At 57.1% G+C, this 56,264-nt stretch carries 55 protein-coding genes (1 of these 55 running past the window's edge); 24 read left to right on the top strand and 31 right to left on the bottom strand.

Annotated elements, in window-relative coordinates; all coding sequences use genetic code 11:
- From ABLU80_RS17325 to ABLU80_RS17315, 3 genes are all read left to right on the top strand, one after another.
- Positions 1-328: the 3' end of a hydrolase gene (locus ABLU80_RS17325; protein ID WP_015703647.1), read on the top strand. 695 nt of this gene lie to the left of the window's left edge; only the last 328 of its 1,023 coding nucleotides appear in the window; its start codon lies off the left edge, out of view; it ends in the stop codon at positions 326-328.
- A complete protein-coding gene (locus tag ABLU80_RS17320; protein WP_015369405.1) occupies positions 325-543 on the top strand; it encodes a YheU family protein in 219 nt (72 codons plus the stop codon). The genes ABLU80_RS17325 and ABLU80_RS17320 overlap by 4 nt, the downstream gene beginning before the upstream one ends.
- Before the next feature lie 72 nt (positions 544-615).
- Positions 616-1,485 (top strand): phosphoribulokinase, encoded by an 870-nt coding sequence (locus ABLU80_RS17315; protein WP_015369404.1) that lies wholly within the window; start codon positions 616-618, stop codon positions 1,483-1,485.
- Positions 1,486-1,547: 62 nt separating this feature from the next.
- Here ABLU80_RS17315 and ABLU80_RS17310 read toward each other — a convergent pair whose 3' ends face one another.
- A complete protein-coding gene (locus ABLU80_RS17310; RefSeq protein ID WP_015703648.1) occupies positions 1,548-1,952 on the bottom strand; it encodes an OsmC family protein in 405 nt (134 codons plus the stop codon).
- Positions 1,953-2,256: 304 nt separating this feature from the next.
- Between ABLU80_RS17310 and crp the strand changes: the two genes are divergently transcribed.
- Complete coding sequence (gene crp / locus ABLU80_RS17305) at positions 2,257-2,889, top strand: cAMP-activated global transcriptional regulator CRP (RefSeq protein WP_000242758.1); 633 nt, start codon at positions 2,257-2,259, stop codon at positions 2,887-2,889.
- 50 nt (positions 2,890-2,939) lie between these two features.
- On the top strand, positions 2,940-5,018 hold the full coding sequence (locus tag ABLU80_RS17300) for a YccS/YhfK family putative transporter (protein WP_015369402.1): 2,079 nt from the start codon (positions 2,940-2,942) through the stop codon (positions 5,016-5,018).
- On the opposite strand, the gene ABLU80_RS17295 is transcribed toward ABLU80_RS17300, so the two are convergent.
- The 5 genes from ABLU80_RS17295 to ppiA all read right to left on the bottom strand — a co-directional run bounded on the left by ABLU80_RS17295 (position 5,008) and on the right by ppiA (position 8,349).
- On the bottom strand, positions 5,008-6,228 hold the full coding sequence (locus tag ABLU80_RS17295) for an aspartate aminotransferase family protein (protein WP_348850245.1): 1,221 nt from the start codon (positions 6,226-6,228) through the stop codon (positions 5,008-5,010). The two genes, ABLU80_RS17300 and ABLU80_RS17295, sit on opposite strands and share 11 nt — an antisense overlap.
- 89 nt (positions 6,229-6,317) lie before the next feature.
- Entirely contained in the window at positions 6,318-6,881 is a 564-nt protein-coding gene (pabA, locus tag ABLU80_RS17290; RefSeq protein WP_348850244.1) for an aminodeoxychorismate synthase component 2, read from the bottom strand.
- Between the two features lie 32 nt (positions 6,882-6,913).
- Positions 6,914-7,516, bottom strand: coding sequence for a putative adenosine monophosphate-protein transferase Fic (locus tag ABLU80_RS17285; protein WP_015369399.1), 603 nt, complete (start codon positions 7,514-7,516; stop codon positions 6,914-6,916).
- Entirely contained in the window at positions 7,506-7,673 is a 168-nt protein-coding gene (locus ABLU80_RS17280) for a YhfG family protein (protein ID WP_015703650.1), read from the bottom strand. Before ABLU80_RS17280 ends, ABLU80_RS17285 begins: the two co-directional genes overlap by 11 nt.
- A 106-nt stretch (positions 7,674-7,779) precedes the next feature.
- Positions 7,780-8,349: a peptidylprolyl isomerase A gene (gene ppiA / locus ABLU80_RS17275; RefSeq protein WP_015369397.1), complete on the bottom strand. Its 570-nt coding sequence runs from the start codon at positions 8,347-8,349 to the stop codon at positions 7,780-7,782.
- Positions 8,350-8,626: 277 nt separating this feature from the next.
- Here ppiA and tsgA point away from each other — a divergent pair, with 277 nt between their 5' ends.
- Positions 8,627-9,805 carry an MFS transporter TsgA gene (tsgA, locus tag ABLU80_RS17270; RefSeq protein WP_015369396.1) on the top strand — a complete coding sequence of 393 codons (1,179 nt, stop codon included), beginning with the start codon at positions 8,627-8,629 and terminating at the stop codon, positions 9,803-9,805.
- Here tsgA and ABLU80_RS17265 read toward each other — a convergent pair.
- Complete coding sequence (locus ABLU80_RS17265; protein WP_348850243.1) at positions 9,802-11,124, bottom strand: cytosine deaminase; 1,323 nt, start codon at positions 11,122-11,124, stop codon at positions 9,802-9,804. The genes tsgA and ABLU80_RS17265 overlap by 4 nt on opposite strands.
- A gap of 215 nt (positions 11,125-11,339) precedes the next feature.
- Between ABLU80_RS17265 and nirB the strand changes: the two genes are divergently transcribed.
- From nirB to cysG, 3 genes are all read left to right on the top strand, one after another.
- Positions 11,340-13,883 (top strand): nitrite reductase large subunit NirB, encoded by a 2,544-nt coding sequence (gene nirB, locus ABLU80_RS17260; RefSeq protein WP_015369394.1) that lies wholly within the window; start codon positions 11,340-11,342, stop codon positions 13,881-13,883.
- On the top strand, positions 13,880-14,206 hold the full coding sequence (nirD, locus tag ABLU80_RS17255; RefSeq protein WP_015369393.1) for a nitrite reductase small subunit NirD: 327 nt from the start codon (positions 13,880-13,882) through the stop codon (positions 14,204-14,206). Before nirB ends, nirD begins: the two co-directional genes overlap by 4 nt.
- Positions 14,207-14,358: 152 nt before the next feature.
- Positions 14,359-15,732 carry a siroheme synthase CysG gene (gene cysG, locus ABLU80_RS17250; RefSeq protein ID WP_015703652.1) on the top strand — a complete coding sequence of 458 codons (1,374 nt, stop codon included), beginning with the start codon at positions 14,359-14,361 and terminating at the stop codon, positions 15,730-15,732.
- Positions 15,733-15,799: 67 nt separating this feature from the next.
- Here the strand turns inward: cysG and trpS are convergent, their stop codons facing one another.
- The 12 genes from trpS to pilM all read right to left on the bottom strand — a co-directional run bounded on the left by trpS (position 15,800) and on the right by pilM (position 25,758).
- Positions 15,800-16,804, bottom strand: a complete 1,005-nt coding sequence (gene trpS, locus ABLU80_RS17245; protein WP_015369391.1) for a tryptophan--tRNA ligase — start codon at positions 16,802-16,804, stop codon at positions 15,800-15,802.
- Complete coding sequence (gph, locus tag ABLU80_RS17240) at positions 16,797-17,558, bottom strand: phosphoglycolate phosphatase (protein ID WP_045375878.1); 762 nt, start codon at positions 17,556-17,558, stop codon at positions 16,797-16,799. Before gph ends, trpS begins: the two co-directional genes overlap by 8 nt.
- Positions 17,551-18,228 (bottom strand): ribulose-phosphate 3-epimerase, encoded by a 678-nt coding sequence (gene rpe, locus ABLU80_RS17235; RefSeq protein WP_015369389.1) that lies wholly within the window; start codon positions 18,226-18,228, stop codon positions 17,551-17,553. Before rpe ends, gph begins: the two co-directional genes overlap by 8 nt.
- Before the next feature lie 17 nt (positions 18,229-18,245).
- A complete protein-coding gene (gene dam / locus ABLU80_RS17230) occupies positions 18,246-19,073 on the bottom strand; it encodes an adenine-specific DNA-methyltransferase (RefSeq protein WP_015369388.1) in 828 nt (275 codons plus the stop codon).
- 79 nt (positions 19,074-19,152) lie between these two features.
- A complete protein-coding gene (gene damX, locus ABLU80_RS17225; protein WP_348850242.1) occupies positions 19,153-20,439 on the bottom strand; it encodes a cell division protein DamX in 1,287 nt (428 codons plus the stop codon).
- Positions 20,440-20,523: 84 nt separating this feature from the next.
- Complete coding sequence (gene aroB / locus ABLU80_RS17220; RefSeq protein WP_126027788.1) at positions 20,524-21,618, bottom strand: 3-dehydroquinate synthase; 1,095 nt, start codon at positions 21,616-21,618, stop codon at positions 20,524-20,526.
- 53 nt (positions 21,619-21,671) lie between these two features.
- The gene (gene aroK / locus ABLU80_RS17215) at positions 21,672-22,193 is read right to left on the bottom strand and encodes a shikimate kinase AroK (RefSeq protein ID WP_002920267.1); all 522 of its coding nucleotides are present in this window, start codon (positions 22,191-22,193) and stop codon (positions 21,672-21,674) included.
- Between the two features lie 269 nt (positions 22,194-22,462).
- On the bottom strand, positions 22,463-23,707 hold the full coding sequence (gene hofQ, locus ABLU80_RS17210; protein ID WP_047058829.1) for a DNA uptake porin HofQ: 1,245 nt from the start codon (positions 23,705-23,707) through the stop codon (positions 22,463-22,465).
- Positions 23,616-24,020, bottom strand: coding sequence for a HofP DNA utilization family protein (locus tag ABLU80_RS17205; protein WP_348850240.1), 405 nt, complete (start codon positions 24,018-24,020; stop codon positions 23,616-23,618). Before ABLU80_RS17205 ends, hofQ begins: the two co-directional genes overlap by 92 nt.
- Positions 24,010-24,447: a hypothetical protein gene (locus tag ABLU80_RS17200; RefSeq protein ID WP_042893916.1), complete on the bottom strand. Its 438-nt coding sequence runs from the start codon at positions 24,445-24,447 to the stop codon at positions 24,010-24,012. The genes ABLU80_RS17205 and ABLU80_RS17200 overlap by 11 nt, the downstream gene beginning before the upstream one ends.
- Complete coding sequence (locus tag ABLU80_RS17195; RefSeq protein WP_015369383.1) at positions 24,431-24,970, bottom strand: PilN domain-containing protein; 540 nt, start codon at positions 24,968-24,970, stop codon at positions 24,431-24,433. Before ABLU80_RS17195 ends, ABLU80_RS17200 begins: the two co-directional genes overlap by 17 nt.
- 2 nt (positions 24,971-24,972) lie before the next feature.
- Positions 24,973-25,758 (bottom strand): pilus assembly protein PilM, encoded by a 786-nt coding sequence (pilM, locus tag ABLU80_RS17190; RefSeq protein WP_047042904.1) that lies wholly within the window; start codon positions 25,756-25,758, stop codon positions 24,973-24,975.
- A 214-nt stretch (positions 25,759-25,972) separates the two neighbouring features.
- Between pilM and mrcA the strand changes: the two genes are divergently transcribed.
- Entirely contained in the window at positions 25,973-28,531 is a 2,559-nt protein-coding gene (gene mrcA, locus ABLU80_RS17185) for a peptidoglycan glycosyltransferase/peptidoglycan DD-transpeptidase MrcA (RefSeq protein WP_348850239.1), read from the top strand.
- 604 nt (positions 28,532-29,135) lie between these two features.
- On the opposite strand, the gene nudE is transcribed toward mrcA, so the two are convergent.
- Positions 29,136-29,696 carry an ADP compounds hydrolase NudE gene (gene nudE / locus ABLU80_RS17180; protein ID WP_015703662.1) on the bottom strand — a complete coding sequence of 187 codons (561 nt, stop codon included), beginning with the start codon at positions 29,694-29,696 and terminating at the stop codon, positions 29,136-29,138.
- A gap of 285 nt (positions 29,697-29,981) precedes the next feature.
- Between nudE and ABLU80_RS17175 the strand changes: the two genes are divergently transcribed.
- From ABLU80_RS17175 to pckA, 5 genes are all read left to right on the top strand, one after another.
- Positions 29,982-32,111: an intracellular growth attenuator family protein gene (locus tag ABLU80_RS17175; RefSeq protein ID WP_015703663.1), complete on the top strand. Its 2,130-nt coding sequence runs from the start codon at positions 29,982-29,984 to the stop codon at positions 32,109-32,111.
- A gap of 60 nt (positions 32,112-32,171) precedes the next feature.
- Complete coding sequence (gene yrfG, locus ABLU80_RS17170) at positions 32,172-32,855, top strand: GMP/IMP nucleotidase (RefSeq protein ID WP_015703664.1); 684 nt, start codon at positions 32,172-32,174, stop codon at positions 32,853-32,855.
- Positions 32,852-33,253, top strand: a complete 402-nt coding sequence (hslR, locus tag ABLU80_RS17165) for a ribosome-associated heat shock protein Hsp15 (RefSeq protein WP_015369376.1) — start codon at positions 32,852-32,854, stop codon at positions 33,251-33,253. Before yrfG ends, hslR begins: the two co-directional genes overlap by 4 nt.
- A 26-nt stretch (positions 33,254-33,279) precedes the next feature.
- On the top strand, positions 33,280-34,158 hold the full coding sequence (gene hslO / locus ABLU80_RS17160) for an Hsp33 family molecular chaperone HslO (RefSeq protein WP_015703666.1): 879 nt from the start codon (positions 33,280-33,282) through the stop codon (positions 34,156-34,158).
- 357 nt (positions 34,159-34,515) lie between these two features.
- A complete protein-coding gene (pckA, locus tag ABLU80_RS17155) occupies positions 34,516-36,135 on the top strand; it encodes a phosphoenolpyruvate carboxykinase (ATP) (RefSeq protein WP_015703667.1) in 1,620 nt (539 codons plus the stop codon).
- A gap of 59 nt (positions 36,136-36,194) precedes the next feature.
- Here pckA and envZ read toward each other — a convergent pair whose 3' ends face one another.
- The 9 genes from envZ to ABLU80_RS17110 form a co-directional block, all read right to left on the bottom strand.
- Positions 36,195-37,556, bottom strand: a complete 1,362-nt coding sequence (envZ, locus tag ABLU80_RS17150; protein WP_015369373.1) for a two-component system sensor histidine kinase EnvZ — start codon at positions 37,554-37,556, stop codon at positions 36,195-36,197.
- Positions 37,553-38,272: a two-component system response regulator OmpR gene (ompR, locus tag ABLU80_RS17145; RefSeq protein ID WP_001157751.1), complete on the bottom strand. Its 720-nt coding sequence runs from the start codon at positions 38,270-38,272 to the stop codon at positions 37,553-37,555. Before ompR ends, envZ begins: the two co-directional genes overlap by 4 nt.
- A gap of 218 nt (positions 38,273-38,490) precedes the next feature.
- Positions 38,491-39,714, bottom strand: coding sequence for an L-fucose:H+ symporter permease (fucP, locus tag ABLU80_RS17140; RefSeq protein ID WP_020077794.1), 1,224 nt, complete (start codon positions 39,712-39,714; stop codon positions 38,491-38,493).
- A gap of 31 nt (positions 39,715-39,745) precedes the next feature.
- Complete coding sequence (locus ABLU80_RS17135; protein WP_015369371.1) at positions 39,746-40,102, bottom strand: L-rhamnose mutarotase; 357 nt, start codon at positions 40,100-40,102, stop codon at positions 39,746-39,748.
- Positions 40,099-40,875 carry an SDR family oxidoreductase gene (locus tag ABLU80_RS17130; RefSeq protein WP_032709293.1) on the bottom strand — a complete coding sequence of 259 codons (777 nt, stop codon included), beginning with the start codon at positions 40,873-40,875 and terminating at the stop codon, positions 40,099-40,101. The genes ABLU80_RS17135 and ABLU80_RS17130 overlap by 4 nt, the downstream gene beginning before the upstream one ends.
- The gene (locus tag ABLU80_RS17125) at positions 40,859-41,710 is read right to left on the bottom strand and encodes an amidohydrolase family protein (RefSeq protein WP_032709295.1); all 852 of its coding nucleotides are present in this window, start codon (positions 41,708-41,710) and stop codon (positions 40,859-40,861) included. The genes ABLU80_RS17130 and ABLU80_RS17125 overlap by 17 nt, the downstream gene beginning before the upstream one ends.
- Positions 41,697-42,992 carry an L-fuconate dehydratase gene (locus ABLU80_RS17120; RefSeq protein ID WP_015369368.1) on the bottom strand — a complete coding sequence of 432 codons (1,296 nt, stop codon included), beginning with the start codon at positions 42,990-42,992 and terminating at the stop codon, positions 41,697-41,699. The genes ABLU80_RS17125 and ABLU80_RS17120 overlap by 14 nt, the downstream gene beginning before the upstream one ends.
- Positions 42,989-43,840, bottom strand: coding sequence for a fumarylacetoacetate hydrolase family protein (locus ABLU80_RS17115; RefSeq protein ID WP_020077791.1), 852 nt, complete (start codon positions 43,838-43,840; stop codon positions 42,989-42,991). The genes ABLU80_RS17120 and ABLU80_RS17115 overlap by 4 nt, the downstream gene beginning before the upstream one ends.
- A gap of 35 nt (positions 43,841-43,875) precedes the next feature.
- Positions 43,876-44,616: an SDR family oxidoreductase gene (locus ABLU80_RS17110; RefSeq protein ID WP_015703673.1), complete on the bottom strand. Its 741-nt coding sequence runs from the start codon at positions 44,614-44,616 to the stop codon at positions 43,876-43,878.
- A 234-nt stretch (positions 44,617-44,850) separates the two neighbouring features.
- Here ABLU80_RS17110 and ABLU80_RS17105 point away from each other — a divergent pair, with 234 nt between their 5' ends.
- The 6 genes from ABLU80_RS17105 to feoC all read left to right on the top strand — a co-directional run bounded on the left by ABLU80_RS17105 (position 44,851) and on the right by feoC (position 51,811).
- On the top strand, positions 44,851-45,609 hold the full coding sequence (locus ABLU80_RS17105; protein WP_015369365.1) for a FadR/GntR family transcriptional regulator: 759 nt from the start codon (positions 44,851-44,853) through the stop codon (positions 45,607-45,609).
- Positions 45,610-45,694: 85 nt separating this feature from the next.
- A complete protein-coding gene (gene greB / locus ABLU80_RS17100; RefSeq protein ID WP_015703675.1) occupies positions 45,695-46,168 on the top strand; it encodes a transcription elongation factor GreB in 474 nt (157 codons plus the stop codon).
- A 100-nt stretch (positions 46,169-46,268) separates the two neighbouring features.
- On the top strand, positions 46,269-48,599 hold the full coding sequence (locus ABLU80_RS17095) for a Tex family protein (protein WP_015703676.1): 2,331 nt from the start codon (positions 46,269-46,271) through the stop codon (positions 48,597-48,599).
- A gap of 387 nt (positions 48,600-48,986) precedes the next feature.
- The gene (gene feoA, locus ABLU80_RS17090) at positions 48,987-49,214 is read left to right on the top strand and encodes a ferrous iron transporter A (RefSeq protein WP_015703677.1); all 228 of its coding nucleotides are present in this window, start codon (positions 48,987-48,989) and stop codon (positions 49,212-49,214) included.
- Positions 49,215-49,243: 29 nt separating this feature from the next.
- The gene (gene feoB / locus ABLU80_RS17085) at positions 49,244-51,562 is read left to right on the top strand and encodes a Fe(2+) transporter permease subunit FeoB (RefSeq protein WP_015703678.1); all 2,319 of its coding nucleotides are present in this window, start codon (positions 49,244-49,246) and stop codon (positions 51,560-51,562) included.
- A 12-nt stretch (positions 51,563-51,574) separates the two neighbouring features.
- Positions 51,575-51,811, top strand: coding sequence for a [Fe-S]-dependent transcriptional repressor FeoC (gene feoC / locus ABLU80_RS17080; protein WP_015369360.1), 237 nt, complete (start codon positions 51,575-51,577; stop codon positions 51,809-51,811).
- Positions 51,812-51,860: 49 nt separating this feature from the next.
- On the opposite strand, the gene ABLU80_RS17075 is transcribed toward feoC, so the two are convergent.
- Both ABLU80_RS17075 and bioH read right to left on the bottom strand, forming a co-directional pair.
- On the bottom strand, positions 51,861-52,130 hold the full coding sequence (locus tag ABLU80_RS17075) for a YdgH/BhsA/McbA-like domain containing protein (RefSeq protein ID WP_015369359.1): 270 nt from the start codon (positions 52,128-52,130) through the stop codon (positions 51,861-51,863).
- Positions 52,131-52,242: 112 nt separating this feature from the next.
- Complete coding sequence (bioH, locus tag ABLU80_RS17070) at positions 52,243-53,025, bottom strand: pimeloyl-ACP methyl ester esterase BioH (protein ID WP_032713170.1); 783 nt, start codon at positions 53,023-53,025, stop codon at positions 52,243-52,245.
- 37 nt (positions 53,026-53,062) lie between these two features.
- Between bioH and gntX the strand changes: the two genes are divergently transcribed.
- The 3 genes from gntX (at position 53,063) to gntT (ending at position 56,031) form a co-directional block, all read left to right on the top strand.
- Positions 53,063-53,737: a DNA utilization protein GntX gene (gene gntX, locus ABLU80_RS17065; RefSeq protein WP_032706492.1), complete on the top strand. Its 675-nt coding sequence runs from the start codon at positions 53,063-53,065 to the stop codon at positions 53,735-53,737.
- A 58-nt stretch (positions 53,738-53,795) separates the two neighbouring features.
- On the top strand, positions 53,796-54,371 hold the full coding sequence (gene nfuA, locus ABLU80_RS17060) for a Fe-S biogenesis protein NfuA (RefSeq protein ID WP_015369356.1): 576 nt from the start codon (positions 53,796-53,798) through the stop codon (positions 54,369-54,371).
- A gap of 343 nt (positions 54,372-54,714) precedes the next feature.
- Positions 54,715-56,031, top strand: coding sequence for a gluconate transporter (gene gntT, locus ABLU80_RS17055; RefSeq protein ID WP_015369355.1), 1,317 nt, complete (start codon positions 54,715-54,717; stop codon positions 56,029-56,031).
- The last annotated feature ends 233 nt before the right edge of the window (positions 56,032-56,264 follow it).

Raw genomic sequence — 56,264 nt, 5'->3', positions numbered from 1 at the left:
CATGCGCCGCATCCGCGAATTCGACGACATGATCACCGCCAAAATCCACGGTTTCGCCGATGCGCTAGACTATTACCGACAGTGCAGCGCGATGCCGCGCTTAAGCGATATCACCAAGCCGACGCTGATCATTCACGCAAAAGACGATCCATTTATGGACCATCATTCAATACCGCCGCAGGAACAGCTGCCGGCTAATGTCGAATATCAGCTCACGGAACAAGGCGGCCACGTTGGCTTTGTCGGCGGTACGCTGCGAAAACCGCAAATGTGGCTGGAGCAACGTATTCCGGATTGGTTAACCCGCTGGCTGGGAGGACAAGCATGATTATTCCCTGGCAGGATCTCGATCCCGAAACGCTGGATAATCTGATTGAAAGCTTTGTGTTGCGCGAAGGCACCGATTATGGTGAACATGAACGTTCGCTTGCCGATAAAGTCGCCGATGTAAAACAGCAGCTTAAAACCGGGGAGGCCGTGCTGGTGTGGTCAGAACTGCACGAGACGGTCAACATCATGCCCCGCAAGATGTTTAACGGCTAAGCGCCATGCCCCTCTAACCGCGAGAGCCTGGCGCGATACGGCGACACACCATCACTTAATCAGGGAGTTGTTATGTCTGCCAAACATCCAGTGATCGCAGTCACGGGCTCCAGCGGCGCGGGCACCACCACCACCAGCCTCGCGTTTCGCAAAATTTTCTCGCAACTGAACCTGCATGCCGCGGAGGTCGAAGGGGATAGCTTCCATCGCTATACTCGCCCGGAAATGGACATGGCGATCCGCAAAGCGCGCGATCAGGGCAAACACATCAGCTACTTCGGCCCGGAAGCCAACGACTTCAGCCTACTTGAACGCACCTTTTTAGAGTACGGCGAATTCGGCAAGGGCCAGTCGCGAAAATATCTCCATACCTATGATGAAGCGGTTCCCTGGAATCAGGTTCCCGGCACCTTTACCCCGTGGCAGCCGCTGCCTGAACCGACCGACGTGCTGTTTTATGAGGGGCTGCACGGCGGCGTGGTGACGCCGCAGCATGACGTGGCGAAACATGTCGACCTGCTGGTCGGCGTGGTGCCGATCGTCAACCTCGAATGGATTCAGAAGCTCATTCGCGATACCAGCGAACGAGGCCATTCGCGCGAAGCGGTGATGGACTCAGTGGTGCGTTCGATGGAGGACTACATCAATTTCATCACCCCCCAGTTCTCACGTACCCATATCAACTTCCAGCGCGTGCCGACGGTGGATACCTCGAATCCGTTTGCCGCCAAAGGTATTCCATCGCTCGATGAAAGCTTCGTGGTGATTCACTTCCGCAATTTGCAGGGGATTGATTATCCCTGGCTGTTGGCGATGTTACAGGGGTCGTTTATCTCGCATATGAACACCCTGGTGGTGCCGGGCGGTAAGATGGGGCTGGCGATGGAGCTCATTATGGCGCCGCTGGTCGAGCGCTTGATGGAAGGCAAAACCATTAGTTAAGGGCAAAATAAAACCCCGGTCGCCGTGCTGCCGGGGTTAGTGTCCCGCTACGTCAATTCGCCTCAGGCTTCGATGACTTCGTAAGAGTGGGTGATGTTGACCGCCTTTTCCAGCATCAACGCCACCGAGCAGTACTTCTCCGCGGATAAATCCACCGCACGGGACACCGCCGCATCCTTCAGCTCTTTACCGGTGACGATAAAGTGCAGATTGATATGAGTGAACAGGCGCGGCGCCTCTTCACGGCGTTCGGAGGTCAGCTTCACTTCGCAGTTAGTGACGTTTTGACGCCCTTTTTGCAGGATAGACACCACGTCAATTGCGCTACAGCCGCCCGCCGCCATTAACACCATCTCCATCGGGCTGGGCGCTTTGTCCCCGGAGTTGCCATCCATTAAAATCTGGTGGCCGGAGGCCGACTCACCGATGAAGGTTAGACCTTCCACCCATTTCACACGCGCTTGCATAAAATTTAACTCCGCTGTTGCAATTTTCCTGACAGATTACGCGCACATAACAAATCTCGCAACGGAAGGCGACCTGGGTCATGCTGAAGCGAGACACCAGGAGACATGCGGTGAAAGCTATGCTAAAACAGTCTGGATGCTACAGTAATACATTGATGTACCGCATGTATGCTGAGGAGTTCACATTACAGGCTGCATAAATTGAGCAGCCAGCTTCCCAGGCATAGGGAAAAATACGATTGCATGCCCGGATGCCGTGTAGTGTCGGCGTCCGGAGATAGCTTATAACAGAGGATAACCGCGCATGGTGCTTGGCAAACCGCAAACAGACCCTACCCTTGAATGGTTCTTGTCTCATTGCCACATTCATAAGTACCCATCAAAGAGCACGCTGATTCACCAGGGTGAGAAAGCGGAAACGCTTTACTACATCGTAAAAGGCTCCGTGGCTGTACTCATCAAGGATGAAGAAGGTAAAGAGATGATCCTCTCTTACCTCAACCAGGGCGATTTCATCGGTGAATTAGGCCTGTTTGAAGAAGGTCAGGAACGTAGTGCCTGGGTACGTGCGAAAACCGCATGTGAAGTGGCCGAGATCTCTTACAAAAAATTCCGTCAGTTAATCCAGGTGAACCCGGACATCCTGATGCGCCTCTCCTCGCAGATGGCGCGTCGTCTGCAGGTCACTTCCGAGAAAGTCGGTAACCTTGCTTTCCTCGACGTGACGGGCCGTATCGCTCAGACCTTACTGAATCTGGCGAAACAGCCTGATGCCATGACTCACCCGGACGGGATGCAGATCAAAATCACCCGCCAGGAAATTGGCCAGATCGTCGGTTGCTCTCGTGAAACCGTCGGCCGTATTCTGAAGATGCTGGAAGATCAAAACCTGATCTCGGCACACGGTAAAACTATCGTCGTCTACGGTACCCGTTAAGTCGCTAAACGGCGTATTTCTCCGCGCAGTACGCCGTTTTTGTTTCTCCCATGTGGCGCAGGCTGATTTACCACCCGGAAGTCAACTATGCACTGCGGCAAACGCTGGTGCTGTGTCTACCTGTGGCCATCGGGCTTCTGCTCGGCCATCTGCAGCAAGGGCTGCTGTTCTCTTTAGTTCCCGCCTGTTGCAATATTGCCGGTCTCGACACCCCGCATAAACGTTTTTTCAAACGCCTGATCGTTGGCGGCTGCCTGTTTGCCGGCAGCAGCCTGATTGTGCAATTGCTTCTGGCGCGCGACATCCCGTTGCCGCTTATCCTCAGCGCGCTGGCGCTGATTCTCGGCGTGACGGCGGAAATCAGCTCGCTACACGCTCGCCTGTTGCCGGCATCGCTTATCGCCGCCATTTTTACCTTAAGCCTGGCCGGCAATATGCCCATCTGGGAGCCGCTGCTTATCTATGCGCTGGGAACCTTGTGGTACGGACTCTTTAACTGGTTCTGGTTTTGGCTCTGGCGAGAGCAGCCGCTGCGCGAGTCGTTAAGCCTGCTTTACCGCGAACTGGCTAACTATTGCGAGGCCAAATATAGCCTCCTGACGCAGCACACTGACCCGACGACCTCCCTGCCGCCGCTGCTTACCCGCCAGCAGAAGGTAGTCGATTTAATTACCCAGTGCTATCAGCAGATGCATATGTTAGCCGCCAACCAGCGTAGCGATCATAAGCGACTGCTGCGCGCGTTCCAGGTTGGGCTGGATCTGCAGGAACATATTTCAGTGAGCCTGCACCAGCCGGAAGAGGTGCAAAAACTGGTGGAGCGCAGCCATGCGGAAGCGGTCATCCGCTGGAACGCGCAGACCGTCGCCGCTCGTCTGCGGGTGCTGGCGGATGATATTCTCTACCACCGCTACCCGCGCCGCTTTCAGATGGATAAGCAAATCGGCGCGCTGGAAAAAATCGCCTATCAGCATCCCGATAACCCGGTTGGCCAGTTCTGCGCCTGGCACTTCAGTCGTATCGCCCGCGTGCTACGTACTCAGCGCCCGCTGTACGCACGTAACCTGATGGCGGACAAAGAACGACGCCTGCCGCTGCTACCGGCGCTGAAGAACTACCTGTCATTGAAATCCCCGGCGCTGCGCAACGCCGCGCGCATCAGCGTAATGTTGAGCATCGCCAGCCTGATGGGCAGCGCCCTGCACCTGCCGAAGCCTTACTGGATCCTGATGACCGTGCTGTTCGTGACGCAAAACGGTTACGGCGCCACCCGCGTGCGGATTGTCCACCGGGCGGCAGGCACCCTGGCGGGCCTGGTGATCGCCTGGCTGACCTTACACTTCCACGTACCGGAGAGCTATACGTTAAGCGGTATGTTGTTCATCACGCTGCTGAGCTATCTCATCATTCGTAAACACTACGGCTGGGCGATGGTGGGCTTTACCGTCACCGCGGTATATACCCTGCAGTTGCTAACGCTTAACGGCGAGCAGTTCATCGTCGCCCGCTTTATCGATACCATCATTGGCTGTCTGATCGCCTTTGGCGGGATGGTCTGGCTATGGCCGCAATGGCAGAGCGGCCTGCTGCGTAAAAACGCCCACGATGCTCTGGAGGCCGATCAGGAGGCTATTCGGCTGATACTTAGCGCCGATCCGCAAGCCCCGGCGTTGGCCTACCAGCGTATGCGCGTCAACCAGGCGCACAACGCCCTGTATAACTCGCTTAACCAGGCGATGCAGGAACCGGGTTTTAACTCGCACTATCTGGAAGATATGAAGCTGTGGGTAACCCATAGCCAGTTTATCGTTGAACATATCAACGCCATGACCACGCTGGCGCGCGAGCATACGATGCTAACGCCTGACCTGGCGCAGCGGTATCTGGAATCTTGTGAAATTGCGCTGCAGCGCTGTCAGCAGCGTCTGGATTCAGACGGGCCGGGCAGCGCGGGCGATGTAAATATTATGGAATCCCAGGACGGGGAAGTGTTGCGTGGGCCGCTCAGCACCCTTGAGCAGCATCTGCAGCGGATCCTCGGCCATCTGAACACCATGCACACCATTTCGTCGGTGGCATGGCGTCAGCGTCCGCATCACGGCATCTGGCTACGCACGACTAGGCGCTAAGCACGTTTTTAACCGCCTGTGCAAAGCGCGCCATCCCTTCGGCGATATCGCTATCATCAATCACCAGCGACGGCACAAAGCGCATTACGTCCGGCCCGGCGTTTAACACCATCACCCCGGCCTCCGCCGCGGCATAGAGGAAATCGCGCGCGCGTCCATGATGCTGCGGCTTAAGCGCGGCGCCGATTAACAGCCCCATGCCGCGGATGTCGCTGAACAGATCAAACTGCGCATCGATCTGCTGCAGGTGATCGACAAACAGCGCCCGTTTGGCATTCACGCCCTCCAGCACCTGCGGCGTGTTAATCAGGTTGAAAGCCGCGGTCGCCACCGCGCAGGCCAGCGGATTGCCGCCGTAGGTGGAGCCATGGGAACCGGCATGGAAGGCGCTGGCAATTTCATTGGTGGTCAACATCGCGCTAATCGGGAAACCGCCGCCGAGCGCCTTCGCGCTGGTCAGGATATCCGGGGTCACGCCGTAATGCATATAGGCGAACAGCGAACCGGTACGGCCCATACCGCACTGTACTTCATCAAATACCAGCAGCGCCTGATGCTTGTCGCACAGTTCGCGCAGCCCCTGCAGGAACGCCGGCGTCGCCGCCATTACCCCGCCCTCGCCCTGAATCGGCTCAACCACCACCGCGCAGGTATGGTCATCGATCACCGCTTTCACTGCCTCGAGATCGTTAAATGGGACATGCACGATATCTGACGGTTTCGGCCCAAAACCGTCAGAGTATTTCGGCTGACCACCAACCGAGACGGTGAACAGCGACCGTCCGTGGAAGGCATTATGGAAAGCGATGATTTTGGTTTTGTACGGGCTATGGCGAGTGATTGCGTAATGACGCGCCAGCTTGAACGCCGTTTCATTGGCTTCCGTACCGGAGTTCATAAACACCACGCGTTCGGCAAAAGTAGCGTCCACCAGTTGGCGACCCAGGCGCAGCGCCGGCTCGTTGGTAAAAACGTTGCTGGTGTGCCACAGGGTTTCGCCCTGCTCGTGCAGCGCCGCCACCAGCGCCGGGTGGCAGTGGCCCAACGCGGTCACCGCAATCCCGCCGGCAAAATCAACGTACTCTTTGCCCTGCTGATCCCAAACGCGGCTGCCTTTCCCCTTCACCGGAATAAACTCCGCCGGTGCATAAATCGGCAGAATGACTTCATCGAATGTGGCGCGGGTGATTGCCGGTTGCTCTGTTGCCATGTGATGCCCATCCTTCTGTGTAACGTGCAATGATTGCGATGTTTTAATCACAAAATATGCATAATAAATCAACTCATGGCAACTACAAATCAGCGTTTAAGGAAGTTTTCCAGCAGTTGGTGTCCCTGTTCGCTAAGAATACTCTCCGGGTGGAACTGCACGCCTTCGAGATCCCACTGGCGATGGCGGATACCCATGATTTCACCGCTGGCGCTGCGGGCGGTAACGATAAAATCCACGGGAAGGGTTGGCGGGTCGATAACTAACGAATGGTAACGCGTAACGGTGAGCGGGTTGTTTAACCCCTTAAAAACGCCCTCGCCGTTGTGCTCAATAAGCGACGTTTTACCATGCATAACCTGAGCGGCGCGTACGATGGCGGCGCCGAAGACCTGGGCGATAGCCTGATGACCCAGACACACGCCGAGCAGCGGGGTTTTTCCGGCATAGCGGCGGATAACGTCCAGCGAAATACCTGACTCATCGGGCGTGCAGGGGCCCGGCGAAATAACGATTTTCTCCGGCGCCAGCGACGCTATCTCTGCCAGCGTTAACTCATCGTTACGCTTAACCAGCACCTCCGCCCCCAGTTCGCAAAAGTACTGGTACAGATTCCAGGTGAAAGAGTCATAGTTATCGATTAGCAGGATCATAGCGGCTCCGGAAAAAACAAAACCGGGCTATTCTACTCAGATTCCCGCGCTTCGCTTACCACTTTACGAAAGATCCGCTCCAGCGGTTCCGGGTCGCCCATTGCGCCCAGCTGGTTAGCCTGGCTCCACGCATCCGGATCGATGCCCCGCCAGTCAAGCAGGTAGCCGGCGTGAATGGCCAACTGTTCGAAGAAGATCCTTTGCGTCAGGCCGTTGCCAAGGCGGAACGGGTGCAGGACATTGATTTCGCCGTAGTACCAGCTCAGTCGCTCGACGAACGTCTCCCGGGGTTGTTCACACAGATAGTCCTCTTCTTCCAGCTTGCGCATCAGCGCGTTGCCCTCTTTCTCTATCCACGCGAAGTGGCAAAACGGCGTATCGCCCTGGTAGATATCGATTTCCCGCAGTTTGCCCGCCCAGTCAAAGAGATCCTGATAAAGTTGCCGGTGAATGGCGCACAGATGCGGTAAGCCGCGGCCGCGTGGGCCCAACGGGATCGTCGCCGCGCGCAGCGAAGTGAATTCCCATGCCGTTTGTTCCAGCCGCTGCGCCTGACGAATACCCAGCCGATTACGCAACACATCCAGCGTCGGATAGAGATAGGGGTCGCGATCGTCGCCATATTTAGCGCTCATGACGCCTCCTCAGCTCGGCAAGACGCGCCAGCGCTTCCTCAGCCGTCAAGGTAACGAGCGGTACCGTCGCGCCTTCAAGGCGTCGGCTGGCCTGAAAATTGGCATTGCGGGTCTGTTCCCAGAGCCGGGATTTTTGTTTATCGGTGAGTAAACGCATGGTCGCCTCCCTTATCGTCCCCTGTGTGCCACAAGTATAAGCAGCAATTTCAGGTTACGCAGAGAGGCAAGCAGGGCGCAGGCGGACCGCCCGCGCCAGAAGAGGATTACGGCAGCACTTTCGCCGAGAGAATAACGACCGGTTTGGACGGAACATTTTGGTATGGGCCGACGTTGTGGGTCGGAACCTGAGAAATTTTGTCGGCGACGTCCATTCCCTTCACCACTTTACCAAATACCGCGTAGCCAAAATCGCGCTGGCCATGGTCGAGGAAGGCGTTATCGGCCACGTTGATGAAGAACTGGCTGGTCGCGCTGTCCTGGTCGGCAGTACGCGCCATGGCGATCGTGCCGCGGGTATTACGCAGGCCATTGTCGGCTTCGTTTTTAATCGGCGGGTTCGGCTGCTTTTGCTGCATCTGCTCGTTAAAGCCGCCGCCCTGCACCATAAAGCCTGGGATCACCCGGTGGAAGGTCGTGTTGTTATAGAAACCGCTGTTCACGTACTTCAGGAAGTTATCGACAGAAATCGGCGCCTTCTGGCTATTCAGCTCCAACTCGATGTTGCCAGCAGAAGTGGTCAGCAGTACGTGCGGGTCGCCCTTGGCCGCCATGGCGGGGGAGAATGCTGAAATGGCGAATACGGCAGCCATCGCCGCCAGAGTGGATTTGAGCATGGAAATTCCTTAACGGAGCAGAGTAAAAAGCAAGTGCCTTGATTCTAAAGAGCCTTTGCATAGCGGGCTAGCCTTTTACCTAATTTTACTTAGCTGAAACACTTGTTACGAACTGACTCAGGTGTGAGCAATCTTATTAATGTGATCAAAGTCACACAAAACCATGCAATAAGCTCTACATTTCAATATAAACGTTTGCCTTCATCACTTGAATGAATAAAATCTGTGCGCCCGGCGCAGCGTCAACGCGCTTTACCTATCTATTCACAGGCCTGTCATGACTAACAGCAATCGTATCAAGCTCACATGGATCAGCTTTTTCTCCTACGCCCTGACCGGCGCGTTGGTGATCGTCACCGGGATGGTGATGGGGAACATCGCGGATTATTTCCATCTGCCGGTGTCCAGTATGAGTAACACCTTTACCTTCCTCAATGCCGGTATTCTGATTTCTATCTTCCTGAATGCCTGGCTAATGGAGATCGTGCCGCTGAAAACCCAGCTTCGCTTCGGCTTTATCCTGATGCTGTTAGCTATCGCCGGGCTGATGTTCGGCCACAGCCTGACGCTGTTCTCCGCGTCGATGTTCGTGCTCGGTCTGGTCAGCGGGATCACCATGTCGATCGGTACTTTCCTGATTACCCACATGTATGAAGGCCGCCAGCGCGGCGCGCGTCTGCTGTTCACGGACTCCTTCTTCAGCATGGCAGGGATGATCTTCCCGATGGTCGCCGCCGTTCTGCTAGCGCGCAGCATCGAGTGGTACTGGGTTTACGCCTGTATCGGCCTGGTCTACGTTGCTATTTTCGTGCTGACTTTCGGCTGTGAGTTCCCGGTGCTTGGCAACAAAGCGCTGGCGGAAAACAGCCAGCCGGTAGTGAAAGAGAAATGGGGCATCGGCGTGCTGTTCCTTTCCATCGCCGCGCTATGCTACATCCTCGGCCAGTTGGGCTTTATCTCCTGGGTACCAGAATATGCCAAAGGCCTCGGCATGAGCCTCGGCGACGCCGGTAAGTTGGTCAGCGATTTCTGGATGTCCTATATGATCGGCATGTGGTCGTTCAGCTTCATCCTGCGCTTCTTCGACCTGCAGCGCATCCTGACCGTGCTGGCGGGCCTGGCGACAGTCCTGATGTATCTGTTCATTAACGGTTCGCCGGAGCATATGCCGTGGTTCATCCTGACCCTTGGCTTCTTCTCCAGCGCCATCTATACCTCGATCATTACTCTGGGCTCGCAGCAGACTAAAGTCGCTTCACCGAAGCTGGTGAACTTCATTCTGACCTGCGGCACTATCGGCACCATGCTGACCTTCGTGGTGACCGGGCCGATCGTCGCGGCCAGCGGCCCGCTGGCCGCGCTGCACACCGCGAACGGCCTCTATGCCGTGGTATTCGTGATGTGTCTGCTCCTTGGCTTCGTTTCCCGCCACCGTCAGAACGCGTCGGCGCACTAAGCCTTAGGCCCCTTTGCTTCGGCAAAGGGGCTATTTTTGGTAAAAAACAACTCCTCGCCGCCTTTATCGGTCTGTATCCACGTCTGCGCCAGCTGCGTAGTCGCAATGACCCTTCCCTGACGAATTGACCAACGTACCGGCACCTGGCAGCGTACGGCTTCAAAACCGTTTTCCGCCGGCAAGATCACCAGATTGGCCGGGTTGCCGGTAGCAATGCCGTAATCATTGAGCCCAAAGGTTCTGGCGCTGTTGTGGGTAATCAGCTGCAGACTGTCGTTAATCTGCTGATAGCCCATCAACTGGCAAACGTGTAGCCCCATATGCAGCACCTGTAGCATGTTGCCGGTTCCCAACGGATACCACGGGTCGAACACATCATCGTGGCCAAAACAGACATTAATGCCGGCCGCCATCAGCTCCTTAACTCGCGTCACGCCGCGCCGCTTCGGGTAGCCATCAAAGCGCCCCTGCAGATGAATATTGACCAGCGGGTTGGCGACGAAGTTAATGCCCGAGAGTTTTAACAGGCGGAACAGCCGCGAGGTATAAGCGCCATTATAGGAGTGCATCGCGGTGGTGTGGCTCGCGGTCACCCGGGGGCCAATTCCCTCTTTTAACGCCAGCGCGGCGACCGTTTCGACAAAGCGCGACTGTTCATCGTCAATTTCATCACAGTGGATATCCAGCGGACGCTGGTATTTCTGCGCCAGACGGAAGGCGATATGCAGTGATTCCACACCATATTCACGAGTAAATTCGAAATGCGGGATCGCCCCAACCACATCGGCGCCCAGCCGTAACGCCTCCTCCAGCAAACTCTCACCATTGGGGTAGGATAAAATCCCTTCCTGGGGGAAGGCGACTATCTGCAAACCGACCCACGGCGCTACCTCTTGTTTGACTTCCAGCATCGCTTTCAGCGCGGTCAACGTTGGGTCGGAAACATCGACATGGGTGCGGACAAACTGGATGCCGTTAGCGATTTGCCAGCGCAGGGTTTTCCACGCGCGGGCTTTCACATCCTCATGGCTTAGCAGCGCTTTACGCTCCGCCCAACGCTCAATCCCTTCGAACAACGTTCCGGACTGGTTCCAGTTCGGTTCTCCCGCCGTCTGCGTGGTATCGAGATGAATGTGCGGTTCGATAAACGGCGGGATGGCCAATCCGCCGCGGGCGTTAAGCACTTCGTAGCTCTCGCTGCGCGCCTCTCCCATCGGCGTAATGTCGCCGAATCGCCCTTTATCAATCGCAATCTGCCACAGCCCTTCCTTCTGTGGCAGATGGACGTTCTGAATTAACCACAACGGCGTTGTCGACATAGTCTGCTCCCCTGAACATTGCTTATTTCTTCCGCTGCCTTTGTACATAAAAAGAACAAAACGGAAAAGCCTGATTTTTCCGCAACTTAGAAAAATCATTATAAATCATGAATATACTCATTAAGTGGTAGGTAAGTTCTAAATTGATTTGTATCAATGAGTGTAGTAGCTGAATCGTTAAGGTAGGCGGTAATAGAAAAGAAATCGAGGCAAAAATGAGCAAAGTCAGAATCGCTATTATCGGTAACGGCATGGTCGGCCATCGCTTTATCGAAGAGCTTCTTGATAAGGCGCCTGCCGGACAATTCGACATTACCGTGTTCTGTGAAGAGCCGCGTATCGCCTATGACCGTGTCCACCTGTCGTCTTACTTCTCCCATCACACTGCGGAAGAGCTGTCGCTGGTACGCGAAGGTTTCTATGAGAAACACGGCGTCAAGGTACTGGTCGGCGAACGCGCGATTACCATCAACCGTCAGGAAAAGGTGATCCACTCCAGCGCTGGCCGTACCGTTTTCTACGACAAGCTGATTATGGCGACTGGCTCATACCCGTGGATCCCGCCCATTAAAGGCGCGGAAACCCAGGATTGCTTCGTCTATCGTACTATTGAAGATCTTAACGCCATCGAATCCTGCGCCCGTCGCAGCAAACGCGGCGCGGTGGTCGGCGGGGGTCTGCTCGGTCTGGAAGCGGCTGGCGCGCTGAAAAATCTCGGCGTGGAAACCCACGTGATCGAGTTCGCGCCGATGCTGATGGCCGAGCAGCTCGACCAGATGGGCGGCGAGCAGCTGAAGCGTAAGATTGAAAGCATGGGTGTGAAAGTTCACACCAGCAAAAACACCAAAGAGATCGTTCAGCAGGGCACCGAGGCACGCAAAACGATGCGCTTCGCCGACGGTAGCGAACTGCAGGTCGATTTCATCGTCTTCTCTACCGGTATCCGTCCGCGCGACAAGCTGGCTACCCAGTGCGGTCTCGCCGTCGCCCAACGCGGCGGCATCATGGTCAACGATAGCTGCCAGACCTCCGATCCGGATATCTACGCTATCGGCGAATGCGCCAGCTGGAATAACCGCGTATACGGTCTTGTCGCCCCGGGCTACAAAATGGCGCAGGTTACCGTTGACCATATCCTCGGCAACGACAATCTGTTCACCGGCGCCGACCTCAGCGCCAAGCTGAAGCTGCTCGGCGTGGACGTTGGCGGTATCGGCGACGCCCACGGGCGCACGCCGGGCGCGCGTAGCTACGTCTATCTCGACGAAAGCAAAGAGGTCTACAAACGTCTTATCGTCAGCGAAGATAACAAAACCCTGCTCGGCGCGGTACTGGTTGGCGACACCAGCGATTACGGCAACCTGCTGCAGCTGGTGCTGAATGCCATCGAGCTGCCGGAAAACCCGGATTCGCTGATCCTCCCGGCCCACGCCGGCAGCGGCAAGCCGTCCATCGGCGTGGATAAACTGCCGGACAGCGCGCAGATTTGTTCCTGCTTCGACGTCAGCAAAGGCGACCTGATCGCCGCTATCAATAAAGGCTGCCACACCGTGGCGGCGCTGAAAGCGGAAACCAAAGCCGGAACCGGCTGCGGCGGCTGTATTCCGCTGGTGACGCAGGTGCTCAACGCCGAGCTGGCGAAACAGGGTATCGAAGTGAACAACAATCTGTGTGAGCACTTCGCCTACTCTCGCCAGGAGCTGTTCCACCTGATCCGCGTCGAAGGCATCAAAACCTTCGACGAACTGCTGGAAAAACATGGTCAGGGCTACGGCTGTGAAGTCTGTAAGCCGACCGTCGGTTCCCTGCTGGCCTCCTGCTGGAATGAGTACATCCTCAAACCACAGCACACGCCGCTGCAGGACACCAACGATAACTTCCTCGCCAACATCCAGAAAGATGGCACCTACTCGGTTATCCCGCGCTCCGCAGGCGGCGAAATTACGCCAGAAGGCCTGGTTGCCGTCGGTCGCATCGCGCGCGAATTTAATCTGTATACCAAAATCACCGGCTCCCAGCGTATCGGCCTGTTCGGCGCGCAAAAAGACGACCTGCCGGAAATCTGGCGTCAACTGATTGAAGCCGGCTTCGAAACCGGCCATGCCTACGCCAAAGCGTTACGTATGGCGAAAACCTGCGTCGGCAGTACCTGGTGCCGCTACGGCGTCGGCGATAGCGTCGGCTTCGGCGTAGAACTGGAAAACCGCTATAAAGGTATCCGTACCCCGCACAAAATGAAGTTCGGCGTCTCCGGTTGTACCCGTGAATGCGCGGAAGCCCAGGGTAAAGACGTTGGGATCATCGCCACCGAGAAAGGCTGGAACCTGTACGTGTGCGGTAACGGCGGGATGAAACCACGCCACGCCGATCTGCTGGCCGCGGACCTCGATCGCGATACGCTCATCAAATATCTCGACCGCTTTATGATGTTCTACATCCGCACCGCCGATAAGCTGACCCGTACCGCGCCGTGGCTGGACAACATGGAAGGCGGCATCGACTATCTGCGCAGCGTCATCATCGACGATAAGCTGGGCCTGAACGATCACCTTGAAGAAGAGCTGGCTCGCCTGCGCGCCGCTTTTGCCTGCGAATGGACCGAGACCGTCAATAACCCGGCGGCACAGACGCGCTTCAAACACTTTATCAACAGCGATCAGCGCGACCCGAACGTTCAGGTGGTGCCGGAACGTGACCAGCATCGCCCGGCCACGCCCTATGAGCGCATCCCGGTCACGCTGGTGGAGGAAAACGTATGAGCCAGTGGGTAAACATCTGCAAAATTGACGACATCCTGCCGGCGACCGGCGTCTGTGCGCTGCTGGGGCAACAGCAGGTAGCTATCTTCCGTCCGTACCATGACGACAGAGTGTTCGCCATCAGCAATATCGATCCGTTCTTCAATGCCAGCGTGCTGTCCCGCGGGATTATCGCTGAGCATGACGGCGCGCTGTGGGTTGCCAGCCCGTTGAAAAAGCAGCGCTTCCGCCTCAGCGACGGGCTGTGCATGGAAGATGAGAGCCACTCCATCGCCCACTACGAAGCCCGTGTTAAAGATGGCAAAGTGCAGCTGAAAGCCTGATGCCGCAAGGTTCCCTCCGCGCGGCGGGGGGAACCATATCATCAGCTTATGACCACTAATAAGTAGAGGCGGCAAAATTCATATCTCCGTGATTCCCTCTGCTGCTATGCTACGACCGCACTCCCTTTCCCCCCTTGCCGTGAGGATCTGCCGTGGACCACTTACCTATTTTTTGCCAACTACGCGATCGCGACTGCTTGCTGGTCGGCGGCGGCGATGTCGCTGAACGCAAGGCGCGTCTGTTGCTCGACGCAGGCGCCCGGTTAACGGTGAACTCACGCCAGTTTACTCCGCAGTTTCAGGTGTGGGCCGAGGCGCAAATGCTGACGCTGGCGCAGGGCGATTTCAATCCTGCGCTGCTCGATAACTGCTGGCTGGCGATCGCCGCCACCGACGATGATGTCGTTAATCAGCAGGTCAGCGAGGCCGCTGAATCACGGCGTATTTTCTGCAACGTGGTGGATGCGCCCCGTCAGGCCAGCTTTATCATGCCGTCAATTATCGACCGCTCGCCGCTGATGGTCGCCGTGTCTTCCGGCGGTACCTCCCCGGTGCTGGCGCGCCTGCTGCGTGAAAAGCTCGAATCGCTGCTGCCGCTGCACCTCGGGCAAATCGCCCGCTATGCCGGGCAGTTGCGCTCAAGGGTGAAAAAACAGTTCGCTACCGTCGGCGAGCGCCGCCGCTTCTGGGAAAAACTGTTTGTTAACGATCGTCTCGCCCAATCGCTGGCGAACGATGATCGTCAGGCCGTTGCCGACACCACGGAACAGTTATTGAATGAGCCGCTGGAACATCGCGGCGAAGTGGTGCTGGTGGGCGCCGGTCCGGGCGATGCCGGGCTGCTCACCCTCAAGGGACTGCAGCAGATCCAGCAGGCCGATGTAGTGGTTTATGACCGACTGGTCTCCGACGACATTATGAACCTGGTGCGCCGTGACGCCGATCGGGTGTTTGTCGGCAAACGTGCAGGCTATCACTGCGTGCCGCAGGAGGAAATCAACCAAATCCTGCTGCGCGAAGCGCAAAGCGGCAAACGTGTTGTACGCCTGAAAGGCGGCGATCCGTTTATTTTTGGCCGCGGCGGCGAAGAGCTGGAGACCCTCTGCGCGGCAGGTATTCCGTTCTCGGTGGTGCCGGGGATCACCGCCGCCTCCGGCTGCTCGGCCTACTCCGGCATTCCGCTCACCCACCGCGATTTCGCCCAGGGCGTACGCCTGATCACCGGCCATCTGAAAACCGGTAGCGATCTCGACTGGCAAAATCTGGCGGCGGAAAAACAGACGCTGGTGTTCTATATGGGGCTAAACCAGGCGGCGGCGATCCGCGAAAAACTGATCGCCCACGGCATGGCGGCGGATATGCCGGCCGCTATCGTCGAAAACGGCACCGCGGTCAACCAGAAGGTCGTCACCGGCACTCTGGATCGGCTGGATATCCTGGCGCAGCAGATGGCCAGCCCGGCGTTAATTATCGTGGGCCGCGTGGTGGCGCTACGCGACAAGCTGAACTGGTTTTCTCACCATTAAGCTAATGCGCTCTGACAAAGACAAAAAAACCGGGATAATCCCGGTTTTTTACCTTCAGTGAGCCTTATTACGGCTTAGCGACAAAGCCAATCGCTTCATATACCGCTTTCAGAGTCTTAGAAGCGTGCGCGCTGGCCTTCTCGGCGCCCTCTTTCATCACCTGATTAAGGAACGCTTCGTCGTTGCGGAAACGGTGATAGCGCTCCTGCAGCTCGGTCAGCATACCGGAAACGGCTTCGGCGACTTCACCTTTCAGATGGCCGTACATTTTACCTTCAAAGTGCTGTTCCAGCTCCGGAATGCTCTGGCCGGTGACGGCGGAGAGAATATCCAGCAGGTTGGAAACGCCCGCTTTGTTTTGCACATCGTAACGGACAACCGGCGGCTCGTCGGAATCGGTCACCGCGCGTTTGATCTTCTTAACTACCGATTTCGGGTCTTCCAGCAGGCCAATGACGTTGTTGCGGTTGTCATCGGACTTGGACATCTTCTTGGTCGGCTCCAGCAGCGACATGACGCGCGCGCCGGACTTAGGAATAAACGGCTCAGGCACTTTAAAGATATCGCCATAGATAGCGTTAAAGCGCTGCGCAACGTCGCGGCTCAGCTCAAGATGCTGTTTCTGATCTTCGCCTACCGGTACCTGGTTGGTCTGGTACAGCAGGATGTCAGCGGCCATCAGTACCGGGTAGTCAAACAGACCGGCGTTGATGTTCTCGGCGTAGCGCGCGGACTTGTCCTTAAACTGGGTCATGCGGCTCAGTTCGCCGAAATAGGTGTAGCAGTTGAGCGCCCAGCCCAGCTGTGCGTGTTCCGGCACGTGAGACTGGACGAAAATGGTGCTCTTTTGCGGATCGATACCGCAGGCCAGATACAGCGCCAGCGTATCCAGCGTTGCTTTACGCAGGTTCTGCGGATCCTGACGCACGGTGATCGCGTGCTGGTCAACGATGCAGTAAATACAGTGATAGTCATCCTGCATGTTTACCCATTGACGCAGCGCACCCATATAGTTGCCAATGGTCAATTCACCTGAGGGCTGTGCGCCACTAAAAACGATGGGCTTAGTCATTTTTTAATTCCTGAGTTTCACTGTACGGTAGCCCAAGAGCGGGCAAGAGTTCATTAAATTGGTCAAAGATAAAATCCGGCTCGCTCAGCGCTATCGGCTCGCCGTAGTTATAGCCGTAAGTCAGACCGATAGAGCGGCAACCTGCCGCTTTCGCCGCCTGAATATCATTGCGCGAATCCCCGACGAACAGGAGTTCGGCTGGCGTCAGAGAGAGCTTTTCCGCCACCAGCAGCAGCGGATCCGGATGCGGCTTTTTATTCTGCACATCGTCGCCGCCGATCACCACGCTAAAGTATTTCGCGATATCCAGCGCCTCGAGCAAGGGCGCCACGAACGGCGTTGGTTTGTTGGTGACCAGCGCCAGCGGCAGGCCTTTGGCATGCAGCGCGCCGAGCGTATCGGCCACCGCCGGGAACAAGAAACTGCCTTCTTCCGCCGCTTCGGCGTAATAGCGGTCGAACAGTTTACGCAAAACGCGTAGCTGTTCGTCTTGCGGTATATCATGATCGTCGACGGAAGGTTTCCCCATCGCCGCGCGTAACGTGGCGCGCTCCTGGCGAGCCCAGTTCAGCGCCCGCTCCATCAGGACGTCTGCGCCGTTGCCAATCCAGGTCACGACGCGTTCTTCACCTGCCACCGGCAGTTCCAGCGCGTAAAGCGCGCTATCAACGGCGGCGGTTAAACCCGGCGCGCTATCGACCAGCGTACCGTCCAGGTCGAATGCCACGCCGCGGATGGCCTGTAATTTATCCATGACTAACCTTCGCTAATTCACTACGCATTTGATCAATAACTTTTTTGTAGTCCGGCTGGCCGAAGATCGCCGAACCCGCGACAAACATATCCGCACCGGCGGCGGCAATTTCACCAATATTGCTGGCTTTCACGCCGCCATCGACTTCAAGGCGAATGTCGTAGCCGGATTGATCGATAAGCTGACGCACCTGACGCAGTTTTTCAAGGGTGTGCGGAATAAAGGACTGGCCGCCAAAGCCTGGGTTAACCGACATCAGCAGGATCACATCCAGCTTATCCATAACGTAATCGAGGTAACTCAGCGGCGTTGCCGGGTTGAATACCAGCCCCGCTTTACAGCCATGCTCTTTGATAAGCTGCAGGCTGCGGTCGACGTGTTCAGAGGCTTCCGGATGGAAAGTGATAATGCTGGCGCCGGCTTCGGCAAAATCAGGAATGATGCGGTCGACCGGCTTTACCATCAGGTGCACATCGATCGGCGCGGTAATGCCGTAGTTGCGCAGCGACTTCAGTACCATCGGGCCAATCGTCAGATTCGGCACATAGTGGTTGTCCATGACGTCGAAGTGTACGACATCCGCACCCGCCGCCAGTGCCTTAGCGGTATCCTCGCCCAAACGGGCAAAATCAGCCGACAGAATCGAAGGGGCAATCAAATACTGCTTCATCCGCATCTCCTTGAAATTTATTTGGTCTTCGGTGGACGGTACAGCGCTAAGAGCTCGTCCACCTTTTTACGCGTACCACCATTGCTGCTGATGCTGCGCCGAACCTTCACAATATGCGTTTCCGCCGCGTTTTTATACCACTCCTGCGTCAGCGGCGTGCGGTGGTTTGAGATAAGCACCGGGATCCGCTTTTTCATCAACGATTCCGCCTTTTTCGCCAGCAGTACCTGCTGATCAAGGTTGAAGCTGTTGGTGTGGTAGGCGGTAAAATTCGCCGTCGCCGTCAGCGGCGCGTACGGCGGATCGCAATAGACTACCGCCCGGCTATCGGCGCGCTTCATACACTCTTCATAAGATTCGCAGTAAAACTCGGCGTTCTGCGCCTTGGCGGCGAAGTGATAGAGCTCAGCCTCGGGGAAATATGGCTTTTTGTAGCGGCCAAACGGCACGTTGAACTCGCCGCGCAGGTTGTAGCGGCACAGGCCGTTGTAGCCATGACGATTCAGATACAGGAACAGCACCGCGCGACGCAGGGGATCCTGACTCTGGTTGAATTCATCACGGTACTGGTAGTAGCGCTCCGCGGCGTTATTTTCCGGCGTAAACATCTCACGTGCCGCGCTGACGTATTCGTCGGTGCGCAATTTGACGATGTTATACAGACCGATCAGGTCGCTATTGATATCCGCGAGAATATAACGAGAAAAGTCGGTATTCAGGAATACCGACCCGGCGCCCACGAAGGGCTCAATCAAGCATTCACCTTCCGGCAAATGCTTTTTAATATCGTCAAGCAGGGGGTATTTCCCCCCTGCCCACTTCAGAAAAGCGCGATTCTTTTTCATGCTGCCTAACTAATTACACTTTCTCCGGCTGTGGAGAAATCGCTCCGACAGCATCCTGCGCTTAAGACTACTCGCGGCATTACTTCAGGTCAGCTTGTACCTGGTGCAGCGGTTTTGCCCATGGGTTTTTCGCCTGAACATCCGCAGGGAGCGTGGCGACAGCACGTTTCGCTTCATCTTTCGAAGCGTAGATGCCGCTAACCAGCACATACCACGGTTGGCCGTTGCGAGTCGTCTCATAGACAACATATTTTTCCAGCTTCTCTTTCTTCGCCCAGTTATTCAGGTTGTTGTAGTTAGAGGAGCTGCTGAGCTGCAACGTATAGTTGCCAGACGGCGCAGACTTCATCGAACCAACATCGCCAGCCGTTTTGCTGCCAGCCGCTGCGGTCGCCGCAGGCGCGGTGGCTGCCGGGGCGGAGGTCGTTGCGGCCGGCGCAGTCGCCGTTGGCGCGGTTGTCGCAGCAGGTTTAGTCTGCGCAGTGGCGACAGGCTTGCTGGCGGTAGCCGCCGGCGCGCTTTCTACGTGCTTAGGCTTAGTTTCAACCGGCGCTTTGGCGGTAGCCTGCGGCTTGCTTTGCGGTTTCGGTTCAATCACCACCTGTTTACGCTCGGCAGGACGCGGCGTGGCGGCCGTCTGGCGTTCGGTCGTTTGACGCGGCGCGGCGCCATTACGCATCGGCGCAACGGTCGCAGGTTCGGTCGGTAAGGTGGAGTTAGCAACGGCGCTATCCAGTTGACCCTGCTGTTGAGTCAGCGCATTGTTCAGATCGCCCTGAACTTCCACACGCTGCTGGCCCTGCGGCTCGGAGGCGGGTTGCCCCTGAGTCGGATTAGAGGCGATCGGCGGCAGAGAAACGTCCTGCGGCTGTTGCTGGTTGGTGTTGCCCGCAGTTTGATCGACCGGCTGCGCGGCATTGTTGTTCTGGTCAGCGGTCATGCTTTGATCGCCTGACAGGTTAACGCTCTTCTCACCAGAAGCGGATTCATTGGAAGAAGATGGCGATTTCAGCGCCGAACCCACGCCGACAATCAGCAGCAGGAGTACCAGCACCCCGACGCCCATCATGACATACTGGCGGGAAGCCGGCTTAGCAGGAGCCTTTTTGCGTTTACGCGGGCGGCGTTCAACCTGCTGCTCTTCTTCTGCTTCTTCTTCGGACTCGAGGTCCTCTTCGTACTCTTCTTCATCGCGTTCACGACGGGCTTTGTTCGCGCGCGTCGGACGGCCTTCATCGGCCTCAAGATCGAGATCGTCGAAATTGATCTGCGGATCGGCGTCACGCTCGGAAGACTGACGGGAACGACCAGCACGACGATCGTTGCGATCGGCTTTCATATCGTCTTCTGGTTTGAAATCATCCATTTAACACCCCACTAAAAGGCTTATGCTCACGATTATTGCATGTTGCCCGAAATGATAACGCCGCGCGGACGCGGCTAGACCTTCTTATTGTTGCGCCTGCTGAGTATCAGCAATCGCGCCAAGAACTACATCGTGCGACACTCCGCCGCGGACCTCGCTCTTTCCTATAGCGAGCGGTAATACCAGGCGCATTTCGCCTGCCAGTACCTTTTTATCACGCATCATGTGAGGCAAATACGCTTCGGCAGACATTTCCTGCGGCCCGCGTACCGGCAACCCTGCACGTTGCAACAGCGCAATCATACGCTGCGTATCCTGCGCGCTAAACTGCCCTAAACGCTCGGACGTACGCGCCGCCATGACCATTCCTGCCGCCACAGCTTCGCCATGTAGCCAGTTACCGTAGCCCATTTCAGCTTCGATAGCATGGCCAAATGTATGTCCCAGATTCAGTAAAGCACGTAACCCGGTTTCGCGCTCGTCGGCAGCGACAACTTCGGCTTTTAGCTCACAACAACGGCGAATACAGTACGCCATCGCTGATTCATCCAGCGCCATCAGCGCATCGATGTTGTCTTCAAGCCAGCAGAAGAACTCGCCGTCGAGGATAATACCGTACTTAATGACCTCAGCCAGGCCGGAGGAGAGCTCGCGCTTCGGCAAGGTTTTGAGGCAATTAAGGTCGACGACCACGGAAACCGGCTGCCAGAAGGCGCCAATCATATTTTTACCGAGGGGATGGTTTACGGCCGTTTTGCCGCCAACCGAAGAGTCCACCTGCGAAAGCAGCGTGGTGGGAACTTGAATAAAACGTACGCCGCGCTGATAGCTCGCAGCGGCAAAACCGGTTAAATCGCCAACCACGCCGCCGCCGAGCGCCACGAGTGTGGTGTCGCGGCCATGTGGTTTTTGCAACAGCGCGGTAAATACCGTATCCATCACCGCCAGGCTTTTATACTGCTCGCCATCCGGCAGGATCACGCTGTCAACGTTGACACCCGCTTGCTCCAGTACGGAGCGAACGGTATCAAGATAAAGCGGCGCCAGCGTTTCATTGGTGACCAGCATGACCTGGTCGCCTGATTTCAGTGGCAGAAAAGAAGCTGGATCGTTAAACAAACCAGCCGCGATGGTAATCGGGTAACTACGTTCCCCGAGAGTTACAGTCAGCTTCTCCATAACGCGACGTCCACCTCAGTTGCTTTACTCTGACGCACTTTATTAAGCCAGAATTAGTTGCTTTCCAGCATATGAATAATCTGGTTTGCAACGACTTTCGCGCTTTGATCGTCGGTGCGGATAGTGACATCGGCGATCTCTTCATACAGTGGATTACGTTCATCTGCCAACGCTTCAAGAACTTCACGTGGCGGCGCATCTACTTGTAATAAAGGACGCTTTTTATCGCGCTGCGTACGAGCAAGTTGTTTTTCGATCGTTGTTTCCAGGTAGACCACCACGCCGCGGGCGGAGAGACGGTTACGCGTTTCACGGGATTTTACTGAGCCGCCGCCAGTGGCGAGTACGATTCCCTGTTTTTCCGTCAACTCATTGATGATTTTTTCTTCACGATCGCGGAAGCCTTCTTCGCCTTCGACATCGAAGACCCAGCCGACGTCTGCGCCAGTGCGTTTCTCAATCTCTTGATCAGAATCGTAAAATTCCATGTTGAGCTGTTGGGCTAACTGGCGCCCAATAGTGCTTTTGCCGGCACCCATAGGCCCAACCAGAAAGATATTGCGTTTCTCTGCCATTTTTTCGGTACTACTAAGACTATTCGTTAATGATAAACCCGCTTCGCAGACACCCAGCGCAGCAGGACATGAACTGAAACCTCATATGCAATAGAGCGAGAGTCAGACTAAAAATTATCTCAATACTCCGGCTGGTTTGGCAACAGAATAAAATCGCCGGACATAAAGGGAGGATTGATGTCGTACCCGACTCTCAAATCGGTACCCCTTGTATGCTAAATCCGTCCCCGCGTCAAACACCTGAAACGTGTTTAGCATGAAAAACCCGCTTAATGTACTGCCAGAATACGCGGCGTGATGAAGACAACCAGTTCACGTCGTTCATTATCTTTACCATCATGGCGAAACAGCTGCCCGAGCAAGGGGATTTCGCCAAGCAACGGCACGCTGTCGCGCGCCGACTTATTCTTTTGCGAAAAAATACCGCCCAGCGCCAGGGTCTCGCCGCTTTTCACCTCGACTAAGGTTTCAATTTCTTGCTTATCAATTGCCAACGCTTCGCCATTCTCCTGCTGCAGTACCTGGCCTGGCGTATTTTCGCTAATGCGCAGCTTCAGGCGAACGCGATCCTGCTGTAGCACCGTCGGCGTCACTTCCATCCCCAGGACCGCCTCTTTAAACTCGACCGAGGTGGCGCCGCTTTCTCCGCTGGAGACCTGATAGGGGATTTCGCTGCCCTGTTTGATACTAGCGGGTTGCATATGCGACGCCAGCAGGCGCGGGCTGGCGATGATGTCCACCTGCTGCTTTTGCTCCAGCGCGGAAAGCTCCAGTTCCAGTAATCGCCCGTTGATCCGGCCGATATTAAAGCCGCCGCGGGTGGTTGCGTCTGACACCGCCAGATTGCTGCTCAGATTAGTAATTTTCCCCATCCCCGGCGTACTGCTGGCCTCCGCCAGGCTCCACTTCACGCCAAGCTCACGCAGGCTGGTCGCGCTCATTGACACAATGTGCGCCGCCAGTTCCACCTGCCCGACCGGCAGATCCATCTCTTCAGCCCACGCCTTCAGCGCCGGCAAATGACGATCGTCGTCGCGGATTAGCAGACGATTAGTACGCCGATCGACAGTCATCGTGCCGCGGGCGCTCAACAGCTTGCCCCCGGACTTCGCCAGTTCGTCTGCGTCGGCATAGCGCAACGGGATACTGTGGTTACGTAATGGCAGATTCTGCCAGCGTCTGGCCTGCTCGGCTTCCTGCTGCGCCCGTTTTGCTTGCTGCCACGCCTGTGTATGGATGTACAACACCGTGCCCTGCCGGGCCATTGTCAGCCCGGCGCTATCGACAACCGACTGGAGCGCCTGTCGCCAGGGAACGCTGTTTAAGTGAAGCGACAGCGTACCGCTGACCTCCGGTGCCACGATTACATTAAGATTTTGCATTTCCGCCAGGCTTTGCAGTACCTGGACCACCGGTACATCATCAACCACCAGCGACACCGGCGGTTCTTTTTTCGTCGCCGCGGCCAGCAACGGCAACAGCAGAAGTAGCAACGGGCTTATCCTTCGCATCATGTTGGCTTCCCTTACGTGACCAGACCCAGCGTGCGGGTTCACACCCGGCGCTGGCCTCCAGAGTTAATGTTTCTGCCGTTAGCTGTCGAATTCGCCAGCCGCCGGGCAAAACGTCGTTGCGTCGTACACGCCGCCACTGACCGGTGTGATCCTGAATAAGAGCCAGCCACAGCGCCGGGTGGCCAGTTCCGCCGCCGTAGCGCCAATGTGTCAGTGGCGTGATCTGGCAGCGATCCTCTACGGGTAAAAAAGGATCCCGCGCCCCTGTCAGCAGCGGACAAACCAACAGCAGCATGTATCCTTTATGTTTCATCGTCCCTCTCCAGCTGCAGCGACAACTGCAACGCTCCTTTTTCGGCATTCAATGAAAAAGCGCCAGGGTGTACCCCGCAATCGGCAAGCCAGGCAAACAGCGGTGGCACCGCCTGCCAGTCAACCACAGCAAGCATTTCGCCACCGCGCCCCCTCGGTTGCCAGGCCTGTAAGGCGACGCCGGCGACAGGCGGCTCCAGCGGCGAAAAATGCCGGGCCGTCCAACTATGGACTACCCGTTGCTGCAGCGTGGCGCGCAGCGGCAATATTCGCCGCCATTGCGCCTGTAGCGGCACATTCGCGGGCGGTGAAACGCTGACAGCAGCAAGCGAAAACGCCAGACATATTGCCGCAGCCAACACTGCGCCGCAGAGTAACGTCAACGACCACCCACGCAGCGCCAGCAGGCGTTCAATCGCTACCCGCATCGGTGGTTTCTCCTGCAAGGAAAAAGCTGAATGACCAGCGCCCCTGTGCATCACGCCGCGTCGCCCCTGGCGTAACCGGTTGAAAATCCTCCAGCTTGCTGAGCGCTTTTTCCAGCGCCGCCACCGCCTTGAGGTTCAGCGCCAGGCCGTTGAGGGTGATTCCCTGCGGCTGGTAGTCCAGCCTGGTCAGCCACAGCGGCTCCGGCAATAGTGCAGCCAGCGATAACAGTCGCGGCTGCCAGGCATGCGTCGCCGCCCGCCGCTGCGCTCGCCGTGCCTGCCGCTCACCGCGCTGTATTTCCTCACGCATCTCCCGCTCGCGTTGCAACAGCGCGGAATAAAGCAGATTGTCGGCCTGGGTGCGCATTACCTGCTGCGCCACATCCATCTGACGTAACGTGCGCGTCGCTATCGTCAGAGTGGCGATGCTTAGCGCCATCGCCGCCGCCAGCAGCCCGCCCAGGCGCAAGCGTTGCCGCCGTCGCGTCTCGCGCCACGGCAGAAGATTAATCTGCTGCGCCATGATTATTTACCTCCCAGCGCCAAACCAAGCGCGATAGCAAAGCGATCGCCGCAGGCGGGAAGCGGCGGCTGCAGGCGGTGGATCACGCTCCAGCAATCAAAGCTATTTTCCGCCAACGGCAGGCTGCTACAGAGCTGGAACTGTTCATCATTGAGGCGCGAGGTTAAGTGCGAGAAAGAGGGGGCTTCAGCGCAAGGACAATAGCCCCAGCGCTCCTGGGTCGCCCATAACCACTGCGCGTCCCCCTGCCAGACCAGGCCCTGAGTCGCGTCAGTAAGCCAGGGAAAAAAAGAAGTGAGAGCAGCCGCATCCGGTACGATAGCCGCCAGGCGCAGCTTAAGCCTCCGCGCCAGCTGACGCAGGGCGTCGATATCCAAACGCTGAGCCGCCGTCGCCTGCCAGCCATCGTTTGCCGCGCAGGCGGCGTAATCGATACACAGCGAAGAGGCAGGCATTTCCAGCTGACGCGCCATCGTGCCCGCTATCCATGTCGCTCTTTCGCTTTCCCGCAGCGACACCTGTGGCGCGGGCAACTGCTTTTGCAGCGTACGGCTGGCAGGAAGCGCAATGCACACCTGATGCTGTAACGGCAGCTCGCGGCGCCATTCACGTAACCGCTTCACCATCTCATTAAGGTCAACGATGCTGCCCTGCGCCACCAGGCCAGGCGGCAGCGGAATTCGCCACCAGCGACGCAAAGCCCAGCGCCCGCGTTCGTACAACAGCGCCACGATGGCGACGCTATCCTGTTGAATGTGAATTCCTATACGCCAATTTCTGAAAGTCATGCTTAGATCTCCTTATCCGCGATTGCGATTCAAGGAGCAGCCTGGATATACCATGTAGCGAAATGGGGGCTTTTAGCGTCGATCGACACGCCGTCCGGAAGGCATAGCGCCAGCAAGCCGCCCCGTAGGGGTATATCAATGCTCCTGGCTTGCCTTTATACTACCGCGCGTTTGTTTATAAACTGCCCAAATAAAACTAAATGGGAATTCTCCGGTGAAGTTCGTAAAGTATCTTTTTATCCTTGCAGTTTGTTGCGTTCTGCTGGGAGCAGGCTCGATTTATGGCCTCTACAAATTTATAGAGCCGCAACTCCCCGATGTCGCGACCTTAAAGGATGTGCGCTTGCAGATCCCGATGCAGGTTTATAGCGCGGACGGCGAGCTTATTGCGCAATATGGCGAAAAGCGCCGCATCCCCGTCACTCTGCAGCAGATGCCGCCGGAGCTGATAAAAGCGTTTATCGCGACTGAAGATAGCCGCTTCTATGAGCATCATGGCGTCGATCCGGTGGGGATTTTCCGCGCCGCCAGCGTGGCGATGTTCTCAGGCCATGCCTCGCAGGGCGCCAGTACCATCACTCAGCAGCTCGCACGTAACTTTTTCCTCAGTCCGGAAAAAACGATAACGCGTAAGATCAAAGAAGTTTTCCTCGCAATCCGCATCGAACAGCTGCTGAATAAAGACGAAATTCTCGATCTTTACCTCAACAAAATTTACCTCGGCTACCGTGCCTATGGCGTCGGCGCCGCCGCGCAGGTTTACTTCGGTAAATCAGTCGATCAGCTGACGCTGAGCGAAATGGCGGTTATCGCCGGTCTGCCGAAAGCGCCTTCCACCTTTAACCCGCTCTATTCGCTGGACCGCGCGACCGCGCGTCGCAACGTGGTGCTGTCGCGAATGTTAAGCGAAGGCTATATCACTCAGGCACAGTACGATCAGGCGCGCAGCGAAGCGATTGACGCCAGCTACCATACGCCGGAAATCGCCTTCTCCGCCCCGTATCTGAGCGAAATGGTGCGTCAGGAGATGGTCAACCGCTACGGCGAGCAGGCCTACGAAGACGGCTATCGCGTCTACACTACCATCACGCGTAAAAACCAGCAGGCCGCCCAGCAGTCGGTGCGTAAAAACGTGCTCGATTACGACATGCGCCACGGCTATCGTGGCCCTGCCAATGTGCTGTGGAAAGTTGGCGAGACCCCGTGGGATAACAAAAAAATCCTCGATACGCTGAAAAAACTGCCGGGCGTCGGCCCGCTGGCCCCGGCGGTAGTCACCTCCGCGAACCCGCAGGAAGCGGTCGCGTTGCTGGGCAACGGCACGTCGGTGGCGTTAACGATGGATGGCGTCCGCTGGGCGCGTCGCTACGTTTCCGATACGCAACAAGGCTCGACGCCGCGCAAAGTGACCGACGTCATTCAGACCGGGCAGCAAATTTGGGTGCGCAAAGAGGGCGACAAATGGTGGCTGTCGCAGGTGCCGGAAGTAAACTCCGCGCTGGTATCTATCAACCCGCAAAATGGCGCGATTATCGCTCTGGTCGGCGGCTTTGACTTCAATCAGAGTAAGTTCAACCGCGCTACCCAGGCGCTGCGTCAGGTTGGCTCCAATATCAAGCCGTTCCTTTATACCGCGGCGATGGACAAAGGCTTAACCCTCGCCAGTATGCTTAACGATGTGCCGATCTCCCGCTGGGATGCCGGCGCGGGCTCCGACTGGCGGCCGAAAAACTCGCCGCCGCAGTACGCCGGCCCTATTCGTCTGCGTCAGGGATTAGGCCAGTCGAAGAACGTGGTGATGGTGCGCGCGATGCGCGCAATGGGCGTCGATTATGCGGCAGAGTATCTGCAGCGTTTCGGCTTCCCGGCGCAGAACATCGTCCATACCGAATCACTGGCGCTGGGTTCCGCTTCCTTTACCCCGCTACAGGTCGCCCGCGGCTATTCGGTAATGGCCAACGGCGGCTTCCTGATTAATCCGTACTTTATTAGCAAGATTGAGAACGATCAGGGCGGCGTGCTGTTTGAAGAGCGGCCTAAGATCGCCTGTCCGCAGTGTAATTCGCCGGTGATCTACGGCGATACGCCGAAATCCAATGTGCTGGAAAACCAGGATGTTGAAGAGGTCGCCACCTCTCAGGAGCCGCAAAACGGCGACGTTCCGCCACAGCCGCAGCTTGAGCAGGCTAATCAGTCGCTGGTCGCGCAAAGCGGCACGCCGGAGTATGCCCCGCATGTCATCAACACGCCGTTGGCCTTCCTGATTAAGAGCGCGCTGAATACCAATATTTTCGGCGAACCGGGCTGGATGGGCACCGGCTGGCGTGCGGGCCGCGACCTGCAGCGTCATGATATCGGCGGCAAAACCGGTACCACCAACAGCTCAAAGGACGCGTGGTTCTCCGGCTACGGTCCTGGCGTCGTGACGTCGGTGTGGATTGGCTTCGATGACCACCGCCGCGATTTGGGCCGTACCACCGCTTCCGGCGCGATTAAAGATCAGATTTCGGGTTATGAAGGCGGCGCTAAAAGCGCCCAACCGGCCTGGGATGATTTTATGAAACGGGTACTGGAAGGCGTGCCGGAAGAGCCGTTAACGCCGCCGCCGGGTATTGTGACGGTGAATATCGACCGCAGCACAGGTCAACTGGCTAACGGCGGCAACAGCCGCGCCGAGTACTTCATCGAGGGCACGCAGCCTACCCATCAGGCGGTGCGCGAAGTTGGCACCACCATTACCGATAGCGGTGGCGAAACCCACGAGTTGTTCTAATGCAAGCCACCTTCTAAAAGGTGGCCTGAGAGCAGCAAAAAAACCACCGAAATGAACTGCACCCAAAAAGTTGGACACCCAACGAAGTAAGGTGCAGTTTTTTATTGCTGACAAAGAATACATTGGCTTTTTTGCCGGATGGCGGCTGCGCCTTATCCGGCCTACCGTTCGTGCGACCAGCCTTTAATTTCTTCACCACGCTGGATGAAACTGCCGGTGCTGATGGCCTCAAAATCGCTGAGACGTTCCCGGAAGGCCGGGGCAGCCCGCATGGATGCGGGCTGAGGGCCGTGATTTGCAGGGACGCTGCCTCGGCCCGACCCGAAGCCTGCCGGGATAAGTCGAAGGAACCACGAAGTGGCGATTTTGGCGGCCAGAGCCCTCTGTGCGCTCCCTGCGCCATGAGAGACATAAAGCAGAAGAAAAATCGGGAGCGCAATGTGTTCGGAAGCGACAGAAAACAACCGTTTTGCCCGAACCGAATCAATCGCAAACTGATAATAGTATCTTGTATAACCGTTTCAATTATTCACTTACCAGGTTTGGCATAACTCTCGTTTTCCTCACCATCAGTAAAGCGCCAGCGACGTTTCCAGTTAGCCGCTTACAAACGCCCCTGCGCCTGTAGCCATTCACGCACCAGAAACAGCGCGCTGACGTTACGCGCTTCATTGAAGTCTTCTTCTTCCAGTAGCGACATCAGCTGCGACAGCGGCCAGCGCACCTGCGGCAGCGGTTCCGGCTCATCGCCCGGCAGCGATTCCGGATAGAGATCTTCCGCCACCATAATGTTCATTTTGCTGGAGAAATAAGATGGCGCCATGCTGAGCTTCTTCAGGAAGGTCAATTGACGGGCGCCGAAACCCACCTCTTCTTTCAGCTCGCGGTTGGCGGCTTCCATGGCCGTCTCGCCGGGGTCGATAAGCCCTTTGGAGAAACCCAATTCGTAGGATTCGGTACCGACCGCATATTCGCGGATTAAAATAATGTGGTCGTCAACAATCGGCACAATCATTACGGCTTCACGCGCGGTGGGCCGCATGCGTTCATAAACGCGACGCACGCCGTTGCTGAACTCCAGGTCCACGCTTTCAACATTAAAAAGACGCGAACGCGCTACCGTTTCAACGTTGAGAATGGTGGGTTTTTGTAATGATTTGCTCATTGTCATCGGTCTATGCTGTGATTACAGAAGTCATTGTGCGATACGCAGCACGGTTTCGGCAATCCAAATTGCCACTAATTTACATAGTTGCAACGTTTTGCTTGCAATGCAAAGATTCATAAAGATAAAAAAGTCAATAGGTTGAATTTGTTTTGAGAATTTACCGATTCCTGAGTTTTCCCGTTTTTGATAAGCTTACATGCTGCTGCATTGCACAATAAAATTTCCTGCATTAGACAACATGTGCCGATAAACAATTAAAATTACTATGACGATGGGATGGGCATGGGCACCTTTCTGACCTTTTTCACAGCTCTGCTACTCTGTGTCTTGCTTATCGGGTGGTGGTATCGATCTCATGCCAGACGTCGTCGCCTCCCCTTACTGCAAGCCTTTAGCGACGCGACGACCCGCAAGCTTTCTGATGATGAACGCCAGGCGGTCGAAAAGTATCTCGATGGCCTCAGCCAGTCGCAACAGGTACCGGCGACCGGCGCCAGCGTCGCGCCTGTCGCCCTGAAACTGAATGAGCAGAGCGACACCGTTTATACCGTCACCCGTGCCGTCACCCGCTATGGCATTTCGTCTGATGAGCCCAACAAATGGCGATACTTCCTCGACTCGGTGGAGGTTCACCTGCCGCCGTTCTGGGAACAGCATATCAACGATGAGAACAGCGTCTCGCTGATCCCAACCGACAGCCTGCCGCTGGTGATTGTTCTCAATGACCACACCTTGCGCGACTATCCGCAGGAAGCCCGCAGTTACGCGCTTGAACGCGCATCGGCTACCCAGGCGTCGATTCGCGGTGAGGAGAGCGAGCAGGTCGAGCTGCTGAACATCCGCCAGGAAACTCAGGAAGAGCATGCTCTCAGCCGTCCTGACAGCCTGCGCGAAGGGATTATGATCGTCGCAGCCTTCCTGCTGTTCTATTGCTGCCTGATCTCCCCTGACGTCTTTGCGCCGTGGCTGCTCGGCGGCGGCGTACTGTTGTTGGCAGCGGGCTTATGGGGCATCTATGCGCCGCCGCTGGCCGGTTCGCTACGCGAGATCCACTGCCTGCGCGGAATGCCGAAACGCTGGGGACTGTTTGGCGAGAACGATCAGGAACACGTCAATAATATTTCGCTGGGGATTATCGACCTTATCTATCCGCGCCACTGGCAACCGTGGATCGCCCAGGACCTGGGGCAGCAAACCGATATTGATATTTATCTTAACCGCCATGTGGTTCGCCAGGGGCGCTTCCTGTCGCTGCACGATGAAGTGAAAAACTTCCCGCTGCAGTACTGGCTACGCAGCGCGATTATCGCCGCCGGCGCGCTGCTGGTCGTCATCATGCTGTGGATTAGCGTCCCGTTGAATATGCCCTTTAAATTCACGCTCTCCTGGCTTAAGGGGGCGCAGACCATCGAAGCCACCACCGTCGGCCAGCTTGAGAAGGCGAAAGTCCGCATCGGCGACACGCTGCAGTTAAAAGGTACCGGAATGTGCAACATCCGTACGCCGGGCGCCTGGAGCGCGAAAGAAGCCTCACCGTTTACGCCGTTCGATTGTTCGCAGATCATCTGGAACGACGCGCCTCCCCTGCCGCTGCCGGAGTCCGATATCGTCGGTAAAGCCACGGCGCTGGTCCAGGCGGTACAGCGCCAGTTGCATCCTGACCCGGACGACGATTCACACGTTAGCCCGGCATTACGTTCGGCAATTCAAAAATCAGGAATGGTACTGCTGGATGACTTCGGCGATATCGTGCTGAAAACCAACGAGCTCTGTTCGGCGAAAGATGATTGCGTGCGTCTGAAGAACGCGCTGGTCAATCTTGGCAATACCCGCAACTGGGAAGCGCTAACCAAACGCGCCACTGCCGGTAAGCTCGATGGGGTAAACGTGTTGCTGCGGCCGGTGAGCGCCGAATCGCTGGAGAATCTGGTGACCACCTCAACCGCGCCGTTTGTGATGCGTGAAACCTCCCGCGCGGCGCAGGCGTTAAATAGCCCGGCGCCTGGCGGATTCCTGATCGCCAGCGATGAAGGCAGCGAACTGGTCAATCAGCCGTGGCCGGCTATCAGCCTGTACGATTATCCCGCCCACGAGCAGTGGGGTGAGCTACAGCGTCTGGCGGGTATGCTGATGCATACACCATTCCATGCGGAGGGGATTGTCACCAATCTTTATACCGACGCCAATGGCACCCAGCATATCAACCTGCACCGTATTCCCGATCGCAGCGGGCTGTGGCGCTATCTTGGCACCACTCTGCTGCTGCTGGCGATGCTTGGCTGTATGTCGTGGCACGGCGTGCAGGCGATCCGCCGCTATCAGCGCCAGCGTCAGCGCATGGAAGAAATTCAAAAATATTATGAAAGCTGCCTGAATCCGGTTCTCATCCCTTCCCCGGATCATCAAGATTAATTCCTGCGCGGCAGGGTGTGATACCCTGTCGCGCATTTCCCCCCTCGCTGGAGACTCACCATGCAAATCAATATCGCGTGGCAGGAGGTTGATACCGTTCTGCTGGATATGGATGGCACGCTGCTCGACCTCGCCTTCGACAACTACTTCTGGCAAAAACTGGTCCCGGAAACCTGGGGCGCCGCGCGCGGACTCAACCTGCAGGAAGCCAAAGCGGCAATGCATCAGGAGTATCACGCCGTGCAGCATACGCTAAACTGGTACTGTCTTGATTACTGGAGCGAGCGACTGGGTTTGGATATTTGTGCGATGACCAGCGAGCAGGGGCCGCGGGCAAAACTGCGGGAAGATACCGTGCCATTCCTTGATGCGCTGCGGGCCAGCGGCAAGCGCCGCATCCTGTTGACCAATGCGCACCCGCATAATCTGGCGGTGAAGCTCAAGCACACCGGTCTGGACGCGCACCTTGATTTATTACTTTCCACCCACACATTTGGTTATCCGAAAGAGGATCAGCGCCTGTGGCGCGCGGTGGCGGAAGAAACCGGCCTTGATGCGCGCAAAACGCTGTTTGTCGATGACAGCGAGGCTATCCTGGACGCGGCGGCGCAGTTCGGTATTCGTTATTGCCTGGGCGTCACCAATCCGGATTCAGGCCTGGCGGAAAAACAGTATACCCGTCATCCCGGCGTGAACGATTACCGGCGGCTGATCCCTTCCCTGACTCCGGAGGAGAGGCCATGAAAGATAAGCCCGCAGAAAGCGTCAGGCTGGACAAATGGCTTTGGGCAGCCCGCTTTTATAAAACCCGCGCCATCGCGCGCGAGATGGTTGAAGGCGGCAAAGTGCACTACAACGGACAACGTAGTAAGCCGAGCAAAATCGTCGAGCTGAATGCCACCCTGACCCTGCGTCAGGGCAACGACGAGCGTACCGTTATCGTCAAAAGCGTTACCGAACAACGCAGGCCAGCCAGCGAAGCCGTTATGCTGTACGAAGAGACGGCTGAGAGTATTGAGAAACGCGAAAAAGTGGCGCTGGCGCGTAAGCTGAATGCGCTAACGATGCCGCACCCAGACAGACGTCCGGACAAAAAAGAGCGCCGCGACCTGATGAGATTTAAACACGGCGACAGCGAATAGCGCTGCCGCCAGCAAGAGAGATGATTATGACTCAACACGATCAATTACATCGTTATCTGTTTGAAAACTATGCCGTGCGCGGTGAACTGGTCACCGTATCGGACACGTTGGAACAGATCCTGGCCAACCATAGCTACCCGCAGCCGGTGAAAACCGTGCTGTCGGAGCTGCTGGTCGCCACCAGCCTTCTGACCGCCACGCTGAAGTTCGCCGGCGATATTACCGTTCAGCTGCAGGGCGACGGCCCGCTCTCGCTGGCGGTGATCAACGGCAATAACCAGCAGCAGCTGCGCGGCGTCGCTCGCGTTCAGGGTGAAATCCCGGAAGGCGCGGACCTGAAAACGCTGGTTGGCAACGGCTACCTGGTCATTACCATCTCTCCACAGGAAGGCGAGCGCTATCAGGGCGTTGTTGGCCTGGAAGGCGATACCCTGGCGGCATGCCTGGAAGATTACTTCCAGCGTTCCGAACAGCTGCCGACCCGCCTGTTCATTCGTACCGGCGAGCACGACGGTAAAGCGGTGGCTGGCGGCATGCTGCTGCAGGTGATGCCGGCTCAGGACGCGCAGCTTAACGACTTCGAGCATCTGGCGACCCTGACCGAGACCATCAAGGCGGAAGAGCTGTTCACCCTGCCGGCGACCGATGTATTATGGCGCCTGTACCATGAGGAAGAGGTGACGGTATACGACCCGCAAGACGTCGAGTTCAAATGCACCTGTTCTCGCCAGCGCTGCGCCGATGCGCTGAAGACGCTGCCGGATGAAGAAGTCGACAGCATCCTCGCCGACGAAGGCGAAATTGATATGCATTGCGACTACTGCGGTAATCATTATCTGTTCAACGCGATGGATATCGCCGAGATCCGCAATAACGCCTCGCCGGCGGATCCGCAGGTACACTAATCGCCCCTCTCGCCGGGCGTTGCCGGGTTTTTCTGACCCGCCGCGCCTGGCGTCAACTATTTCGACCGCGTGTTGAATCGATTTTCACTGAAAGAGTTACGTAACTTTCTTTCAAGAAAGCGATTACATTCACATTTCAGCAGTTTTTTTAATTACTTTTTAACCATTCGGAAACATCTATCGCCACCTGCGGCCGTTTTCCTGAGATAATCACGCGCACTTCGTGACAGGAGTCACTGTGTTTTTCGTAAGAAAGGCGTTTGTCGAGATACGTAAATCTATGAGCCTGGTCGCGGTCTATTCCCTGAAAGAAACCCTACAATTTAAAGCAGTACATATTGGCTAAGGAGCAGTGACATGCGCGTTAATAGTTTAACCCCGCAGGATCTCAAGGCTTACGGTATCAATGACGTCCAGGAAATTGTCCACAACCCGAGCTTCGATACGCTGTATCAGGAAGAGCTCGACCCGAAACTGGAAGGTTATGAGCGTGGCGTATTAACCAATCTTGGCGCCATCGCCGTCGATACCGGCATTTTCACCGGCCGTTCGCCGAAAGATAAATATATCGTCCGTGACGATACCACTCGCGATACCGTGTGGTGGTCTGATAAAGGCAATGGCAAGAACGACAACAAGCCGCTCTCCCAGGAAACCTGGCAGCACCTGAAAGGTCTGGTGACTCACCAGCTGTCGGGCAAACGCCTGTTTATCGTCGACGCCTTCTGCGGCGCCAACGCCGACACCCGCCTCAGCGTGCGCTTCATTACTGAAGTCGCCTGGCAGGCACACTTTGTTAAGAACATGTTCATTCGCCCGAGCGAAGAAGAACTGGCAGCCTTCGAGCCGGACTTTATCGTCATGAACGGCGCGAAGTGCACCAACCCGCAGTGGAAAGAGCAGGGTCTGAACTCCGAAAACTTCGTGGCTTTCAACCTGACCGAGCGCATCCAGCTCATCGGCGGTACCTGGTACGGCGGCGAAATGAAGAAAGGGATGTTCTCGATCATGAACTACCTGCTGCCGCTGCAGGGCATCGCTTCGATGCACTGCTCCGCTAACGTCGGCGAAAAAGGCGATGTCGCCGTGTTCTTCGGCCTCTCCGGCACCGGTAAAACCACCCTCTCCACCGACCCGAAACGCCGCCTGATTGGCGATGACGAGCACGGATGGGATGATGACGGCGTATTTAACTTCGAAGGCGGCTGCTACGCGAAGACCATTAAGCTGTCGGAAGCCAACGAGCCGGATATCTATCACGCGATCCGCCGCGATGCGCTGCTGGAAAACGTCGTGGTACGGGCTGACGGCACCATCGATTTTGATGACGGTTCGAAGACCGAGAACACCCGCGTCTCCTACCCGATCGACCATATCGAAAATATCGTTAAGCCGGTGTCGAAAGCCGGTCACGCCACCAAAGTTATCTTTCTGACCGCCGACGCCTTTGGCGTATTGCCGCCGGTTTCACGCCTGACCGCTGACCAGACTCAGTACCACTTCCTGTCTGGCTTTACCGCCAAGCTGGCCGGTACCGAGCGCGGCGTCACCGAGCCGACCCCAACCTTCTCCGCCTGCTTCGGCGCCGCGTTCCTGTCGCTGCACCCGACGCAGTACGCTGAAGTGCTGGTGAAACGCATGCAGGCTTCCGGCGCCCAGGCTTACCTGGTCAACACCGGCTGGAACGGTACCGGTAAACGTATCTCAATTAAAGATACCCGCGCGATTATCGACGCCATCCTCGACGGTTCGCTGGATAATGCCGAAACCTTCACCCTGCCGATGTTCAACCTGCAGATCCCAACCGAGCTGCCGGGCGTCGATACCCATATCCTCGACCCGCGTAATACCTACGGTTCTCCGGAGCAGTGGCAGGAGAAAGCCGATCAGCTGGCGAAACTGTTTATTGAGAACTTCGAGAAATATACCGATACACCGGCCGGCGCTGCGCTGGTTGCGGCCGGTCCGAAGCGTTAATCAGGTCACAGAGACAACAAAGCCGGGCGATGCCCGGCTTTTTTATTTTTATACGCTAATCAACTCTCTTTCGCAGGCTTCGCCGGCGACAGCGCGCGATGCACCGGGATTGGTAGCCAGGCGCGGATCAGCAGGCCGCCGCGTTCGCTGGTGCCAATCTCCAGGCGACCGTTATGATTGTCGATAATACGCTGCACTATCGCCAGCCCCAGCCCGGTGCCGCTGGTGCTACGGGCGCTATCGCCGCGCACAAACGGCTGGAACAGATGTTCGCGCTGTTCCGGTTTAATTCCCGGGCCGTCATCTTCCACCTGGAACCAGGCACGGCTGGCTTCGCTGCCGCTGCTGACTTTAATCCAGCCCTTACCGTAACGAGCGGCGTTCACCACCATATTGGCTAGCGCGCGTTTAATCGATAGCGGATGCAGGCGCAGCGGAATTTCTCCGGCCTGCAGATCGGTGGCGATTTCCCGCTCGTAGCCGCTTTCGGCGGCGATCACTTCGCCTAACACGGCATTGAGATCCGCAAGCTCCATCGGCATCTCCTGGCCGGTGCGCAGGTAATCAATAAACTGCTCGATGATGGCGTTGCACTCTTCGATATCTTTATTGATCGACTCGGCAAGATAGCCGTCCTGTTCGCCCATCATCTCCGTCGCCAGCCGGATCCGCGTCAACGGCGTGCGCAAATCGTGGCTGACCCCGGCCATCAGCAGCGTACGGTCATCCGCCAGCTGTTTGACCCCGGCGGCCATATGGTTGAAGGCGCGGGTTACCGAACGCACTTCCGACGCGCCGTACTCGCGTAGGGGCGGCGGAATAATCCCACGTCCGACCTGCAGCGCGGCGTGCTCCAGATCGACCAGCGGCCGGTTCTGGATACGGATGAATAGCCACGCGCCGCCAATGGCCAGCAGCATTATCGCCAGCGTATAACGGAATAGCGGCGAGAAATCGCCCTGATGGATTTCAGTCAGCGGCACCCGCACCCAGATATTCGGCGACAGCCAGGTCTTCAGCCACACCACCGGCGAGCTTTTGTTGACCTCAACCCGCACTTCGGTCGGCCCGCCAAGCTGGTGCGCCATCTGCTGGCTTAAGAATTCATAATGCTGCGCCCAGCGCAGCCCTGCGTCTTCCGCCGCCTCATTGGAATAGAGCGAAATCCCCAGCTCGCGGTAAATTTCGCGGCGAAACGCCGGCGGAACCACCAGTTGGGTGCCGTCTTCCAGCTGCAGTTTATCGGTCATCAGCATACGGACTTCGTATGCCAGCACCTTGTTAAACTGCTGCAGGCTCGGCAGGATCGCGAAATTCAGCACCACCAGATAGGTCGTCACCAGGCTGACGAACAGCAGGGTGACGATCAGTAACAGGGTGCGGGCAAATGAGCTTCGCGGCGAAAAACGCACGCGCTTCATGCCTTAGAACCGTCCGGCACGAAGACGTAGCCTAGTCCCCAAACGGTCTGGATGTAGCGCGGATGCGCCGGATCTTCTTCCACCATGCGGCGCAGGCGGGAGATTTGTACGTCGATGGAACGCTCCATCGCCGAGTACTCGCGGCCGCGGGCAAGGTTCATCAGCTTATCGCGGGACAGCGGTTCACGCGGATGGCTAACCAGCGCTTTTAATACCGCGAACTCACCGCTGGTGAGCGGCATCGGCTCATCTTCACGGAACATCTCGCGGGTGCCGAGGTTCAGTTTAAATTTGCCAAAAGCGATCACCGCTTCTTCTTGCGATGGCGCGCCCGGCAGCTCGTTCGCCTGGCGGCGCAGCACGGCGCGGATACGGGCCAGCAGTTCACGCGGGTTAAACGGTTTAGGAATGTAGTCATCGGCGCCGATTTCCAGCCCCACGATACGGTCCACTTCTTCCCCTTTCGCCGTCACCATAATGATCGGCATCGGGTTGCTCTGACTACGCAGACGGCGGCAGATAGATAAACCATCTTCGCCCGGCAGCATCAGATCCAGCACCATCAGGTGGAAGGATTCACGGGTCAGCAGGCGATCCATCTGTTCAGCGTTCGCCACGCTACGAACCTGGAAGCCCTGCTCGGTCAGATAACGTTCCAGCAGCGCGCGCAGGCGCATGTCGTCATCCACAACCAGAATCTTATAATTCTCTTGCATTGTTTGTACTCCCAAAGGTTCACTGCAATCGTTAGTGCGTATTCTTAAAAACCCACGCTAATACGACCAGCCAAATCTGGTATATATTCTAGTCGAAATTGTTACAAAGCATATTAAACAGCAGTTTATACCCGTCATTCTGAGCAAAATTTACCACCGGCGCGACAAAAAAGAAAAAGGCGGAGGGTCTCCTCCGCCTTTTTAGCTAATTTTGCCGCTTACGCGCGTCGTTGGCTCATGCCGTACCACAGCACCACCAGGAAGCATAGCAGCGGCAACCCATAGGCCAGCGCGGTGCTGTAGCGGTCGGCCAGCGCCCCCATAAAGTAAGGCATAATCGCCCCGCCGACGATGGCCATAATCATAAACGAGCTGGCGCGTTTGGTATGGCTGCCCATATTTTTAACGCCCAGCGCGAAAATGGTCGGGAACATAATCGACATAAAAAAGAAGACTGCAATCAGCGCCACCACCGACACGCCGTCGATACTCATCATCACCAGACCGCAGAGCACGATATTGACCAACGAATACACCATCAGCAGCGTCGCCGCCTGCACCCGCCCCATCAGCCAGGTACTGAAGAAACGACCGACCATAAAGCTAATCATCGCAATCGACAGCAGATAGGAAGCGTGCTGGTTTGTCACGCCATGCCAGTGCTCGGTCGCATAGTTGATAAAGAACGCACCCACGCCGACCTGCGCGGCAACATAAAAGAACTGGGCGATAACCCCGCCGGTAAAGTGGCGATGCTGCCACAGCCCCTGCGCCGCTTCTTGCTGACTGCCCTCCTCTTCGCGAATATCCGGCATCGGCGTGCGGCGGAACAGCAACGCGATGGCCAGCACCAGCACGGCGATAGCGACATAGGTGATTTTTACCGAGCTCTGATCGCCGGTATCGCCCTGAGTAGCTGAAAAGAACAGCGTGCCGCCGATCAGCGGGCCAATAAATTGCCCCAGTCCGTTAAACGACTGCGCCAGATTCAACCGCCGCTCGGCGCCTTTACTATCGCCAAGTACCGTCGCATAAGGGTTCGCCGCGGTCTCAAGACAACCTAATCCACAGGCAATCACAAACAGCGCGAACAGGAACAGCGCAAAGCTATTCACGCTCGCCGCCGGCACAAACAGCAGCGCGCCAAGCGCATACAGGCACAAGCCGACCAGGATCCCCGCTTTATAACCGCGTTTATCCATAAAGTAGCCGGCGGGCAGCGCCACCAGGAAGTAGGCGCCAAAATAGGCCGCCTGCAGTAAACCGGACTGCGCTTTGGTGACGTGCAGGGTCTCCTGAAAATGTTTATTGAGAACATCGAGCAGGCCGTAAGAGAGCCCCCACATAAAGAACAGGCTGGTGACCAGCATAAATGCCCAGCGCAGATTAGGGGTCGCCCCGGCGCGGGCCGCCAGCGGCTCCGCCGTTTTATTCACTAGCATGGTGAGATCCTCAGTAGAGTACAGAGTTGTTTTATTGATCCTGCAAAGAGAATATGCGCTCCATCGACACCCATTTTTCGCCTGCCGGCGTCCAGGGGGTGGGAACCTGGTATTGCCACATCAGCGCTTCCCAGCGCTGAATGACCGGGTGGTTCAGGCTGTGCTGAGCAAAGCGTTCGCCATCGAAATCCCCGGCGACCTCCATCACCATAAACAGCCGCGTGCCAAGCCGGTAAATCTCCATATCCAGCACGCCATGGGCGCGCAGATGCCCGGCGACTTCCGGCCAGATACGTTCATGCAGACGCTGGTATTCGGCAATTTTCTCTGCCGAATCGACCAAATCCAACGCCTGACACAGTCGCCGCCGCGCGGCGGTAACGCTCATGACAGCGCCCTGTCGAGATGCAAATACCCGCCATCCACCGATAACCACTGCCCGGTAGTGTGCGACGCACGCGAGGAGATAAGAAACACCACGGTATTGGCGATCTCTTCCGGCGTGGTCATGCGTTTGCCCAACGGGATGCGTTGGTTAATCGCCGCCATCTGCCGCTGCGGGTCAGGGAAGGTATTTATCCAGCGCTGGTACTGCGGCGTCAGCACTTCTGCCGGCACCACCGCGTTGACCCGCACGCCGCTCTCGCGCAGCGATACCGCCCATTCACGGGTTAATGCCAGCACCGCCCCTTTCGCCGCGGTATAGCCGCTGGTGCCGCCCTGGCCGCTGAGCGCGGTTTTCGAGGCGATATTGACGATAGCCCCCCGCGCCGCCTCTAACGCTTCGCGGCATAGGTGGGCCATCTGATAGTAGTGGATCAGGTTTTTTTCAAGCGATCCGAGAAACGCCTCACGCCCGGCCTCGAGCCCTACGCCATCGTTCACTCCGGCGTTATTCACCAGCGCATCAATACGACCAAAGCGCGCCAGCACCTGGCTCACCGCCCTGGCGCATTCAGCCTCCTGGCACAGGTCGGCGATAATCAGCTCACTTTGCGGCGCGATTTGCTTCAGCCTATCCATAAACCCCTGCTCTGGCTGGGCGTTAGTGACGATGACCGGCACCGCCCCCTCTTCCGCCAGCAGTTGCGTTACCGCCGCGCCGATCCCCGAGCCGCCGCCGGTGACGATAACCACTTTGTCTTTAAGAAATAGATCCACGCTTCGCCTCCGTTAAACCATAAACCCGACAGGCAGTGCCGCCCCAGATAGCTGACCGCTGCGTTTCCGTCAGCGGGGCCAGCGCCGTTTCGCACAGCTGGTAAACCTGGCGGTACTCCGCCGCCAGCAGGCATACCGGCCAGTCGGAACCAAACATCAGCCGCTGCGGGCCAAACAGCCCCAGCGCGGCGTCGAAGAAAGGCAGCAGTTGCTGCTCGGTCCAGCATCCGCCCGCGGCCTCGGTCACCAGACCAGAAAGCTTAAGCGCCACGTGCGGTAGCGCCGCCAGCGGCCGCGCCTGTTCGGCCCAATGGGCCGCGCCGCGCGCGATATCCGGCTTGCCGAAATGGTCGAGTACCAGCCAGTGATCATCGTGGCGGGCGGCAAAGCGTGCCGCCGCCGCGAGATGACGATGGGTAACCAACAGATCCCAGCTATAGCCCTGGCGCTGCAACTGCTGCATTCCTCGCGAGACCGCCTCGCGCTCAAGCCACGCTGCCGGATCGGCTTCATCCTGCACCTGATGGCGCAACCCGCACAGCTGGTCGCGCCACTGCGTCAGCTTGTCCTCGAGATCCGCGGCGGTAATATCCAGCCAGCCCACTACGCCGCATACGCCAACCGCCTGAGAAACCTGCGCCACCAGCCAGGCGGTTTCGTTTTCATCATGACGCGCCTGCACCACCACCGCGCCATCGAGCCGGTGCTGCGCCAGCAGCGGCTGGAGCTGCGGAGGGTAAAAATCCCGGCGCAGTTGCGGCATGTCGTCATCAATCCACGGGTAATCCTGTGGCTGATAGCGCCAGTAGTGGTGGTGGGCGTCAATGCGCAACATGCGCTTCTCCACGGTAGCGGTACTGCTCGATAGAAGCCTGATGCATTTCAATCGAGTAGCCCGGCGCCTGCGGCGGCATATAAGCTGCGCCGCGGATTTCGCAAGGGTGCAGGAAGTGCTCGTGCAGATGGTCGACAAACTCAATCACCCGCCCTTCATGGGTACCGGCGATGCACAGGTAGTCAATCATCGACAGGTGCTGGACGTATTCGCACAGTCCGACGCCGCCGGCGTGCGGGCAAACCGGCAGGTTGTACTTCGCCGCCATCAGCATCACCGCCAGCACTTCGTTGACGCCGCCTAACCGGCAGGCATCGATCTGCACCACGTCAATCGCGCCGCGCATAATGAACTGTTTGAACATAATCCGGTTCTGGCACATCTCGCCGGTGGCGACCTTCACCGCGCCGATGTTTTCGCGGATCTTGCGGTGGCCTTCGATATCATCCGGGCTGGTCGGCTCTTCGATAAACCACGGGTTGGCGAAGGCCAACGCTTTGACCCATGGAATGGCGGCGTCCACTTCCCATACCTGGTTGGCGTCAATCATCAATTTCCGCTCGGGGCCAATCACTTCCCGGGCAATGCGCACGCGGCGGATATCATCTTCAATATCACGCCCGACCTTCAGCTTGATATGCGAGAAACCGGCGTCCACCGCCTGCTGACAAAGGCGACGCAGTTTTTCATCACCGTATCCCAGCCAGCCCGCTGAGGTGGTGTAGCACGGATAACCCTGCGCCTGTAGCTGTTCGAGACGCTGGGCTTTGCCCTCCTCACGGCTTTCCAGCAGGCGCAGCGCCTCCTCCGGGGTAATGCAGTCGGTGATGTAGCGAAAATCGATACAGCGCACCAGCTCAGCCGGGCTCATATCGGCGACCAGTCGCCAGACCGGTTTGCCTTCGGCCTTCGCCCACAGATCCCACACCGCATTGACCACCGCGCCGGTCGCCAGGTGAATCGCCCCTTTGTCCGGGCCAATCCAGCGCAGCTGGCTATCGCTGGTAAAGCGCCGCCAGAAGGCGCCCATATCGGCGGCGATCGTCTCGAGTTGCTCGCCGACGATTAAATGCTCCAGCGCCTGAATCGCCGCGCAGCAAATTTCGTTGCCGCGGCCAATGGTGAAGGTCAACCCGTGACCGGTGAGCTTAGGATTGTCGGTTTCGAGGATCACGTAGGCGGCGGAGTAATCCGGGTCGGGATTCATCGCATCGGAGCCGTCCAACTGCTGCGAAGTGGGGAAGCGAATATCCTCTACCCGCAGGGCGGTAATTTGCGTCATTGTTTGTCCTCCACGGTCAGCTGCTGCTGTTCGCCCAACCCTTCAATGCCCAAACGAATAGTCTGGCCGGCGCGTAAATAAACCGGCTGCGGTTTCTGGCCCATACCCACCCCCGGCGGCGTACCGGTGGAGATGACATCGCCCGGCTGCAGGCTCATAAAGCGGCTCAGGTAGCTGATGATATAGGGCACTTTGAAAATCATGGTGCGGGTGTTGCCGTCCTGATAGCGCTTGCCGTCGACCTCCAGCCACAGGTTAAGCGCGTTGGGATCGGGGATTTCATCGGCGGTCACCAGCCAGGGGCCGGTCGGCCCGAACGTGTCGCAGCCTTTGCCCTTATCCCAGGTGCCGCCGCGCTCAATTTGATATTCACGTTCGGAGACGTCATTAATCACGCAGTAGCCAGCAACGTGCTGCATGGCGTCGCGCTCGTCGATATAGCGCCCGCCTTTGCCAATCACTACCCCTAATTCGACTTCCCAGTCGGTCTTTTGCGAACCGCGCGGGATAATCACGTTGTCGTTAGGCCCGACCACCGCGCTGGTCCACTTGCTGAATACCACCGGCTCCTGCGGAATATCGGCGCCGGTCTCCGCGGCGTGATCGGCATAGTTCAGGCCGATGCAGATAAACTTACCGATACCGCCAACACAGGCGCCAATACGCGGATTGCCATCAACCAGCGGCAGGCTGTAGAGATCCAGCTGGCGCAGACGCGCCAGACTCTCCGGCAGCAGCGCGTCGCCGCGCAGATCGGTCACATAGTTCGATAGGTCGCGCAAGCGGCCGTCGTTATCGAGTACGCCCGGACGCTCGCTGCCGGGATTGCCAAAACGAAGTAATTTCATGCGTTTTCCTGATAGTGAAATAAAGCGCCGCGCGGTTAGTTGCTCCAACCGCCGTCAATAATCTGCACCGTGCCGGTGGTGTAGGCGCTGGCGTCGGAAGCCAGGTACAGCGCCAGTTGGGCGATCTCTTCCGGCTTGCCGATGCGGCCAATGGGCTGGCGGGCGACAAACGCCTCATAAACCGCCTCTTCGCTCAGCCCCTGCTCGCGCGCCTGCTCGGCAATACGTCCGCGTAGGGAAGGTGAATCGACGGTGCCCGGACAAATCGCATTACAACGAATGCCCTGGGTGACGAAATCCGCCGCTACCGAGCGGGTCAGGCCAATGACCGCCGCTTTACTGGCGCTGTAGGCGAAGCGGTTTGGTACTCCTTTCACGCTGGAAGCTACCGATGACATGTTGATAATCGAACCGCCGCCGCGGGCGATCATCGCCGGCAAAAAGGCGCGAATCGTGTGGAACATGGCGGTGACATTCAGATCGAGGGCGAACTGCCACTCCCGCTCGCTACATTCAAGAATGCTGCCGCTATGCACCACCCCGGCGCAGTTGAACAACACATCCAGCGGGCCCAGCGTTTCCGCGGCGGCGGCAATCGCATCCGCGCGGGTGACATCCAGCTGCAGCGGCTGTACGCCGGGGATATCGCTCAATCCGGCAATGTTGATATCGCTGGCAATCACTTCCGCGCCGGCGGCGGCAAATAGCCGCGCGCAGCTATTGCCAATCCCCTGCCCTGCGGCGGTAATCAGAACGCGTTTTCCGGTTAGTTCCATTTCTCTCCCCTGGTCTAAAGGACTAATGGTCAGGCCATTGGTGGTAGTCAAAGGCCTGACCTTTCGCATGACAAGTCAGGCATAACCCGCTATCGTGAAGCTTAGATGTTGCAAAAACGGCCACAAACGGCACATTGGTTAACCAATTAATTACACTCGACTAACAAACACTCAAGTGTGCTGGCCAATATTTGTGCGCTTTATCACTGTCTATCGCATGAGCAAAGGTGAAACATGCCGATTACCAGACTGGAAAACCCAAGGATTTACAGACAGATAGCAGACCAACTCAAGCGATTAATTGAGAACAACGAATTTCCGCCCGGCAGTCGTCTTCCGTCTGAGCGAGATTTAGCCCAGCAGTTGAACGTCAGCCGCGCATCGGTACGCGAAGCGCTGATTGCGCTGGAGGTGATTGGCCTGGTGGACGTGCGCGTCGGCAACGGGGTAATCGTCAAATCGCAAACGCCGCTCGTCGCCACCAAAGAGCCAGTGATGGCGCAGGCCGGCCGCGACCAGTGGACGGAGATCGACGACGAACTCAACATAGACCTCGATTTTAACGCCGAACTACCGCCCTTTTCTCTGCTGCAGGCGCGCCTGTTAATCGAACCGGAAACCGCCGCGCTGGCGGCGCGTCATGCCAGCCCCGAAGAGCTGGCCGCTATCCGCGAGGCCTTTGAGCAAAACTGTCGCGATAACCGTGCCGGTTCAACCACCCATCCCGGCGACCGCCTGTTCCATATCCGTATCGCTCAGGCCAGCGGCAACCCGGCGTACGCGTTTATCATCGGCCACCTGCTCGGCCACCGCTACGGCAGTATGTTCCGCATGCTGCAGCGCCATTACACCCCGGACGATATGCCGCATCGCTCGGAACAGGAGCATCGCGCGATCCTTGAAGCCATTGAGGCCCACGACGTACGTGCGGCAAAGAAAGCAATGAAAAATCATATTGATCAGGTGATTACCATTTTTACCCGCAGCCAGTAGCCGTGATTTCTGCGCCTGGCGCTTTACCTTGCCGAAACGGCTGGTTAAGGTACGGCGGGACGAGATTATTTTGGATGAACCACAGATGAAAACGCCGCTGATCACCCGTGAAGGGTATGAAAAACTGAAGCAAGAGATGGATTACTTGTGGCGTACAGAGCGCCCGGAAGTCACCAAGAAAGTGACCTGGGCGGCGAGTCTTGGCGACCGCAGTGAAAACGCCGATTATCAGTACAATAAAAAGCGCCTGCGCGAGATTGACCGCCGGGTGCGTTATCTCACCAAGTGTCTGGAAAATCTCAAAATCGTCGATTATTCCCCGCAGCAGGAAGGCAAAGTGTTCTTCGGCGCGTGGGTGGAGATCGAGAACGACGATGGCGATACCAAGCGCTTTCGCATTGTCGGCTACGATGAAATCTTCGGCCGCAAAGACTATATCTCCATCGATTCGCCAATGGCGCGCGCTTTACTGAAGAAAGAGGTGGGCGACCTGGCTATCGTTAACACTCCGGCGGGCGAAGCCAGCTGGTACGTCAATGAAATTGAATACGTGAAATAGCGCCGGAACATTCCGAGAGAACCCGGTCGCGGCTGGCATTTTAGCCTGGCAGCCCGTATAACTATCCCCTGATTTTTGACCCTAATGATGAATAAAACCGATGATGAATGATTCGCTCTGCCGCATTATTGCGGGTGAACTTCAGGCCAGAGCCGAACAGGTAGAAGCTGCCGTTCGCCTGCTTGATGAAGGGAACACCGTGCCGTTTATTGCACGTTATCGTAAGGAAGTCACCGGCGGTCTGGATGACACGCAGCTGCGTAATCTGGAAACTCGCCTCGGGTATCTGCGCGAACTGGAAGACCGCCGCCAGGCGATCCTCAAATCGATCGGCGAACAGGGCAAGCTCAGCGAAGCGCTGGAAAAAGCCATCAACGCCACCCTCAGCAAAACCGAGCTCGAAGATCTCTACCTGCCGTACAAACCCAAACGCCGCACCCGCGGGCAAATCGCCATTGAAGCCGGTCTCGAACCGCTGGCCGATCTGCTGTGGAATGAGCCTTCCCACGATCCGGAAACCGAAGCGGCAAACTATATCGATGCCGATAAAGGCGTGGCGGATAGCAAAGCCGCTCTCGACGGCGCGCGCTATATCCTGATGGAACGCTTCGCGGAAGACGCCGCCCTGCTGGCGAAAGTACGTGATTATCTGTGGAAAAACGCTCATCTGGTGGCCAGCGTCGTCAGCGGCAAGGAAGAAGAAGGCGCTAAATTCCGCGATTACTTCGACCACCATGAACCGATCGCTTCCGTGCCGTCGCACCGCGCGCTGGCGATGTTCCGCGGGCGCAATGAGGGCGTGCTGCAGCTGTCGCTCAACGCCGACCCGCAGTTTGATGAGCCGCCGAAAGAGAGCCACTGCGAGCAGATCATTATCGATCATCTCGGCCTGCGCCTGAATAACGCCCCGGCGGACAGCTGGCGCAAAGGCGTCGTCAGCTGGACCTGGCGCATCAAGGTGCTGATGCACCTCGAAACCGAATTAATGGGCACCGTGCGCGAACGCGCGGAAGACGAAGCGATTAACGTATTCGCCCGTAACCTTCATGACCTGCTGATGGCCGCGCCTGCCGGCCTGCGCGCCACCATGGGACTTGACCCAGGCCTGCGTACCGGCGTCAAAGTGGCGGTAGTCGACGGCACCGGCAAACTGGTGGCCACCGATACCATCTACCCGCATACCGGCCAGGCGGCTAAAGCCGCCGTCGTGGTGGCGGCGCTGTGCGAGAAACATAACGTTGAGCTGGTGGCTATCGGCAACGGTACCGCTTCCCGCGAGACCGAGCGTTTCTTCCTCGACGTGCAAAAACAGTTCCCGAAAGTGACCGCCCAGAAAGTAATCGTCAGCGAAGCCGGCGCGTCGGTCTACTCGGCTTCCGAACTGGCGGCGCAGGAGTTCCCGGACCTCGATGTTTCCCTACGCGGCGCGGTCTCTATCGCCCGCCGTCTGCAGGATCCGCTGGCCGAGCTGGTGAAAATCGATCCGAAATCAATCGGCGTCGGCCAGTATCAGCATGACGTTAGCCAGACGCAGCTGGCGCGTAAGCTGGATGCGGTAGTAGAAGACTGCGTAAACGCCGTTGGCGTCGACCTTAACACCGCCTCGGTGGCGCTGTTGACCCGCGTCGCGGGCCTGACCCGTATGATGGCGCAGAATATCGTCGCCTGGCGCGACGAGAACGGCCAGTTCCACAACCGCCAGCAGTTGCTGAAGGTAAGCCGTCTGGGGCCAAAAGCCTTTGAACAGTGCGCCGGCTTCCTGCGCATTAACCACGGCGACAACCCGCTTGACGCCTCGACCGTTCACCCGGAAGCCTACCCGGTGGTCGAGCGTATTCTGGCCGCTACCCAGCAGGCGCTGAAAGATCTGATGGGCAACAGCAGCGAGCTGCGCAACCTGAAAGCCTCTGATTTTACCGATGATAAGTTCGGGGTGCCGACGGTATCCGATATCATCAAAGAGCTGGAAAAACCGGGCCGCGATCCGCGCCCTGAGTTTAAAACCGCCCAGTTCGCCGACGGCGTTGAGACGATGAACGACCTGCTGCCGGGGATGATTCTGGAAGGTGCGGTCACCAACGTCACCAACTTTGGCGCCTTCGTCGATATCGGCGTGCACCAGGATGGCCTGGTCCACATCTCTTCGCTGTCGAATAAGTTCGTTGAAGACCCGCATACCGTGGTCAAAGCGGGCGATATCGTCAAAGTGAAGGTGATGGAAGTGGACCTGCCGCGTAAACGCATCGCGTTAACGATGCGCCTCGATGAACAACCGGGCGACAGCAACGCGCGCCGCGGCGGCGGCAACGATCGCCCGCAGGGTAACCGCCCGGCGGCAAAAGCGGCGAAGCCGCGCGGTCGCGATGCTCAGCCAGCCGGCAACAGCGCGATGATGGATGCGCTGGCCGCCGCGATGGGCAAAAAACGCTAATCCTTCCCAGCCCCTCTTCGAGGGGCAATTTTCCGCATTTTTAATGCCTGAGCCTCGATTAATATATTCCAGTAACCTTTCAATAAGTTCGAAATTTATAAAGTTTCATTCTGTTAACTAATGAAACCTTTATTAAACATTAAGTGAATAAATTAATTTTTGACTTATTTTTGGCTACAACAGGGTTCTTGCGTCATATCAAAAAATAAGCAAATACCCCGGAAAAACGCATTTATTATCCATGCCATGTATTGATGATACAAACCATTCTCATTATCATCGTTATCAGTTAAGTTTTATTCTTCTTCGTTGGCTATAGTCCCCAGCGCCGCTTTTATAGCCGCGCCTGGAAATTCTCTTTTCGGTTAGCGATAACAAGTAGGCCCTATGCAATTCACTCCTGATAGTGCGTGGAAAATCACCGGTTTTTCCCGCGATATTAGCCCGGCTTATAGGCAGAAACTGCTCTCCCTGGGAATGTTGCCCGGTTCTTCGTTTCATGTCGTGCGCGTGGCGCCACTGGGCGATCCTATTCATATTGAGACCCGGCGCGTGAGCCTGGTATTACGTAAAAAAGACCTCGCGTTAATTGAACTGGAAGCGGTTGCGCAATAACACCTGACCCGGCACTAAGAGTCTGAAAAATGAAAAAATTAACCGTTGGTTTAATTGGTAATCCTAATTCCGGCAAAACAACGTTATTTAATCAGCTAACCGGCGCGCGCCAGCGGGTGGGTAACTGGGCGGGGGTCACCGTTGAGCGTAAAGAAGGCGCCTTCACCACCACCGACCACCAGGTTACTCTGGTCGACCTGCCGGGAACCTATTCGCTGACCACCATCTCCTCGCAAACATCGCTCGATGAACAAATTGCCTGTCACTATATTCTCAGCGGCGATGCCGACCTGCTGATTAACGTCATCGACGCCTCGAACCTGGAACGTAACCTCTATCTGACTCTGCAGCTGCTGGAGTTGGGTATTCCCTGCGTCGTCGCGCTAAACATGCTCGATATTGCCGAAAAACAGCAAATCCGCATCGACGTCGACGCGCTGGCGGCCCGCCTCGGCTGCCCGGTGATTCCGCTGGTCTCCACCCGCGGCCGCGGTATTGAAGCGCTGAAAATGGCGCTTGACCGCCATGAGCAAAATCAGCCGCTGGAACTGGTGCACTATCCGCAATCCCTGCAGCGCGAAGCCGATATGCTGGCGCAGGCGATGCCTGCTGATATGCCGCTGCGTCAGCGCCGCTGGCTTGGGCTGCAGATGCTGGAAGGCGATATTTATAGCCGCGCCTTTGCCGGCAACGCCGCCGATAAACTGGATCTGGCGCTGGCCAACCTGAGCGGCGAGATGGACGATCCGGCGCTGTATATCGCCGATGCCCGCTATCAAAGTATCGCCGCGGTATGCGATGCCGTCAGTAACACCCTGACCGCTGAGCCGAGCCGCTTCACCACGGCGATGGATAAAATTATCCTTAACCGCTTCCTCGGCTTACCGATCTTCCTGTTCGTGATGTACCTGATGTTCCTGCTGGCTATCAACATCGGCGGCGCCCTGCAGCCGATTTTCGACGCCGGCTCGGTGGCTATCTTCATTCACGGCATCCAGTGGCTGGGCTACACCCTGCACTTCCCGGACTGGCTGACCGTGTTCCTCGCGCAAGGGCTGGGCGGCGGTATCAATACCGTGCTGCCGCTGGTGCCGCAAATCGGCATGATGTACCTGTTCCTCTCTTTCCTTGAGGACTCCGGGTATATGGCGCGCGCGGCCTTCGTGATGGATCGCCTGATGCAGGCGTTAGGCCTGCCGGGGAAATCCTTCGTGCCGCTGATCGTTGGTTTCGGCTGTAACGTGCCTTCCGTTATGGGCGCCCGTACGCTGGATGCGCCGCGTGAACGGCTGATGACCATTATGATGGCGCCGTTTATGTCCTGCGGCGCCCGACTGGCGATTTTCGCGGTCTTCGCCGCCGCCTTCTTCGGCCAGAACGGCGCGCTGGCGGTCTTCTCACTGTACGTACTGGGCATCGTGATGGCGATCCTCACCGGGCTGATGCTCAAATACACCATTATGCGCGGTGAAGCCTCGCCGTTCGTGATGGAGCTGCCGGTGTATCACGTACCGCACATCAAGAGCCTGGTTATCCAGACCTGGCAGCGCCTGAAAGGCTTCGTCCTGCGCGCCGGTAAGGTCATCGTCATCGTCAGTATTTTCCTCAGCGCGCTGAACAGCTTCTCGCTCAGCGGCAAAGTGGTCGATAACATCAACGACTCGGCGCTGGCTTCGGTTAGCCGGGTGATTACCCCGGTGTTTAAGCCGATTGGCGTGCATGAAGATAACTGGCAGGCAACCGTCGGCCTGTTTACCGGCGCGATGGCGAAAGAAGTGGTGGTCGGTACGTTGAACACCCTCTACACCGCGGAAGATATCCAGAATGAAGAGTTTAACCCACAGGAGTTTAGCCTTGGCGATGAGCTGTTAGCCGCCGTCGATGAAACCTGGCAGGGGCTGAAAGACACCTTTAGCCTGAGCGTGCTGGCGAACCCGATTGAAGCAAGCAAAGGCGATGGCGAAATGGAAACCGGCGCCATGGGGGTGATGGGCAGTAAATTCGGCAGCGCCGCCGCCGCGTACAGCTACCTGATCTTCGTCCTGCTCTATATTCCATGCATTTCCGTGATGGGAGCAATTGCCCGCGAGTCCAGCCGCGGTTGGATGATGTTCTCGGTGTTGTGGGGATTGAATATCGCCTACTCGCTATCGACGCTGTACTACCAGACCGTGAGCTTTAGCCAACACCCGCGCTACAGCCTGGTGTGTATTCTGGCGGTAATTCTGTTTAACGTCGTGGTCTTTGGCCTGTTGCGTCGGGCGCGTAGCCGGGTGGATGTTTCCCTGCTGGCGACGCGTAAAACCCCAACGTCCTGCTGCCAGAGCCCAGCCGGCGACTGCCACTAAGGAGCAATCATCATGGCATCGTTAATTGACGTTCGCGATATGCTGGCCCTGCAGGGGCGCATGGAAGCCGCTCAGCTGAGCGCCCGCCTGCATACGCCACGGCCGCTGATCGACGCCATGTTAAGCCGCCTGGAAGCGATGGGAAAAGCGGTCAAGATGACCGAAGATGCCGATGGCTGCCTTTCCGGCAGCTGTAAAAGTTGCCCGGAAGGGAAAGCCTGTCTGCGGGAGTGGTGGTCTTTGCGCTGAATGGATATCCCCGGATAGCGACTAGCTCCTTATCCGGGGAGCACCTGATTTACTTATACACGTCGGCGTTCGCGTGAACCGTCTTCTCGTTCTTCTCGCCGGCAATCACTACGAAGTACTTACCACCCAACTCATCCGCTTTCTTCGACAGATCGCGCTTCGCGTCCATCGGCGACGTGGTACGGGAAGTCGTGATGCTGCCGACCTTGGTCAGATTCATCTTCGCGACTTCATCTTTCTGGATCTCTTTCGCCGCGAACGCGCCAAAAGAGAGGGAGCCTATCACCAGAGATGCAACAATACCTGTAACAAGTTTCATAGCCTTTACTCTCCATAAGGTTGTTATTTTTAGTTTGCGGCGGCAAAAACGAAATAATCAACCACCGCAACAACCTAAGTATTGCCCGATCCTGATGATTTACCACGCGGCGCTAAAAATAATTATTCAGCCGGTTTTTCAGCGCGATGAGAGGCTCACAGAATGGCTGGGGATGTGAAATAAACGGCGCATGGGCCGCCTTTTCGAAGACAACAGACTCACTTTGCGGCCACAGCTCATCCAACAGAGGAACGATTTTACGCGGCACCAGCCCATCCAGTCGGCCATAGAGACGCAAAAACGGCATGGTCAGCGCGGCGAGCGGTTGACGCAAATCGGCGGTTTTGAGGATCTCCAGCCCGCCGTTGAGAACCTCGGCAGGCGGCATCGGCAGCGACAGAACGGTGCTTTTCAGCGCCCGGGCGTCCTGGCGCGCGCTTTCGGTGCCCATGGTTTGTAGGGCAAGAAAACGCTCGACGGTACGCTGGAAATCTTCACTCAGCTGTTGCTGGAAGCCGCTCAGCACTTCCGGTTTAATCCCCGGCCACTGATCGCGCGCGCCAAAACACGGCGAAGAAGCGACGGTCACCAGCGCCTGCACGCGTTGCGGGTGCTGCAGCGCCACCAGGCTCGCTACCAGCCCGCCCAGGCTCCAGCCAAGCCAGATAGCCTGCTCCGGCGCTTTTTCAACGACCTGCTGCGCCATCTCTTCAAGCGTTAAGGCGCCAAAACCACCGCTGCGGCCATAGCCCGGTAAATCCACCAGGTGAAGGGTAAAATGCGTAGCCAGTTCCGGCGTGATGCAATCCCATACGTTGGCATTCAGCCCCCAGCCGTGCAGCAGCACAAGATGACAATTTCCTTCGCCCGTGGTTTGCCACCAGATGTCATTCATCAGTTACTGTTCTCTTTCCATCACTATGAGGGGAATTATGCTAACAGCACACAGCTTATGCTGGCTATGCCAAATGCCGCTGGCCATGGCTCACTGGGGGATGTGCTCGCGCTGCACCGCCTCGCTGCTCGTCACGCCATCGCTCTGCCCGCAGTGCGGTTTACCGGCATTGGCGCCCGCCTTGCCCTGTGGACGCTGCCTGCAAAAACCACCGCCCTGGCAGCGGCTGGTGACGGTGAATAGCTATGCCCCACCGCTAAGCGGGCTGGTACACCAGTTTAAGTTTGCCCGTCATCCGGAACTCGCGGCGGCGCTGGCGCGACTGCTTCTTTTACGCCTGCGCCTTAATTGCGGGCTGCCGCCAGTGGATCGGATTGTCAGCGTGCCGCTGTGGCAGCGCCGTCATTGGCGTCGGGGATTTAACCAAAGCGAGGCGCTATGTCGCCCGCTGGCGCGCTGGATGGGCTGCGCCTGGCGCGGCGATGCGCTGACGCGAAGCCGGCGTACCGCAACGCAGCATCAGTTAAGCGCCAGATTACGTAAGCAGAACCTGAAAAATGCTTTCCAGGTTGAATTATCCGTTCGGGGCCTCCATATCGCCATTGTGGATGATGTCGTCACAACCGGAAGCACCGTCGCCGAGATTTCCCGCCTGCTTTTGCGAAACGGCGCCGCGACGGTTCAGGTATGGTGTTTGTGCCGTACCTTGTAGACCCCCGCTGATGGGCGTATTATAACCCAGTAAAATAGTCAACTATTAGGCCAACGCTATGATCCGTATTTCCGATGCTGCACAAGCGCACTTTGCCAAACTGCTGGCAAATCAGGAAGAAGGGACGCAAATTCGCGTATTTGTGATTAATCCCGGCACCCCAAACGCTGAGTGCGGCGTATCCTATTGCCCACCGGATGCGGTGGAAGACACCGACACGGCGCTGAAATTTGAACAGCTGACCGCGTATGTTGATGAACTCAGCGCACCTTATCTGGAAGATGCTGAAATCGACTTCGTCACTGACCAGCTCGGTTCCCAGCTGACGCTGAAAGCGCCGAACGCCAAAATGCGTAAGGTTTCCGACGATGCCCCGCTGATGGAGCGCGTGGAGTACCTGCTGCAGTCGCAGATCAACCCACAGCTGGCCGGTCACGGCGGTCGCGTTTCGCTGATGGAAATCACCGAAGACGGTCTGGCTATCCTGCAGTTCGGCGGCGGTTGCAACGGCTGCTCAATGGTCGATGTGACCCTGAAAGAAGGGATCGAAAAGCAGCTGCTGAACGAATTCCCGGAGCTGAAAGGCGTGCGCGATCTGACCGAACACCAGCGCGGCGAGCACTCCTACTACTAAGCTTCCCCCTCTCGCCCGGCAACAATCCGTTTGCCGGGCGACTTCTCCCTTCAGCATGTTACCGCACAACATTTCTGACTAGCCATCAGGGCAAAAACCCGGCAGAGAGTATGACTTAAGTCTCATATTTAAAATTTACCCCGCGCAGGGCATTCTCAAAGCTCACATGTTACCCGTATCATCCACAGCAAGCACCACCGACAAAAAAATAGCCAGCTATCCTTTCTCTGGGTCAGGAATAAGCCAGCTTTACGGTGCAAGACATCCTTGTTCCTCTGCGGAACGGATACTGTAGATGTTCAGACTTTAACGTTACCCATAACAAGTTAAGGCCAGGTAAATCATGCCATTAGTCATCGTAGCTATCGGGGTTGCCCTGTTATTGTTGCTGATGATCCGTTTCAAAATGAACGGCTTCATCGCTCTGGTTCTGGTGGCGCTCGCCGTCGGATTAATGCAGGGTATGCCTCTGGATAAAGTCATCGTATCCATCAAAAACGGCGTCGGGGGCACGCTCGGCAGCCTCGCACTGATCATGGGCTTCGGCGCTATGCTCGGTAAAATGCTGGCGGACTGCGGCGGCGCGCAGCGTATCGCCACTACCCTGATTGATAAATTCGGTAAAAAACATATTCAATGGGCCGTTGTACTGACCGGTTTCACCGTCGGTTTCGCCCTGTTCTATGAAGTCGGTTTCGTGCTGATGCTGCCGCTGGTCTTTACCATCGCCGCTTCCGCGCGTATCCCGCTGCTGTACGTTGGCGTACCGATGGCCGCGGCGCTCTCCGTCACCCACGGTTTCCTGCCGCCACACCCGGGCCCGACCGCTATCGCGACAATTTTCCACGCCGATATGGGCAAAACGCTGCTCTACGGGACAATTCTGGCTATCCCGACGGTTATTCTCGCCGGCCCGGTTTTCGCCCGTTTCCTGAAAGGTATTGATAAGCCGATCCCGGAAGGTCTGCACAACCCAAAAACCTTCACTGAAGAAGAGATGCCGGGCTTTGGCGTCAGCGTCTGGACCTCTCTGGTACCGGTGATCCTGATGGCAATGCGCGCCGTCGCCGAGATGGTTCTGCCGAAGGGACACGCCTTCCTGCCCGTTGCCGAGTTCTTCGGCGACCCGGTGATGGCGACCCTGATTGCGGTGCTGATCGCGCTGTTCACTTTCGGCCTCAATCGCGGCCGTTCCATGGAGCAGATCAACGATACGCTGACCTCCTCTATCAAAATCATTGCCATGATGCTGTTAATCATCGGCGGCGGCGGCGCCTTCAAGCAGGTGCTGGTGGATAGCGGCATGGATAAGTACATCGCCTCTATCATGCACGAATCCAATATGTCACCGCTGTTTATGGCGTGGTCTATCGCTGCGGTGCTGCGTATTGCGCTGGGTTCAGCTACCGTTGCCGCTATCACCGCGGGTGGTATCGCCGCGCCGCTGATTGCCACTACCGGCGTTAGCCCGGAGCTGATGGTTATCGCCGTGGGTTCCGGTAGCGTTATCTTCTCCCACGTGAACGACCCAGGTTTCTGGCTGTTCAAAGAGTATTTCAACCTGACCATTGGCGAGACCATCAAGTCCTGGTCGGTACTGGAAACCATCATTTCCGTGTGCGGCCTGGTTGGTTGTCTGCTGCTGGGGATGGTGGTGTAACCCTCTCTCCCTGAGATAAAAAAGGCCGGGTGCGCATCATGCGCCCCGGCCTTTTTTGTTCTTCGGTTCCCGGATAGCGGCGCAAAGCGCCTTATCCGGGCTACCCGCGGTGCCGTTTTTTGTCGGATGGCGGCTAACGCCTTATCCGACCTACGGTCCGTGCGGCCTGCCTTTAATTTATTCACCATGCTGGCTGAAACTGCCGGTGTTGGTGGCCTCAAAATCGCTGAGAC

The organism is Klebsiella sp. CN_Kp104 (assembly GCF_040064515.1).
GTDB lineage: Bacteria > Pseudomonadota > Gammaproteobacteria > Enterobacterales > Enterobacteriaceae > Klebsiella > Klebsiella aerogenes.
The sequence above is the reverse complement of the archived record's forward strand: the minus strand, read 5'-3'. Positions and strand labels throughout refer to the sequence as shown.

What these genes read in the sequence shown, in the direction of transcription:
- ABLU80_RS17320 (WP_015369405.1), top strand. Translation starts at nt 325, where the DNA reads ATGATTATTCCCTGGCAGGATCTCGATCCCGAAACGCTGGATAATCTG.
- ABLU80_RS17315 (WP_015369404.1), top strand. Translation starts at nt 616, where the DNA reads ATGTCTGCCAAACATCCAGTGATCGCAGTCACGGGCTCCAGCGGCGCG.
- ABLU80_RS17310 (WP_015703648.1), bottom strand. Translation starts at nt 1,952, where the DNA reads ATGCAAGCGCGTGTGAAATGGGTGGAAGGTCTAACCTTCATCGGTGAG.
- crp (WP_000242758.1), top strand. Translation starts at nt 2,257, where the DNA reads ATGGTGCTTGGCAAACCGCAAACAGACCCTACCCTTGAATGGTTCTTG.
- ABLU80_RS17300 (WP_015369402.1), top strand. Translation starts at nt 2,940, where the DNA reads ATGTGGCGCAGGCTGATTTACCACCCGGAAGTCAACTATGCACTGCGG.
- ABLU80_RS17295 (WP_348850245.1), bottom strand. Translation starts at nt 6,228, where the DNA reads ATGGCAACAGAGCAACCGGCAATCACCCGCGCCACATTCGATGAAGTC.
- pabA (WP_348850244.1), bottom strand. Translation starts at nt 6,881, where the DNA reads ATGATCCTGCTAATCGATAACTATGACTCTTTCACCTGGAATCTGTAC.
- ABLU80_RS17285 (WP_015369399.1), bottom strand. Translation starts at nt 7,516, where the DNA reads ATGAGCGCTAAATATGGCGACGATCGCGACCCCTATCTCTATCCGACG.
- ABLU80_RS17280 (WP_015703650.1), bottom strand. Translation starts at nt 7,673, where the DNA reads ATGCGTTTACTCACCGATAAACAAAAATCCCGGCTCTGGGAACAGACC.
- ppiA (WP_015369397.1), bottom strand. Translation starts at nt 8,349, where the DNA reads ATGCTCAAATCCACTCTGGCGGCGATGGCTGCCGTATTCGCCATTTCA.
- tsgA (WP_015369396.1), top strand. Translation starts at nt 8,627, where the DNA reads ATGACTAACAGCAATCGTATCAAGCTCACATGGATCAGCTTTTTCTCC.
- ABLU80_RS17265 (WP_348850243.1), bottom strand. Translation starts at nt 11,124, where the DNA reads ATGTCGACAACGCCGTTGTGGTTAATTCAGAACGTCCATCTGCCACAG.
- nirB (WP_015369394.1), top strand. Translation starts at nt 11,340, where the DNA reads ATGAGCAAAGTCAGAATCGCTATTATCGGTAACGGCATGGTCGGCCAT.
- nirD (WP_015369393.1), top strand. Translation starts at nt 13,880, where the DNA reads ATGAGCCAGTGGGTAAACATCTGCAAAATTGACGACATCCTGCCGGCG.
- trpS (WP_015369391.1), bottom strand. Translation starts at nt 16,804, where the DNA reads ATGACTAAGCCCATCGTTTTTAGTGGCGCACAGCCCTCAGGTGAATTG.
- gph (WP_045375878.1), bottom strand. Translation starts at nt 17,558, where the DNA reads ATGGATAAATTACAGGCCATCCGCGGCGTGGCATTCGACCTGGACGGT.
- rpe (WP_015369389.1), bottom strand. Translation starts at nt 18,228, where the DNA reads ATGAAGCAGTATTTGATTGCCCCTTCGATTCTGTCGGCTGATTTTGCC.
- dam (WP_015369388.1), bottom strand. Translation starts at nt 19,073, where the DNA reads ATGAAAAAGAATCGCGCTTTTCTGAAGTGGGCAGGGGGGAAATACCCC.
- damX (WP_348850242.1), bottom strand. Translation starts at nt 20,439, where the DNA reads ATGGATGATTTCAAACCAGAAGACGATATGAAAGCCGATCGCAACGAT.
- aroB (WP_126027788.1), bottom strand. Translation starts at nt 21,618, where the DNA reads ATGGAGAAGCTGACTGTAACTCTCGGGGAACGTAGTTACCCGATTACC.
- aroK (WP_002920267.1), bottom strand. Translation starts at nt 22,193, where the DNA reads ATGGCAGAGAAACGCAATATCTTTCTGGTTGGGCCTATGGGTGCCGGC.
- hofQ (WP_047058829.1), bottom strand. Translation starts at nt 23,707, where the DNA reads ATGATGCGAAGGATAAGCCCGTTGCTACTTCTGCTGTTGCCGTTGCTG.
- ABLU80_RS17205 (WP_348850240.1), bottom strand. Translation starts at nt 24,020, where the DNA reads ATGAAACATAAAGGATACATGCTGCTGTTGGTTTGTCCGCTGCTGACA.
- ABLU80_RS17200 (WP_042893916.1), bottom strand. Translation starts at nt 24,447, where the DNA reads ATGCGGGTAGCGATTGAACGCCTGCTGGCGCTGCGTGGGTGGTCGTTG.
- ABLU80_RS17195 (WP_015369383.1), bottom strand. Translation starts at nt 24,970, where the DNA reads ATGGCGCAGCAGATTAATCTTCTGCCGTGGCGCGAGACGCGACGGCGG.
- pilM (WP_047042904.1), bottom strand. Translation starts at nt 25,758, where the DNA reads ATGACTTTCAGAAATTGGCGTATAGGAATTCACATTCAACAGGATAGC.
- nudE (WP_015703662.1), bottom strand. Translation starts at nt 29,696, where the DNA reads ATGAGCAAATCATTACAAAAACCCACCATTCTCAACGTTGAAACGGTA.
- ABLU80_RS17175 (WP_015703663.1), top strand. Translation starts at nt 29,982, where the DNA reads ATGGGCACCTTTCTGACCTTTTTCACAGCTCTGCTACTCTGTGTCTTG.
- yrfG (WP_015703664.1), top strand. Translation starts at nt 32,172, where the DNA reads ATGCAAATCAATATCGCGTGGCAGGAGGTTGATACCGTTCTGCTGGAT.
- hslR (WP_015369376.1), top strand. Translation starts at nt 32,852, where the DNA reads ATGAAAGATAAGCCCGCAGAAAGCGTCAGGCTGGACAAATGGCTTTGG.
- hslO (WP_015703666.1), top strand. Translation starts at nt 33,280, where the DNA reads ATGACTCAACACGATCAATTACATCGTTATCTGTTTGAAAACTATGCC.
- pckA (WP_015703667.1), top strand. Translation starts at nt 34,516, where the DNA reads ATGCGCGTTAATAGTTTAACCCCGCAGGATCTCAAGGCTTACGGTATC.
- envZ (WP_015369373.1), bottom strand. Translation starts at nt 37,556, where the DNA reads ATGAAGCGCGTGCGTTTTTCGCCGCGAAGCTCATTTGCCCGCACCCTG.
- ompR (WP_001157751.1), bottom strand. Translation starts at nt 38,272, where the DNA reads ATGCAAGAGAATTATAAGATTCTGGTTGTGGATGACGACATGCGCCTG.
- fucP (WP_020077794.1), bottom strand. Translation starts at nt 39,714, where the DNA reads ATGCTAGTGAATAAAACGGCGGAGCCGCTGGCGGCCCGCGCCGGGGCG.
- ABLU80_RS17135 (WP_015369371.1), bottom strand. Translation starts at nt 40,102, where the DNA reads ATGAGCGTTACCGCCGCGCGGCGGCGACTGTGTCAGGCGTTGGATTTG.
- ABLU80_RS17125 (WP_032709295.1), bottom strand. Translation starts at nt 41,710, where the DNA reads ATGTTGCGCATTGACGCCCACCACCACTACTGGCGCTATCAGCCACAG.
- ABLU80_RS17120 (WP_015369368.1), bottom strand. Translation starts at nt 42,992, where the DNA reads ATGACGCAAATTACCGCCCTGCGGGTAGAGGATATTCGCTTCCCCACT.
- ABLU80_RS17115 (WP_020077791.1), bottom strand. Translation starts at nt 43,840, where the DNA reads ATGAAATTACTTCGTTTTGGCAATCCCGGCAGCGAGCGTCCGGGCGTA.
- ABLU80_RS17110 (WP_015703673.1), bottom strand. Translation starts at nt 44,616, where the DNA reads ATGGAACTAACCGGAAAACGCGTTCTGATTACCGCCGCAGGGCAGGGG.
- ABLU80_RS17105 (WP_015369365.1), top strand. Translation starts at nt 44,851, where the DNA reads ATGCCGATTACCAGACTGGAAAACCCAAGGATTTACAGACAGATAGCA.
- greB (WP_015703675.1), top strand. Translation starts at nt 45,695, where the DNA reads ATGAAAACGCCGCTGATCACCCGTGAAGGGTATGAAAAACTGAAGCAA.
- ABLU80_RS17095 (WP_015703676.1), top strand. Translation starts at nt 46,269, where the DNA reads ATGATGAATGATTCGCTCTGCCGCATTATTGCGGGTGAACTTCAGGCC.
- feoA (WP_015703677.1), top strand. Translation starts at nt 48,987, where the DNA reads ATGCAATTCACTCCTGATAGTGCGTGGAAAATCACCGGTTTTTCCCGC.
- feoB (WP_015703678.1), top strand. Translation starts at nt 49,244, where the DNA reads ATGAAAAAATTAACCGTTGGTTTAATTGGTAATCCTAATTCCGGCAAA.
- feoC (WP_015369360.1), top strand. Translation starts at nt 51,575, where the DNA reads ATGGCATCGTTAATTGACGTTCGCGATATGCTGGCCCTGCAGGGGCGC.
- ABLU80_RS17075 (WP_015369359.1), bottom strand. Translation starts at nt 52,130, where the DNA reads ATGAAACTTGTTACAGGTATTGTTGCATCTCTGGTGATAGGCTCCCTC.
- bioH (WP_032713170.1), bottom strand. Translation starts at nt 53,025, where the DNA reads ATGAATGACATCTGGTGGCAAACCACGGGCGAAGGAAATTGTCATCTT.
- gntX (WP_032706492.1), top strand. Translation starts at nt 53,063, where the DNA reads ATGCTAACAGCACACAGCTTATGCTGGCTATGCCAAATGCCGCTGGCC.
- nfuA (WP_015369356.1), top strand. Translation starts at nt 53,796, where the DNA reads ATGATCCGTATTTCCGATGCTGCACAAGCGCACTTTGCCAAACTGCTG.
- gntT (WP_015369355.1), top strand. Translation starts at nt 54,715, where the DNA reads ATGCCATTAGTCATCGTAGCTATCGGGGTTGCCCTGTTATTGTTGCTG.